This window comes from Archangium lipolyticum, assembly GCF_024623785.1.
GTDB lineage: Bacteria > Myxococcota > Myxococcia > Myxococcales > Myxococcaceae > Archangium > Archangium lipolyticum.
The window spans coordinates 57,102-113,750 of the sequence record NZ_JANKBZ010000032.1; the positions used below are offsets into that span (position 1 = coordinate 57,102).

Sequence of the window (56,649 nt, forward strand, 5' to 3'; positions counted from 1 at the left end):
CCGAGGGCCTGCGCGGGTGGTGGCGCGGGCTCACCGCCCCGGGAGAGGTGGACCTGTCCCTGCCCATCGTCACCGCGCTCGATCGGGCGCTGGAGCGGGTGGGGGTGCACACCCTCGCGGACGCGCGCCTGTTGCTCGAGCTCGGCGTGAAGAAGGGCAGGGCGGGGGACCTGGCCGCGGGCCTGCGCTCCCGCGCGGACGAGTCGCTGGAGGAGTTCGAGCGGACCCTCGACGCGGTGGAGAAGATGCACCTCGCGGGGCGGACGCCTCCCGGGGCGCGCACCGCGCTGGAGCGGGGCTTCATCCGGCTCGCGCGCGTGCTGCGGGTGGCGGACCTCTTCTCGAACCCCTCGCTCCCGTCCCAACAAGAGGACGCGCTCGAGATCTTCGCCCGGCCCGGCCCCGTCTGGAACGAGCGGGGAGCGCCTCCGAGCAAGGCCCGCATGGCCGTGGCCGAGTTCCTCGCGCAGCGGGCTCGGAACAACGTGGATGACCTGGTCCAGAAGCGGCGCGACCTGGACATCGCCCATGAGATCCTCCTGCGCATCGGCATGGAACACGACCGGGACCGGGGCGTGGCCCTGCGCAACGAGGTGGCCCAGGCCCGCGAGCGCGTCCGGGAGCAGCCGGCGACGCGCTCGCTCGAAGCGCTGGTGCAGGAGGTGAAGCGCACCGCGCGCCGGGAGCCGGGGATGGCCTGGCGCTCGCTCCGCGGGCTCTACGAGCGCGCCTTGGAGGCGAACGATGCCCGGCTCGCGGCGGCGGCCCGCGCGGCACTCGAGCCGCTGATGCCCTCGCGCGAGCCGATGCGCGTCCTGTTGGAGTCCGCCGAGCGCGACGACCTGACCCGCTGGTTCGGAGAGGAACCCCCCGCCATCGAGGCAGGGAAGGCGGCCCGGGAGGCACCGAAGGCCTCCAGCGCGGACGATCTGCTCGCGGACCTCGCCTTCTCGCTGAAGCCCGAGCAGCTCGCCGCGTTCGAGCTGGCGGCCGGGTGCGGCCGCTACTTCGACGTGGAGGACTCGCTCACCGAGGAAGTCGTCGAGGTGAACACCCAGAAGGTGCGTCCCGCGCCGAAGCGGGTGCCATACCCCACGCAGAACATGACGTTCGAGCGCACGGGCAGCCTGCACGACGTGCACAACTTCGTCATCTCGGACCCGCGGATGCTCCTCCACGATCTGGCCTCCCACCGCCAGATGGTGCGCGCCTACCTGGAGGACGAGCCTCCTCCGCAGGTCAAGAAGATGCGGCGCACCGCCGTGCGCGTGTACGTCTGTGATGCCTCGGGCTCCATGCACGGCGCGCGTGCCCGCTTCCGCGACGCCCTCATCATCGCCGAGCTCAACAACCTCCGCGTCAAGGCGCGCCAGGGGCTGCCCTTCGATCCGATCTACTTCTCCTTCTTCAACGACACCCCCACCGAGCTGGCCCGCGTGGACACGGCCCGCGAGGCCACCCGGCAGATCGAGAAGCTCTTCCGCGATTCGCCCGCCGAGGGACAGACGGACATCACCCTCGCGCTCATGTCCGCCTTCGACTCCATCCGCGCCGCGCGGGGAAGGGACCCGTACCTCGCCCGCGCCACCGTGGTCCTCATCACCGACGGCGAGGATCGCGTCGACCTGGACCTCATCCGCCGCACCCGCGCTCCCATGGACGCGCTGGACATCTCGCTCAGCTTCATCTCGCTCGGCGAGGAGAACCCGGATCTCAAGTCGCTGGTCCAGGAGCAGCGCGGCCGCGGAGGCCGTGCCTTCTACCACCACCTCTCCGACCAGGAGATCCAGTGGGCGCGCACCGAGTTCGACAGCCCCTGGCGCACCCTCCTTCCGCGCGACGTGCCCGTCACCCCGGAGCGCGTCGAGGCGCTCATGCCCCACCTGGACGCCCTCGAGGCGCTCGCCGCGGGGCGCACCATGTCCTCCTCGCCCGTGGCCTCGGAGGCCTCCTTCGATGCCCTCTTCCCGGAGCCCTCGCGGGTCTCCGCCCAGAAGCTGGCGGGCGAGCGCTCCGGCCCCGAGGTCATCGCCCGCGTGGCCGACATCCTCGATGCCCTCGTGGAGGCCGCCGCGCTCGCCCCCGCCGAGCGCCGCGCCACCGAGAGCCTCTCCCTGTTGCAGCACCTGCTCGGGGTGTACCAGCTCAACCCCACGCGCTACCTCGCCGCGCTCGCCACGGGAGGTTCACAGGTGCACGAGCGCCTCGAGCGCGTGCGCCTGCTCTGCCGCCCGTTCGAGTAGTCTGGCCCCCGCCCATGCTCTTCGACTGGTTGCGCAAGAAGAAGAAGCCGCCCAAGCCCGAGAAGCCCACGGATCCGCTCGCGGCTTTTGATCAGCTCATCGAGGACCTGGAGCGCCAGGCGGCCGAGGTCCGCAAGTCCGCCGCCACCCTGCTGGCGCTCAAGGGCGACCTGGTCCGCTCCGAGGATCGGTACGCCAAACGCCTGGAGGAGCTCTCCAAGCGGCGGGGCGTCGCGGACGAGAAGGGGGACGCCAAGGTCGCCGCTACGCTCGAACGCGACCGGGCCCAGACCCAGGCGCTGCTGCGGACCACGCAGGACTCGCTCCAGCGCGCCGAGCAGGACAGCAAGCTGCTGCTGGAGGCCGCCGCGGACATTGGCAACCGGGTGGCCGAGCTTCGCGCCGAGCGCGAGAGCGCCTCCGCCCGGCTCGCGGTGGGCGGGCTGGTGACCGGAGCCCTGCAAGAGCAGGTGGAGCGCTTCGACAAGGTGCTCGCCCTGGACGCCGCGCGCGATGAGATCGAACGTGCCCATGCGCTCGCGGAGATCTACCGCGAGGAGCGTGGGTAGGGGGAACCCGGGGGGCGCATACCCTCACCCCGTCCCTCTCCCAGGGGGAGAGGGGTGATGGGCTACGTGCGGCGCGCGGTCTGGTGCAGCTCCAGCACGATGTTGCCTCCCTTGAAGAGTCGTACCGCTCCCGACGTCTGGCTCACCACCAGCGCGATGCTCTTCGTCATCGACGTGATGCTCGCCGCCGCCGCGTGCCTCGCTCCGAGTCCCAGCGGGATCTTCACCGCGTCATCCGACGCTGACAGGTAGCGGCCCGCCGCCAGCACCACCCCGTCCTCCCGGATGACGAATGCCCCGTCCAGCACCGAGAAGTTCTTGATCGCCTCGCGGATCTTCGGATCCAGCACGTTGCGCTCGGCCTCCGACAGACCCTGGAACGGGTTGATCGTCATCTGCCGGCTCTTCTCCATCACGCTCGTGTGATCGCCAATCGTGATGATCGTCCCGATGGGGTGGCCCTCGAAGCCCTCCTGGCCGACCTGCAGCGCCAGCTGGATGAGCGCGTCCACCACCTGCGAGTTGAACTCGTCCCCCAGCTTCACGCCCTCGATGGTCAGCCGGTCGTCCAGGGAGCCACCGATGCGCATCTGCATCAGCGTGTCCGGGGCCTTCCCGAGCTTCCCCGTCATCGCCAGCACCAGGTCCCCCTCCTTGAACGCCCCCTGTGACAGGGCCGACACGAGCGCCACCTTCACCCGCTCGGTGCGCGAGTAGTCGTAGGCCGGAATCACCAACGCCTTCTGCTTCTTGGAAAGCAGATCCTGAGCGATGTTGTCCGAGGTCACCGCGTAGACGAGCTTGCGCTTCGCCTGCTGCCGCCGCAGGTCCTCCGGGGGAATGAGCGTATCGCTGATGTAGAGGAAGTGGTCCACGTCCCCCTTTCCAGCAAGCGAGAGGGCGGCTCGTAGGAACTCCCGATCGAATTTCGAGGCTTCGCTCATGGGTACGACTTCGCCCCCTGTTATAGGTAGGTCAGGTCTCCTTGACATCAGACCGCACGTGAATAAAGCTTTCCGGCCTTTTTTTCCGGAGTACCGGGCCCATTTCCCCGCAGACGGGAGCCTAAGGCTGTGAACCAGAAAGATCTCAAGCGTTACAAGAAGATGCTCGAGGACAGCAAGACGAGCCTGCTGGAGAGCGCCAAGAAGACCCTGGTGGAAGAAGCAAGCTTCGACACCGATGATCTCCCCGACGAGATCGACCAGGCCTCTTCCGAGTATGCCCAGTCCATGGCGTTCCGCCTGCGCGACCGGGAGAAGTTCCTGATGCAGAAGATCGATCGGGCCCTGGCCCGCATCGAGGACGGCACCTTCGGTATCTGCGAGCGGTGCGAGGAGGAGATCTCCCCCAAGCGGCTGGAGGCGCGGCCTGTCACCACGCTGTGCATCCGCTGCAAGGAGGAGCAGGAGAAGAAGGAGAAGTCCTACGGCTGATGCCGTGGGAGCAGGGCAGGAGGACCTCGCGCACGGGCCCGCGTGAGACCTCCTGCCTCTCTCAGGCCGCCAGTTGGATCTCCACCCGGAGCAGCTGGCGGCCGATGAGGAAGTGGTCCCCGTTCTCCACGAACACGGGGCCGGTCAGCCGGATGAAGGTGCCGTTGGACGAACCCACGTCCCGCACCCGCAGCCGGTCCTGTTTCACATGCAGCAGCGCGTGACGCCCCGACACGAAGCCGTCCGTCGGGAACGCGATGTCCCCCTGCTCGCGCCCCAGGTGGTTGTCCCCCTCCTTGAGCGGGAAGGCCGCCCCGCGCACCCCTCCCTCCAGGATCTGCACCAGCCTCAGCCGATAGCCCGGGTCGGGAGAGCCCCAGATGTGGGCGCCACCCGGACCCACCGCCGCGGCGGGAATGGGCTCGAGCACCAGCCGCTGCCGGCCCAGGCGCAGCTCCCCACCCACCGGCAGCTCCTTGTCCTGACGCAGGCGCACGAAGACGCCGTTGGCCCCGCCCACGTCCTCCACCACCAGCCGGGCGCCCGAGAAGAAGAAGCGGGCCTGGACGGGCATGATGAAGGGGTCGTCCGAGAGGACCAGGTCCCCCTGGGGGCCGCAGGTGAGGGTGTCCCGGGTCATCCGCACCACGGACTCGGGGCCTCCGTCGGCCCGGACCACGCGCAGGGCCACCTGGGGCCGGGCCGTCACTTTCGGCGCCGCCATCACCATGGTGCCGCCCGCGCGTACGGGCGAGCCACAGGCATGACAGGTGGAGGCGGAGTCGGGGTTCTCTGCGTCGCAGCGGGGGCAGTAGACCATGGCGGGCGGGCTTACATATCAAGCCCCGTGGAGGGTTGCGCGGGCACAAAGCAATGCCCGTCCACCTTGCGGGCGACCCGACGCTCGTGGGAAGTTCGGGGACCAACACCCCCCAGACCCCTGCATTCCGGGAAGTCCCTTGCATTGTCCGAGCTGCCGCGCTGACGCCGGTGATGTTTCCAAATATTGCCCCGCCTGCGGCGCCACGCTCGCCCGCGGGGAGGCGGACGAGTACATCGGACGCACCATCGCCCAGAAGTACCAGGTCGAGGCCCTCATCGGTGAGGGTGGGATGGGCAAGGTGTACCGTGCCCGTCAGGTCGCCCTGGACAAGCTGGTGGTGCTCAAGGTGCTGCGTCACACCCTGCTGGGGGATGACCGGACCGTGGCCCGCTTCAAGCGCGAGGCCAAGGCCGCCAGCCGCCTCAACCACCCCAACTCCATCAGCATCCTCGACTTCGGCGTGACAGAGGACGGCGCCCTCTTCATCGCCATGGAGTTCGTGCCGGGGCAGGACCTGCACACCGTCCTGAGCAAGGACGGCCCGCTGCCCGAGCCGCGCGTCATCCGCATCGTCAGCCAGGTACTCTCCGCCCTCTACGACGCGCACGCCGCCGGCGTCATCCACCGGGATCTCAAGCCCGAGAACATCATGGTGGAGCAGCGCCGCAACGAGCCGGACTTCGTGAAGGTGCTCGACTTCGGCATCGCGAAGATCCAGGACGGCGAGGACGGCCCGACGCTCACCCGCACCGGCTTCGTCTGCGGCACCCCCGAGTACATGTCTCCCGAGCAGGCCCGCGGCGCCACGTTGGATCACCGCTCGGACCTGTACGCCGTGGGCGTCATCCTCTACCAGCTCATCTCTGGCCGGCTCCCCTTCGAGTCCGACTCCGCGGTGGGTTACGCCACCAAGCACCTCACCGAGGAGCCCGTCCCTCCGTCGCGCAAGCGCCCGGAGATCCGCGTCTCCCAGGCCATGGAGCGGCTCATCATGCGGGCCCTCTCCAAGAGCCCGGATGACCGGCCGCAGGACGCGGAGGCCTTCAAGGCCGAGCTGCTCGCGGTGGAGAAGGAGCGGGAGCGAGAGCCGCGAGAGCGCCGCTCCAACGTGGCGGCCACCGGCCGGCGCACGGCGGCGGCCTCGGCGGGGGTGTTCGCCCCGCTGCCTCGCCGGGCTACGCCTCCTCCCAGCGGGGTGAGCACGGAGATCACCGATCCGTGGGGGAAAAACGAGTCCGACGCCACCGTGCGCGCCATGCCCGAGCGCATGCAGCCCGGTGCCGCCATGGCCCGCATGTCCCAGGAGCGCACGCAGCTCGCTCCCCCGAGCCGGCCCGCGCCGGAGCGGGAGCGGGAGCGCCCGCCGCCGGCCCTGGCGCACGCGCCCGTGCGCTTGGCCACCGAGAAGCTCCCCACCGAGCGCTCGGCCACCGAGAGACTCCCACCCGTCGAGCGGGCCCCGGCGGCCACCGTCAACCATGCCCTGGCCAACGACAAGACCGAGGCCATCGTGGCCACCATTCCCGACCCCGGGGGCGGGTTCGGTTTCCTCAAGGCCTTCGTGCTCACGCTGGCGCTGGGGACGCTCGGCCTGGCCGGCTACTGGTTCTACACGAGCTGGCGCAACCAGGCGACGAAGGAGCCCTTCGTTCCCCCGGTGAACGCGCCCATCCCCGGCCGCGAGGGGGGCGCCTTCGTGCCCGATCCCTCCATGCCCCTGTACGAGCAGCAGATCCCCAAGGATCCGCGCAACCTCGGGGAGGCGCAGCGGCGGCAGCAGGCGGGGTACGACGCCTACAAGAACAAGAACCTGGATCTGGCCGCCACCGAGTTCCGCAACGCCTTCGTCCTCAACCCGTCGCCCGAGCTGTCGCTGATGCTCGGCGAGGTGTACTGGGCGCGTGAAATCACCGACGAGGCGCGCGGCTGGTGGAGGCGCCACCTGCGCGACCTGCCGGACTCCAAGGCCCGCGCCACCATCCTCAAGCGGATGCCGGACCTGTCCTCCGCCGCCGGCCGTTAGCCGGAGGCGGGGGGTTCAGCCCATCAGCTCCACCTGGACGATGTGCTGGCCCATGCGCACCCGGTCTCCCGGGCGCAGCGGCCGCTCCACCCCCGAGGGGATGCGCACATAGGTACCCAGGCCTCCGGAGAGATCCCTCAGCTGGGCACCGGCGAGGCTGAAGCTCAGCTCGCAGTGGCGGCTGGCCAGCCCCTCCTCCTGGCCGTAGCTGAAGTCGCAGTTGGCCTGTCCAAGCGTCAGCAGCGGAGCCGAGGTCACCACCGTCCGGCCGCTGCGGCCTCCCACCAGCACCTCCTCCACGCCGAACACTCCCTGGCCGGGGGGCACCGGGGCGCCGTAGACGGTGGGGCGGCCGGCGAGCGGCGGCGGGGCCTCGAGCTTGCCGAGGAAGCGGAAGAGGCGCTGGCCGATGCTGAAGAACGACAAGGGGAGGAGCGTCTCCACACCTGGGATGGTGACGTACACCCCCGAGGCGCTGGACTCATCGCGCACATGCAGCACGTTGTCCTTGATGAGGAACGAGGCGTGCTGGGCGGAGACGAAGGCATCATCGGCGAAGAGGATGGCGCCCCGGGTGCGGCCCACGGTGCAACCGGTGATGGGCAGCTTGAAGCGCTGGCCCCGCGTGGAGCCGGCGATGACCGCCAGCCCGAAGCGGGAAGCGACCGGGGCGGGACGAGCACCCGGGGCGGGCGCGGCGCCGGGCCTGGGCGCCGGGACGGGCGGCGCGGCGGGGCCGACGGGGCGCGTCATGGGCAGGGGAGCCGCTACGGGGCGCGGGGCGGACACGGGCCGGGCCGCGAGTGGGATACCTCCCGCCACCGCGACGGGGGCCGGGGTGCGCGAGGCCGGACGGAGACCGGGCGGGGCCTCGGGCGGACGGGCGGTACCGGGCGGGGGCCGGGGGACACCCGGGACGGGCCTGGCCGGAGAGGGAGCGGGCGCTACCCGGGCGGGTGAAGCATTCACCGGGGCCGGCGTCTCGATGAGGGGGGTGCCGCAGCTCGCGCAGGCCTCGGCACGAGGGGGATTGTACCCGTCACAGTTCGGGCAGACGACGGCGAGAGCGGACAGCAGGAGCTGTGACATGAGCGGATCGACTCTAGAAGTGGGCGGAACACGGGGTCAACGAAAGCGAATCCCTCGTAAATCCCAAGGACGTGACGTTGCCCCCCCTGGGGGCGGCAGTTACCATTGCTGACGCTTCGATGATCCGCCTCAACGACATCCTCCAACGGGTTGCGTCCTATCACCCGGACCCCGATCTGGACATCATCAAGAAGGCGTACGTCTATTCGGCCAAGGTGCATCAGGGCCAACTACGCAAGTCTGGTGAGCCCTACCTCATCCACCCGCTCGAGGTCGCCGGACTTCTGGCCGAGCTCAAGCTGGACGAGGCCTCCATCGTCACCGGCCTGCTCCACGACACCATCGAGGACACGCTCGCCACCGCCGAGGAGCTCACCGAGCTGTTCGGCCCCGAGGTCGCCCAGCTGGTCGACGGGGTGACCAAGCTCTCCAAGTTCTCCGCCTCGGCCACGCTCTCGCAGGAGGAGAAGCAGGCGGAGAACTTCCGCAAGATGATCATCGCGATGGCGCAGGACATCCGCGTCATCCTGGTGAAGCTGGCGGACCGCACGCACAACATGCGGACGTTGGACCACATGTCCGAGGAGAAGCAGCGGCGGATCGCCCAGGAGACGCTGGACATCTACGCCCCGCTGGCCAACCGCCTGGGCATCAGCTGGATCAAGACCGAGCTGGAGGATCTGTCCTTCCGCTACGTGAAGCCCCAGGACTTCGTGGCGCTGCAGGACAAGCTCAACAAGCGCAAGAAGGAGCGGGAGAAGTACATCGAGGACGTCAGCACGCTCATCCGCACGAAGCTGGAGGAGCGGGGCCTGTCGGGCGACGTGAGCGGCCGCTTCAAGCACGTCTACAGCATCTACAAGAAGATGAAGTCGCAGGGGATCGAGTTCGAGCAGATCCACGACATCATCGCCTTCCGCATCATCATGCCCTCGGTGCCCAGCTGCTACGAGGCGCTGGGCCTGGTGCACCAGCTGTGGAAGCCGGTGCCGGGCCGCTTCAAGGACTTCATCGCCATCCCCAAGCCCAACATGTACCAGTCGTTGCACACGACGGTGGTGGGGCCGTTGGGCGAGCGCATCGAGGTGCAGATCCGCACCCCGGACATGCACAAGGTGGCCGAGGAAGGCATCGCGGCGCACTGGGCGTACAAGGAGGGCAAGGCGGTCTCCGTCAGCAAGGACGACGAGAAGTTCGCCTGGCTGCGCCAGCTGATGGAGTGGCAGCAGGACCTCAAGGATCCCAAGGAGTTCCTGGAGACGGTGAAGGTGGACCTCTTCACCGACGAGGTCTTCGTCTTCACGCCTCGGGGTGACGTGAAGAGCCTGCCGCGAGGCGCCACGCCGGTGGACTTCGCCTATGCCATCCACTCGGACGTGGGTGGCCGGTGCGTGGGCGCGAAGGTGAACGGGAAGATCGTCCCACTGCGCTACAAGCTGAAGAACGGGGACACGGTGGAGGTGCTCACCAGCCCGCAGGCGCACCCGTCCAAGGACTGGCTCACCTTCGTCAAGACGAGCCGCGCGCAGCAGCGCATCCGCGCCTTCATCAAGCAGCAGCAGCGCGAGAAGAGCCTTCAGCTGGGCCGCGAGCTGCTGGAGCGGGAGCTCAAGCGCTTCCAGCTCAACTTCAACCGGCTGCTGAAGAACGGCGAGCTGAAGAAGGTCTGCGAGGAGCTGGGTTACCGGGTGGAGGACGACCTGCTGGTGGCCGTGGGCTACGGCAAGGTGGTGCCCAACCAGGTGATCTCCCGCGTGGTGCCGCCGGAGAGGCTGGCGGCCAACTCGGGGGAGGGGAAGGGGACGTCGGTGGAGTCCTCTGCCGCGGCCTCCAGCAGCAGCATGTTGCCGGGCCTGTCGAGGGTCACCGACTTCGCCAAGAAGCTGGTGGGCAAGCAGAACAGCAGCGGGGTGCAGATCGGCGGCGTGGACGACGTGCTGGTGCGCTTCGGGCGGTGCTGCAACCCGGTGCCGGGAGATCCGATCGCGGGCTTCATCACGCGAGGCCGGGGCGTGACGGTGCACACGGTGGGCTGCGACAAGGCGTTGGCGACGGATCCGGAGCGCCGCGTGGACGTGTCGTGGGACGTGCGTGGCGACTTCAAGCGCCCGGTGACCCTGCGAGTGCTCACGGCGGATCGGACGGGCCTGCTGGCGGACATCTCGAACACCTTCTCGAAGAAGGGCGTGAACATCTCCCAGGCCAACTGCCGGGCGACGGGGGATGACCGGGCGGTGAACACCTTCGAGGTGACCATCTCGGACCTGAAGCAGCTCACGGACCTGATGCGCACCATCGAGCGTCTCCCGGGCGTCTACTCCGTCGAGCGCATCTAGGTCCCGCCTCCCCACCTCCTCCCTCTCCCTCTGGGAGAGGGTCGGGGTGAGGGTATGGGACCCCTCGAGTTCATTCCCGCATTCCCGATGTCCCTGGCGCAGGCCCGCCCGCTCGTCCTCGTGGGAAGGGGCCGCTGACGGTGCGCTGCGGCGAGCGGGGAAGCTGCACATGATGCCAGGCGGAGCGCCTGTCGGGGCGCTCGCGACTCCCGAGTGAGGAGAGGCACCATGGACGAGACGGATCCAAGGACGTTCCAGCCCCTGCCGGGTGTGCGCTGGGGCGCGGTGGCCACGGGGGCACTGTTGGGGGCGGCGGCGTGGCTGGTGCTCCTGCGCTTCGTGGATGAGCCTCGGGACTTCATACGAGGGGACGGGCCCGGAATCGGGCTCCGGCTGTGGTGGGTGGTGGCGCCGCTGCTGGCAGCGGGGGTGGCGTCATGGACCGGGGCGTCCGCTTCGGGAGAGCAGGGCATCCGAGGTGCGTACCTGCACGGGCTGCTGGCCTGCGCGGGAGCGCTGCTGCTGGCGGCGGTGGCGGGGCCGGGAAGCGTGGGTGTCCTTCCCCAACCCGTGTGGAGCGGGCTCGCGGCGATGGTGGGCGCGGTGACGGGCGCCGCGCTGGGGCGTGCCCTGCTCGCCGGGCGAGTGGTGGCACCCCGGTTGCGCTCCGGGGCTGGAGGGGAGCGCATCGGGACACGGAAGTCCCGTGTGCCGTGGCGCGAGGTGCTCCTGGGCCGGAGGGGCACGCCGGAGGCCCGGCGATACGAGGACGCGGGGCACCGGGACCAGGAGCTGCACTGACGGCGGGACGCGCGGGCGAGGCACGACACGACGGGCAACCAGGGAGCGACGGGCATGGCGGCAGACTCGACGCAGGAGCTGAGGAAGGGCCTCGAGGTGCGTGCGGCGGACGGCAAGCGCCTGGGGACGCTGGTGGGGCTCGAGGGTGGAGCCCTGGTGGTGGAGCGCGGCTTCTTCTGGCCCCAGCGCTTCACCATCTCCCGCAGTGACGTGGGGACGGTGGTGGACGGGGAGGTGCGGCTGCTCACCGGAGCCGCGCCGCGCGCGGTGCGCTCCGAGGTAGAGGAGCCCGCGGTGCGCGAGACGCCCCTCGCCAGCGCGGGCACGCACGAGGAGTCGGGGGACGTGCGGGTGCCCCTGGCGCGAGAGGAAGCCCTGGCGCGAGTCCGCACACGTGACGTGGGCGCGGTGCGCGTGCGCAAGGTGGTTCGCACCGAGCTGAAGCAGCTCACCGTGGAGGTACGGCGCGAGGAGCTCCTGGTGGAGCGCATCCCCGTCCAGCCGGGCGCCTCCGACGCCTCCGCGCGAACCTCGGGCATGTTCGAGGAGCTCGAACAGGTCATCCCGCTGTGGCGCGAGGACGTGGAGGTGGTGAAGCGCCCCGTGGTCTACGAGGAGGTCCACCTGAAGAAGGCCGTGGAGCGACGCACGTGGACGGAGGAAGTGCCCCTGCGTCGCGAGGAGGCCCGCGTGGAGGAAGAGGGCGACACGCACTCGCACTGAGTGCGGTGAACAGGTCCCGTCCGAGAGGGTTGGCCGGTCGCCGCCTCCGGTGGTAGAGCCGCCGCGGACTCGCGGCCGCCGCTGGCCGCCTCACCCCGAGGTGTATTCATGGCTCGCAAGATCGTTCACTCCGACGACGCGCCCAAGGCGATCGGCCCCTATTCGCAGGCCGTGCAGGTGGACGCCGGGAAGATGACCTTCCTGTCGGGGCAGATTCCCCTGGATCCGAAGACGATGGAGCTCGTCCAGGGTGACGTCGTCGTCCAGGCGGATCAGGTGATGAAGAACCTGGGGGCCGTGCTGAAGGCCTCGGGCCTGGACTTCTCCCACGTGGTGCGCTGCACCATCTTCCTCGTCGACCTGGGCGACTTCGCCAAGGTGAACGAGGTCTACGGCCGTTACTTCCCCGGCCAGCCTCCCGCGCGCGTCACCGTGCAGGTGTCCGCGCTGCCCCGCGGCTCCAAGGTGGAGATCGACGCCATCGCCGTGTCCTGACCCTCTCCCAGGGGGAGAGGGAGTTGAAAAAGAGAAAGGCCGCCGGACCCGCTTCGGTCCGACGGCCTTTTTCATTCAGGAGCCTCGCGAGAGGCGGCGCGGATTACTTCTGGTCCGCCGCCATCGGAACGCCCTTCTTCTTCAGCTCCTCGTCGATGACGCGCTTGAAGGCATCGACGGGCTGCGCGCCCACCAGCGAGCGGCCGTTGATGAAGAAGGTCGGGGTACCGTTGACGCCCACGCGGCTGGCCTCGGCCATCTCCGCGGCGATCTGCGCCTCGAACTTGTTGCTGTCCAGCGCGGCCTTGAACTTGGGCATGTTCAGCTTGAGCTCCTCGGCGTAGCGCTCCAGCGAGACGCGATCCAGGGCGCGCTGATTGGCGAACAGCTTGTCGTGGTACTCCCAGAACTTGCCCTGCTCACCGGCGGCCAGCGCGGCGGCGGCGGCCGGCTTGGCGTTCGCGTGGAACGGCAGCGGCGAGTTCTTGAAGGCGATGCGCACCTTGCCGTGGTAGTCGGTCTCGATCTGCTTGAGCGTCGGAACGGCGCGGCTGCAGAACGGGCACTCGAAGTCGGAGTAGGCCACGATGGTGACGGGGGCGTTCTTCGGGCCGATCGCCGGAGCGTTGCCGACCTCGATGTTCTGCACGGGGGCCTCGGCCGGAGCCTGGGCCTGCGGGGCGGAGCCATTGGACTTCAGGCCCTCCTCGATCAGCTTGCCGTACAGCTCCTCCGGCTTGGTGCCGGCGGCCACCAGCTTGTTGGCGCGGGCGAGCTCCTCGTCGATGACGCGCTTGAAGGCCTCGAAGGGCTGGGCGCCCACGAACTCACGGCCGTTGACGAAGAAGGTCGGGGTGCCATTGGCGCCCACGGCGGCGCCGGCGGAGGCATCGGCCTCGACCTTCGCGCGGTACTTGCCGGAGTCCAGCGCGGCCTTGAACTGGCCCATGTTCAGCTTGAGCTCCTCGGCGTAGCGCTCGAAGGTGGCGCGGTCCAGCGCGCCCTGGTTGGAGAAGAGCTTGTCGTGCATCTCCCAGAACTTGCCCTGCTCATGAGCGGCCATGGAGGCCTCGGCGGCGGGCTTGGCGTTCGGGTGGAAGGACAGCGGCTGGTGACGGAACACCACGCGCACGTCGTTGGGGTAGGCCTCCTTGATCTGCTTGAGCGTCGGGGTGACGCGGCTGCAGAAGGGGCACTGGAAGTCGGACCACTCGACGATGGTCACCTTGGCGTTCTTCGGGCCGAAGGAGGGGGAGTCGGCGGGCACGTCCACCTTGCGGTAGGCGGTGGCCGGGGCCTCCTGCTGCTGGGGGGCGGCCTTGGGAGCGGACTCCACGCCCTTGGCGAGGATGGCGGCGTACACCTGGCTCGCGGGAGTACCGGAGCGGGTCATGGCCTCGGCCTTGCCGAGCTCCTCGTCGATGATGGCCTTGAAGTTGTCGATCGGCTGGGCGCCGGAGAGGAAGCGGCCGTTGATGAAGAAGGCCGGGGTGCCGTTGGCGCCGAGCTTGCCGGCCAGGGCCTGGTCACGATCGATGAGGGCCGACAGCTTGGGGTTGGTGAGGTCCGCCTTCCAGCGGTTCAGGTCCAGCCCGATCTCGGTGGCGTACTTCTCCAGGTCCGCGTCCTCGAGGGCCTTGGCGTTGGAGAAGAGCTTGTCGTGGTACTCCCAGTACTTGCCCTGCTCACCGGCGGCCAGGGCGGCCAGGGCGGCGGGCTTGGCGCGCGGGTGGAAGGAGAGCGGGTTCTCCTTCATGACGACGCGCAGCTTGTTGCCGTACTGCTTGCGGAGCTGCTCCACGGTCGCGTTGGCGCGCGCGCAGAACGGGCACTGGTAGTCGGAGAACTCGACCAGCGTGACGAGCGCGTCCGCGCTGCCGATGACCGGAGAGCCATCGATGGGCACCTTGAAGACGGTGGGGTCCACCGGGCGCGCGTTCGGCCGGGACGGGTTGGCCGCGGCGGCGGCAGTGGGCTTGTTGCCAGCGGCGGAGTCCTTCGAGGGGCCGGTGACAGCACGGCCACCAACGAATCCCAGCACCAGGCCCACCAGCAGGGCCACGATCACATTGGGTTTCATGAGTCTGTTCTGCTCCTAGGGTACGTCGTCAGTTCCGACTGCGGTCCCGGGCTTTGCTCAAGTCAGCAGGGCGCGGGTAGATAACAGAGCCCGTTCGGAGCACGCAAGGCGACCCAGGCGTGCCCGACCCGGGCGATGAATCCACCCAGGGCCCCGGAAACACAACGGTTTTCGGCTGGAATTCCCCCGTCCCGGCGTCCGCTCACGCCTACACCGAAGCCATGCGGCCGGGCGTGGGCGTGGATGCTTCGAGGACGCGTGAGGGGTCGTTCCGCCATCGCCCCTGTGGTGACCCGAGCCATTCCGGAGTTTCACCCGGAATTTCCGGGGGATTTCCTTCCTGGGACGGATGGCTGCTCCTCAGAGGAGCTGCAGCACCCGCTCCTCCAGCCGGCGGCCTCGCGAGACGCCGAGGATCAGCACGCCCGTCTGCAGCAGGTGGCCCACCACGCGGCTGATGACCTCCTCGGGCTTGTGGCTCTGGCCATCGAAGCGGACGTGGAGGACCGTCTCGCCCTCCATGCGCGCGGAGGTGACGCCGGGGAGCGACTCGAGCTCCGGGACGATGACGGTGCCGCGGGCCACCTGGACGCGGAACTCGGCCGTCTGGCTGGTGAGCTCGGCCATGGTGCCGGCCTGGGCCAGCTTGCCCCGATCGAGGATGGCCGCCGCGTCGCACAGCTCCTCCAACTCCTGGAGGTTGTGGCTGGACACCACCACCGTCTGCTGCTGGCCCCGCATGTCGCGGATGACCTGGCGCACCTGGGCGGCGATGCGTGGATCCAACCCCGCGGTGGGCTCGTCGAGCAGCACCAGCGGTGGCTTGCCCATGAGCGCCTGTCCCATGGCCACGCGCTTGGCCATGCCGTGGGACAGCGCCTGCGTCTCCACGTTCCAGGCCTCCAGGAGGCCCACCTTGTCGAGCGCCTCGCGTGCCTCGGTCTCCGGCTTGTCCAGGCCGCTCAGCCGCGCCCAGTACGTGAGGAGGGCGCCCACCTTCCAGCCACCCGGGAGCACCGCGTCCTGGGGCAGCGCGCCCAGCGCTCCCTTGAGGGCTCCATCCTTCGAGGGGTCCACTCCCATCACCCGCACGGTGCCGCCGGTGGGGTAGAGGTAGCCACACATCATGGAGAAGGTGGTCGTCTTCCCGGCGCCGTTGGGGCCGATGAGCCCGTACACCTGGCCGCGCTGGACGGTGAAGCTCACACCATCCACCGCCATCTTCGGGCCGAAGCGCTTGGTGACGTTGACGAGATCGATGGCCAGCTCGCTCACAGGTCCCTCGCGCGCAGAACGAAGAGGGCGCCGCCGAGGAACAGCAGCGCGAAGGCGGCATACGCCGCACCGCTCACCGCGAACTCGGCGAGCCGGGGGTGCAGCAGGTTGTTGGCGTAGTGCGAGGGCGTCAGGTAGCGCACGTACGACAGCGGGCTCTTCTCCGTGGCGAAGCTTCCCATCAGGTTCACCAGCCAGAAGCCGAAGAGCATGAAGATGTTGAAGATGAGGCTCAGCGCGGGGGCGCGGAAGACGCTGGAGCAGAAGGTGGTGAGCGCCAGGTACGCCAGCGAGAACACCACCGCGGCCAGCCAGAACTTCAGCAGGTTGATGGCGAAGGAGCCGGGGGTGAATTCCGGCGTGGTGAACGCGGCGTAGATGAAGATGGCCAGGTCGATGACGAGCACCAGCCCCAGCAGCACCGTGGCCTGGGACAGGAACTTGCCCAGCAGCAGCGACGAGCGCCGCGAGCGCACGGTGAGGTAGCGGATGGAGCGCGGGCCCACCTCGCCGCTCACCTGATCGAAGCCCATGATGGCGATGTAGACGGGCAGGAAGAAGAGGGTGACCTTGAAGACCACCAGCACGACCAGGGGCACCTGCGCCAGGGCCTCCATCATCGCCTGATCGCCCCCCAGCAGGAACCCGAGGAATCCCTGGCGGAACTGGTCGGCCACCTGCGAGGCCGCGGCGGCATCCGCGCCGGCCTGGGCCACCTGGGTGTCCAGCTGCTCGCGCAGGGCCTTGGTGATGCCTCCCACCACGAGCAGCACCAACAAGGAGAACATGCTGTAGAGCGCCAGCAGCGCCACCACCCGAGCGCTGCGCACGGTGCGGCGGCACTCGGCGCTCCAGATCACTGCGGTCTCATTCAATCCGTTCAAGGCGGGTGGACCCTACCGGGCCCGGCGGACGCTCGCCAGGATTCTCGCTCTCCAGGCGACCTTCACGATGGAATGGACGGAACGCCCGGGACAGGTACCATTCCGGCCCCCCCACCCCTCGCGCGACGGTCCCGCATGACCCTTTCCCGTGCCCTCCCCGCCACGCTGCTCCTGCCCTTGTTCATCCTGCTCGTCGGTGCGGACGAGGGGAGCGCGGGGGAGACCCCTCCGGCCATCGAGGTCGCCTTCTCGGATGGCGGAACGGCGGCGGTGGCCGAGGTCACGGACGGCTCCGACGGTGGGACGGCGGTGGCCGAGGTCACGGACGGCGGGGTGCTGCCGGGGCTCGTTCCTCCCGTGCCCGTGCCCTCGCGCGAGGCGGACCCGCCCATCGCCCGCCTGCGCTCGTTGGCTCCCAAGCAGGACGTGCTCGCCCGCGCGAAGCGGGATGCGCAGGGGCGGCTGGTGGTGCCGGGGCCCAACGGCAACGTGCCGCTGACCATCGATCCGACCCTCCAGTCGCAGCTCAAGGGGCTCCTCGAGCAGTACCAGGTGCCCTACGGCGCGGTGGTGGTGCTGGAGCCGTCCACGGGCCGGGTGCTGGCCATGTCCGAGCACTCGCAGGCGCAGCCGGGGCTGCGCGGACTGGCCACGCGCGCGGTGTTCCCCGCCGCGAGCGTCTTCAAGATCGTCACCGGCAGCGCGCTGCTGGAGGCCGGCGTGACGCCCATGGACGAGACGTGCTTCCACGGCGGCAAGCGGCGCCTCTCCGAGAAGCTGCTGACGGACAGCGAGCGGGATGGCCAGTGCCACTCGCTGGCCGAGGCCATGGGCAAGAGCGCCAACGTCGTCTTCGCCAAGCTGACGCAGCGCTACCTGTCGCCCGGGGCGCTCAAGCACGCCGCGGCCCGCTTCCGCTTCAACCGGGAGATCTCCTTCCCGGTGCCCACGGACGTGTCGCTCGCCTCAGTGCCGGACAGTGACGAGTTCCGCTTCGCGCAGACGGGCGCGGGCTTCGGGGACGTGTACCTCTCGCCGCTGCACGGCGCGCTGCTGGCGGCCGTGGCGGCCAACAAGGGTGTCTGGAAGGATCCCGTGCTCTTCGAGCCCGACCCGAACGCTCCGCCCCAGCCCCAGTCCGGCGAACAGGTGCTGTCGCCCGAAGTGGCGCACGACCTGACGACCCTGATGGAGGCCACGGTGACCAAGGGCACCGCGCGCCGCATCTTCCGCGAGCGCGGCATGGGCGTGCCGGGCGCGGTGGGCAAGACGGGGACGCTGGCGGACCGCAAGCCCTTCCGCGACTACTCGTGGTTCGTGGGCTTCGCGCCCAAGGACAACCCGAAGGTCGCCGTGGCGGCGGTCATCGTCAACGAGCCCCTCTGGCGCATCCGGGCCACGTGGCTCGGCCGCGAGGCCATGCGTCTGGGTCTGGCGCGCCTGCCTCCCGGGTCCCTGGCGCCCGCGAAGGAAGATCCATCCGCGCCGCACGAGGACGACTCCGTCGAGGAGGAGTCTTCCGAGGACGATGCTCCCGCCGATGAGGTGGCCGGCTCGCCCGCCTCCCAGGCTCCGGCCATGAAGGCCGCGACCACCGGGCCCTGAACCACCACGGGGAGCCAGGTGAGCGCCCGGACCCCGCCTCGCCCTCCGCAGCGATGGCTACCCGATAGGAATCAGGGGCACCTCTCCGAGGAGGGGCTCCTCATGGTGTGCTAGCGGACCTCTTCGTGCTCCCGGGGAGCACTGGACATCCGCCGGGTACTCTCCAGATTCGCGAGACCGTGTGGCGTGTGTCCACACGGTGGAGGGGGAAAATCCATGTCTCGCAAAGGCTTGCTCTGGTTGGCCAGTGGCTGCGCGTTGTGGTGTGCCTGCGGCCCGCTGGATGAATCGATCGAGGCCGATCCGTCATCCGAGATCACCGAACAGCTCGGAGCGGAGTCGAACTGGCGCAATGAGGCTCGCTGCCAGCCGCCCGTCATGATCGGGGATCTCACGCCAGCACCTGGCCACACCAACGTGCTCGATCAGGCCGAAGTGGATGGGGCGGTCTTCATCAGCACGATCAACGTCTCGGTCGGCACCTACGCCTTGTGGAAACTGGAGGATGTGTCGAGGGGCCGCGAGCCGGCCGAATGGAGGACCACCCTTCTGCTCGGCGATCTCTCCGAGTCTCCCAGGTTCCTCACCGCAGTGGGCCGGAAGCTCTTCTTCATCGTCGATGACGGAGTCCACGGCGAGGAGCTGTGGAAGAGCGACGGCACACCCGGGGGCACGGTCCTGGTCGAGGACATCAACCCCCTGGGTGACGCCTTCCTCGCCTCCTCCCCGCGCCCCGTCGTCGTGGGCCGGACGCTCTACTTCGCCGCCAACGATGGTGTCCACGGCGAGGAGCTGTGGCGCAGTGACGGCACGGCTGGCGGCACCCGGATGGTGAAGGACATCGCCCGAGGGGCCGCGAGCTCCTCGCCCGGTCCGTTCCTGGTGGCCGGCCACCGGCTCCTCTTCGCCGCCGATGACGGCGTCCACGGCCGCGAGCTGTGGAAGAGCGACGGCACGAGGGATGACACCCGGCTGGTGAAGGACATCGCCCGAGGGCCCGCGAGCTCTTCTCCCGACTCACTGCTCCGGATGGACAACGGCCGGGTCTTCTTCGTGGCCGACGACGGCGTCCACGGCCGCGAGCTCTGGAAGACCGATGGCACCCGGGACGACACCCGGCTCGTGGAGGACATCCGCCCCGGCCCCGAGGGCTCGAGTATCGCGGAGCTGACCGTGGCGCGGCGGACGCTCTTCTTCACCGCGGATGACGGGGTCCATGGCGTCGAGCTCTGGGCCTCGAGGGGCTGCGCCGACGATACCCGGCTCGTGGAGGACATCCGCCCTGGAGCGGAGGGCTCGTTGCCGCTCGAGCTGACCGCGCTGGACGGGAACGTCATCCTGACCGCCGACGATGGCACCCACGGCCGCGAGCCCTGGCGGAGCGATGGCTCGCCGGAAGGCACGCTGCTGCTCGCGGACACCCATCCGGGCTCGCCTCCCCCCGGGTTCGAGGTGGGGAGTCTGGTCGCGGCGGGGGAGAAGGTCTTCTTCTATGCGCACGCGCCCGATACGGGCAAGGAGCTCTGGGTCACGGATGGATCTCCCGCCGGCACGCGGCTCGTGAAGGACATCTGGCCGGGTCCCGCCAGCTCCATCTCGGGAGATCCCTTCCTGCCCTTCCCGGTACGTGGCGGTGTCTTCTTCCAGGCCTTCACTGATGTCCATGGGGTCGAGCCGTGGTGGTCCGATGGCACCGAGGAGGGAACGGAGATGGCGGACATCGCGCCGGGAGCCGCGTCGTCGTCCCCGTTCGCCTTCATCGCCACCCGTGAGTGGCTCTTCTTCACGGCGGATGACGGCGTTCACGGAACCGAGCCCTGGGCGCTCCCCGTGGCCTGCTTTCCGAGACGCTGAGCCCCACGAGGGCCCATGATCCACGAGGGGCGGGCATCCGCGCGACACCGGGTGCCTGCCCTCGGCGGGGACGTGGTGCTACCGGGGCGAGAGCTTCACCAGCCCCGCGTCCACGAAGGCCCGGAAGTACTTCAGCGCCTCCAGCTCCTTGATGGGAGACACGCTGATGATGGCGCCCAGGTCGCGCTTGCCGTCGATGCGCGACAGCAGGTAGCGCTCGGGCGAGCTGAGCTGCAGCGTCTTCAACTGCGCCGCCGACACCACCAGCGAGGGCACCTGCGGCTTGTCCAGCATCTCCCGGCGCAACGCGCCCTGTAGCGCGGCCTCCGCCGAGCGCAACAGCGCCTCCGTCTCCGGCGTGGCCGACATCTCGTACGCCCGGCGCGCCAGCGCCTCTCCATCCCGGAAGTTGCCGTTCGCCAGGAACGACTGCGCCGCCTGGATGACCTCGCTCGTGGGGGACTCGGCGCCGAGCACGTCCGCGTCCACCACCTGCGCCTCTTCCTCGTCCTCGACGGGGGCCGTCCGCGGGCGTCCCGCGGGCGGCGCGCTCCGCACCTTCACCGCCTCCATCCGGTAGAGCGCGTACAGCCGCTGGTACACCAGGAACTCCGAGGCGTGCAGCACCTTGGCCATCTCGTCGATGCTCAGCCCCTCGCGGATGCGCTTCACCAGCTTCGCGTCCAGACTGCCCGCCTTGGGCGGCTCCGCCAGCCGGCTCTCGTCCAGCGCCAGGTACAGGTTCCCCGAGGGGAAGGCCGTCCGGATCGCCTGCCAGGCCGTCTCGCGGAACTCGCCCTCGCGGTGCACGTCCGCCAACTCCACGCGCGCATCCACGCCGTCGATCTCCGCCACCGGGCCCGCGTCGAAGGAGAACTCGCCGTCCTCCCAGGGGAACATGTCCAGCAGCGTCTCGCGGAACTTCAGGTTGAGCGCCGCGCGCACCGTCTGCTCGGGCACCAGCCCCGTCATCACCAGGATCTTTCCCAGCGGCACCCGCGTCTCGCGCTGGGTCGCGTAGGCCTTGCTGAACTGCTCCTCGTTCAGGTGCCCCATGTTGATGAGGAACTGCCCGAGGAACTCGCGCGGCTGATTGGAGCTGGCGCTCAGCACCTGCCCGTCGCGCAGGAGGAGGAGCTTGCGCACGCCCGCCCGGGTGACCCTCAGCGTCCCCATCACCCGCCGGCTGCCGAGGTACGCGACGAGATCCTTCAACGGCATCGTCGAGAAGTCACCTGACAGACCGCGCATCGCAGCACATCCTTCGTCCGAAATGATTGTCCGAATCTACTCGAAACCGAACTGTTGCCTCTGCGACCAGGCCAAGGACGTGCTCGAGCGGGTGCGCGAACGCATCCCCTTCGATCTGGTGGAGGAGGACATTCGTGCCGACCCCGCCACTTTCACTGCCTTCCGGTACGACATCCCCGTGGTCATCATCGACGGCCACCAGGCGTTCAAGCTCCGCCTGGAGGAAGGGGAGGTCGAGGCGTACCTCCGGCGGGTCATGGATGGCACGCCCGTTGCTCCTTCCGGGGACCATGAGGGGTAATGGCCTTCCCAACCCCAGGAAAAACATGGGGATGGAAGGGAGTAGGGGTGGGTGAGGCTGTAAACCTGGGGATGGGGCGGAGAAGCGATGTGGAAAAAGGTTCTGGCCGGAGGGGAGGGGCAGTGGCGTTGAGGCGCAAGCACAAGAGGGCGGACCAGCCGCTGACGGTGCTGGTGGTGGAGCCGAGAGCGGGAGACCTGGAGCGGACCCGGCTGGTGCTGGGGGAAGCGGGCTTCCGGGTGGTGCCGGTGACGCGCTTCGACGCGGCGGGGCCACTGTTCGAGGCCATCCGCCCGGACGCGGTGGTGCTCGCCGCGCAGCCCCCGGACTTCGCGGCGGTGTCGGTGGCGCGGCGGCTGCGGCAGATGGGCCGGGGCGCGGTTCCCCTGCTGTACCTGGTGGATCCGGAGGACACCGAGGCCCACCGCCACTGCCTGGAGAAGGGCCTGTGCGTGGACATGGTGCCGCGCACCGGCTCGGGCGAGGAGCTGGTGCTGCGCCTGCGGGCCCAACTGCGGCTGAAGAAGGCCGTGCGGCGGGCGATGCAGCCCGAGGACGCGGGCTCGGCGGCCCTGCATGATCCGCTCACCGGGCTGTACACCCGCACCTTCCTGCTGGAGCTCATGACGCTGGAGATGCGGCGCACCGAGCGCTTCGGGGGCAGCTTCTCCGTGGTGGCCGGATCGCTCGAGGACTTCCGGAGCCTGCGCAAGGAGGCGGGACGGAGCGTGGCCGAGCGGCTGCTCGTCTACAGCGCGGTGGTGTTCGGCCAGACGGTGCGCGAGGCGGACGTGGTGGCGCGCGTGGGCGAGGATGAGTTCGCCGTGCTGCTGCCGGGGACTCCGGCGGAGGGCGTGCCGGACGTGATGGCCCGCGTGAGCGAGCGCTTCTCGCTGGCGCGCCTGCAGGTAGAGGGAAAGGTGCTGCGCCCATCGCTGGCCCTGGGCGCGGTGAGCTACCCGGACACGATTGGGGCTCCGGCCCAGTTGCTCACCCACGCGTTGCAGGCGTTGCGCCGGGCACGCGAGGAGCGGCGGGGCGTTGGAGTGGGACTGACGGTTTGATGAGGGGCGGACCCGTCGAGGGTAGGCCCTGGGGTGATTCGCGATGGTGAGGGGAGGCGAGGGGATGGATCGGATCGCGGTGCTGGTGGTGGACGACGAGGAGCAGGTGCGGACGTTCCTCGCCGAGCTGCTGGGCAGCTCGGGGTACCAGGTGCGCTGCGCGTCGAATGGGACTCAAGCCCTGGAGATGCTGGCCGGGGGCTCGTTCGACGTGGTGTTGCTGGACGTGATGATGCCGGAGATGAGCGGTCTGGAGGTGCTGCGGCGCTACCGTTCTTCCGGTGGCAACGCGCCGGTCATCGTGCTCTCCGCGCTGTCGGGCGCGGAGGACGCCATGCGTGCCATGAAGCTGGGCGCCAGCGATTATCTGTCCAAGCCCTTTGGCAACGACGAGCTGGAGGACGCGATGGCGCGTGCGCTGGGCAGCCGCATGCCGGCGCGCCAGCCCGCGGCGAGCGCACCGGTGGCGGCCCAGTCGGCGGCACTGGTGGACGCGGGTGCGGAGCGGTTGCTCATCTCGCACTCGCCGGCCATGCGCCGGGTGCGGGCGCTGGTGGAGCGCATCGCGGACACGGACGTGCCGGTGCTGTTGCTGGGTGAGTCCGGCACGGGCAAGGAAGTGATTGCCCGAGAGGTCCACGCGCGCAGCAACCGGCGCAACCGGCCGTTCATCAAGGTGAACTGCGCGGCGCTGCCGGGCGAGCTGCTGGAGAGCGAGCTCTTCGGCCACGAGCGAGGCGCCTTCACGGGCGCGACGGCGGAGAAGCCGGGCAAGTTCGAGCTGGCGGATCAGGGAACGATCTTCCTGGACGAGATCGGCGAGATGGCCATCCGGCTGCAGGCCAAGCTGTTGCAAGTGCTGCAGGACGAGGAGTTCTTCCGGGTGGGAGGCAAGAAGAGCGTCCGGGTGGACAGCCGGGTGGTGGTGGCGACGAACCGGGACCTGGAGCGGGAGATCGAGCTGGGCAACTTCCGCGAGGATCTGTTCTACCGCCTGAACGTGGTGGCGATCCGGCTGCCGCCGCTGCGCGAGCGCCCGGAGGACGTGGTGCCGCTGACGGACCACTTCCTGAAGAAGTACGGGCGGCAGTACATGAGCGGGGTGGCGGAGCTGCCGCCGGAGGTGCTGAGGGCCTTCACGGAGTACGAGTGGCCGGGCAACGTGCGCGAGCTGGAGAACATGGTGCGCCGGCTGTGCGTGCTGAAGGATCCGACGCTGGTGCTGGACGAGCTGCGCGCGGGAGGCCGTGCGCCGGCGAGCGCGCCGTCGTTGCCGACGTCGTACGCGGGAGACGGGGACGTGGAGCCTCCGGCGCCGACGGTGGTGCGGACGCCGGTGACGGTGCCCGCGGCGGGTGGTGGCACGGCGGTGCAGGTGCTGGAGATGCCGTCGAAGGGGAACGTGCCTCCGGCGGAGGTGCCAGCGAACCAGGTGGTGCCGCCGGTGGTGCGTTACGCGAACCCGTTCGACGTGCCGCAACCGCCGCCGCCGCCGCCGAGCGTGCCGGAAGGAGAGATGTCGCTGAAGGACATTGGCAAGAGGGCGGCGATGCTGGCGGAGCGCGAAGCCATCCTGGCGATGCTGCAGCGGACGGCGTGGAACAAGAGGAGGGCGGCGAGCAAGCTGCGAATCAGCTACAAGGCGCTGCTCTACAAGATCAAGGAGTGCGGCATCGTGGATCCGAGGGCCTCGGCCGAGTTCTGAGCCGGACAAAAGCCCCTATCGGATCAAACGGAGTCAACCAGGTCAGACCCTCTCCCTCTGGGAGAGGGACGGGGTGAGGGTAACCGGCCCCGTGTTCAAACCTGTCCGTCCCAGCAAGAGGCCCCGAGTACCGCCCAAGGTACCCGGGGCCCTGCTTTTCAGGGCGCCCCGAACGGCCAGCCCGAATCCTCTCCAAACGAGCAAGCGAGCCTTCAGGACAGGGTCGTCATCCGGAGGGTATCTGCCCACCTTTCCCGCCGAGTTCCAGGCCCGCAGGGGCGTGGGATGTCTCGCAGGAGGTCTGGCCATGATGGGAAGACTGACGCCGCCAGTATCCGAGCGCGATCATGTGAGGGGCCCGGCTGAAGCACGCGTGACACTGGTGGAGTACGGGGATTACGAGTGCTCCTACTGCGGCGAGGCCTACGCCATCATCCAGGCGGTGAGGCAGAGGCTGGGAGGGCAGGTGCGCTTCGTCTTCCGCAACTTCCCGCTGTCCGAGCTGCATCCGCGCGCGCGTCTGGCGGCCTACGCCGCCGAGGCGGCGGCCCTGCAGGGCCGCTTCTGGGAGATGCACGGCCTGCTCTACGAGAACCAGGAGTCACTCGAGCCCGATGATCTGATCGGCTACGCGGAGCTGCTGGGGCTGGACGTGGAGCAGTTCGACCGGGACGCGGGAAGCCGCGCGGTGGCGGAGCGCGTGCGTTCCGACTGCCTCGGAGGCGCACGCGGTGGAGTCAGCGGCACACCGACGTTCTTCATCAACGGCCAGCGATATGAAGGGAACTGGGCCGTGCGCCCCCTCTTCGGGGCCCTGGAAGCGGCCCTCGCGGAGGCCGACTCCCAGGAACAGTGGCGCTGAGCGGCGGAGGCTTCGCCGCTCAGGCCTCATGGTGGAGTGCCCGGTCCTCTACTCCGGGAAGTGAATCACGCGACCGTCATCACCCACGGCCCAGATGTCGCCCGACGAGTAGATTGCGATATCCCGCAGGGGCTTGTCCGCGGTGTAGGCGGTGGACCACGTGCCGGCGGCACTCAGCCGACGGATGGTTCCGTTGGTACTGGCATCAGTGACGTAGATAGTGAAGGAGTCCGGTGCCACCACGCTGGTGAACGGGGCGGTGGTGTTATCCGTTGGTGGGTTCACTCGCGTCCAGTTTGTGGCTCCGTCCCACTTCACCACCAAGCCCCCATCGCCCACCGCATAGGCGATGTTGGAACTGGCCATCCACACACCACGCAAGGCGCCGCTGTACCCGTTGGGTGTACTCACCGAGTGATACGTCGCGGTACTTCCGGTGCCAGGATAGCTGGAGATGTACGGTGTCGAAGATCCTCCTGTGTCTCCCACGGTGAGCAGTTTCGTGGAGTCCAATCCGTGGATGTCGAAGTAGGTTTGGGGGTCCAGGTTGTAGCGCTCCTCCAGCGAGACTCCAGGTGACCACACGTACAGCCGCCCCCGGTCGTCCACGACATAGAGCAGGGGAGAGAACCCGGTGAGGCCTTCGAGAGTATTGCCAGAGGAAACGGTGATCTGGTTGGAGCAATTTTCACCGTCGTGCTCGGCCAGATTTCCTCCACTACCGGCCAAAAACACGTGATTGTTGTTGGGGCTCACCCACGCGGCACGCCAGTTGACGTTACCGCAACTCCCATCCAGGCTCTTGAAAGCCGCGCCTGCGGCGGGTCGGATCGCGAGCTTGCCGCCATCACCCGCCATCCAGACCCGTCCGTCAGCGCCGAGCGCCACGGTTTTCCACTGGCGGCTGTTTCCTGTGAGGGCGGGATCATTGACCACCTTCCACCCCTTGCCCCCGCAGATGTTCTCCTCGTCTCGCTGCTTATCGCAGTTGTTGTCCCGGTCGTCGCACACCTCGGCCTTGTTGTGCCGATTGTATTTGTCCTGATCATCGCAGTCGTCCGTATTGAGGACGAAGCCCGTGGGCGGTGTTGTGTCAGGGCACACCTGGGCCGGGGTGCCACGCTCGTCACCCGCGCCGTCGCCGTCTGCATCTGGGTAGTACAGGGTCGGGGTGGGGGCGTTCTTGCAGAACAGAGCGTTGCGGTTGTCATTGCAAGCGAGCTGCCCGCCCGGACAGGGGACGTCGCACGGATCGCCCTTGGTCTCGAAGCCTTCGTCCACCGTGCCATCGCAGTCATCGTCCACTTCGTCGCACCGAGCTTCGGAGACATCGGCACGCGGATAGACTGCGGGGTCCGAATCCTTGCAGTCCTTGGCGTTCTGCACATAGCGGGTTGTGCCCGAGTCCTCGGGCTTGGTGCAACTCCGCAGCGGTGAGACATCCGGGTCGCCGAAGCCGTCACCGTCCTTGTCGGCGTACCACCGGGTTATGGGATCATCGACGTTGAATGTCTTGTCGTCGCAGTCCGTACCGTTGCGGTCGGTGCTGATGTAGCCATCCCCATCCTCATCCGGAGCCTCCAAAGTGAGGGCGACCTGCTCGATGGCTCCCTTCTTCTGGAGCGTCACTTCGCTCACGTCGCGGGCCACGACGTTCCCCTCGCACGACTTCTCGTGGGCCGTCGTTGTGATCTCCAGAGTGTGGCTCCAGCTCTCCTGTCGGAACACGGCGAACACCACCTCCCGGGTCTCACGATCGAGCACGGCGAGCTGATCACGCGTCTCCCGGTCCGTGCCTTCCGCATCTTTGGCGGTCACGGTGATGCAACCGGCATTGAATGTGTAGGAGACCTTCAGCCGGACGGCTGCTTCTTGCGCCTTTGGTTTGCACCCGACTCCGACGAGAGTCAGAAGCAGGAGAAGCGAGGTGAGTCGACCCATGATGTTCCTCCCGTGGCCCCGCCTTGAACGGCGGGGCCGCGAAGTCGCACCGGGGCTCAGCCCCGGTCCCGGCGTACCAGCACCTTCTTACCGCGTAGGGTGGTCTGGCGCAGCGCCGTGATGATCTGCTCGGCCTGTGACTCGGGCACTTCGACGAGCGAGTAGTTGTCGCCGATCTCGATGGCCCCGAGCCGCTTGCCCTCCACGCCCGCCTCGCCCGTGATGGCACCCACCAGGTCCCCGGGACGGAGTCCCGTGCCCCGGCCGGCACCGATGAACAGCCGGGTCATATCGAAGTCCTGCGCCGGACCCGCGCGGCGTTTGGCGCCTCGGGGCTCCTTCGCACCCGGCCCCCCGGGCCCCGGGCGAGCAGCCGCCCGGGCATTCTTTCCCGGATGCGGGCGCTTCTCCGAGGGAGGGGGCAGTGTGGGGATGTCCTCTTCCTCCTCCTGCCCGTGGCCCTCCACCTGCGCGTCGTGGAGCAGCTTCACCGAGGCGGCGGCCACATCCACCAGGTCGAACTCGGAGGCGAGGCTCTCCACCACGGAGCGGTAGGAGTCGAGCTCGCCGGCCACGAGGGCCTCGCGCAGGGAGGCGCGCACCAGCTCGAGCCGGCGGGCGCGCAGGTCCGCCACGGTGGGCACGGTGGCCACTTCGATCTTCTGGCCCGTGAGCTTCTCGATGTTGCGCAGCAGGCGGTGCTCGCGGGGCTCGGCGAGCGTGATGGCCACGCCCTCGCGGCCGGCGCGGCCGGTGCGGCCGATGCGGTGGACATAGGCCTCGGGGGCATTGGGCACGTCGTAGTTGACGACGTGGGTCAGCTTCTCGATGTCCAGTCCGCGCGCGGCCACGTCGGTGGCGACGAGCAGATCCACCGCGTGGGCCTTGAACTGCTTGAGGACGCGGTCGCGCTGGGCCTGGTCCATGCCGCCGTGGAGGGCCTGGGCGCGCCAGCCCCGGCCGTTGAGGGACACGGTGAGCTCGTCCACCTCGGTGCGGGTGCGGCAGAAGACGATGGCGGCGGTGGGGGCCTCGACGTCCAGCACGCGCCCGAGCGTGGCGGCCTTGAAGGCGCGCGGGACGATGTAGGCCGTCTGGCGCACGCGGGGCCCGGTGCCGGGCGCCACCTTCTCCTTGGCGATGCGCACGTGGACGGGATCGCTCAGGTGGCGCTCGGCGATGGAGGCGATGCGCGGGGGCAGGGTGGCGGAGAAGAGGGCCGTCTGGCGCTCCTCGGGGGTGGCCTCCAGCAGGGACTCCAGGTCCTCGGCGAAGCCCATGTCGAGCATCTCGTCGGCCTCGTCGAGCACCACGGTGCGCACGGAGTCGAGCAGGAGCGACTGGCGCTTGAGGTGGTCGAGCGCGCGGCCCGGGGTGGCGACGACGACGTCCACGCCGCGCTTGAGCACGCGCAGCTGCTGGCCCATGGGCTGGCCGCCGTAGATGGGGAGCACGCTCACGCCGAGCTTCTGGCCGTAGCGGTGGATGGCCTCGGCCACCTGCATGGCGAGCTCGCGGGTGGGGACGAGGACGAGCGCGGAGGTGGAGAAGGGCTCGCGCTTGCCGGGCTCGAGGCGCTGGAGGAGGGGCAGGGAGAAGGCGGCCGTCTTGCCGGTGCCGGTGGCGGCGATGCCGAGCAGGTCCTTCCCGGCGAGCAGCGGGGGCAGGGAGGCCCGCTGGATGGGGGTGGGCTCCTCGTACCCGAGCGCGGTGAGCGCCTCGACGAGGGCGGGGAGGAGGCCCAATTGCTCGAAGGTAGCGGATGTGTCGGTCGTGGGAATGGTCACGTTGAACGGGCTTGTACCACCGCGTCCGGCTTCCAGACGAGCACTCAGGCCGCCGAGGCGGTGACTTCTGTTGCCTGCTGCAGCAAGAGAACGAAGCGGGCGCCGCCCTCGGGCCGGTTCTCAACGTGGAGCGTCCCCCCGGACTGGGTGACGTACCCGCGGCACAGGGCGAGTCCCAACCCGGTGCCCTTGCCCGGCGGTTTGGTGGTGAAGAAGGGCTCGAAGAGGCGCGGCAGCACCTCGGGAGGAATCCCCGGGCCGTTGTCCTCCACCTCCAACCGCACCCCGCCGTCCACCCGCCGGGCCCTCACCACGACACGGGCCGGACGGGGTGGGACCGCTGCCTCCACCGCGTCCGCCGCGTTCAGCAGCAGGTTCAACAGCACCTGCACCAGGTGACGCTGCCCCAGCTTCACCCTGGGCAGCTCCGGCCCCGCGTCCAGCACCACCTCGCCCAGGCCGCGCAGGCGCACCGAGGCCAGCCGTCGTGCCTCCTCCATGGCCTCCTTCGGCGAGCCCGCCTCCTCCCTTTCGTGCTCGCTTCCCTCCCGCGAGAAGCGCCGGAGATCCGTGACGATCTGCTGGATGCGCAGCAGGCCCTGCTCCGTCTCGCTCAGCACCTCGCCGAGCTCCACCGGGTCCGGCGGCGGGTCCTCACGCCGCAGCTCCTCCTTGAGGTAGCTCAGGTTGGCCTTCACGAAGGCCAGCGGATTGTTCACCTCGTGGGCCACTCCGGCGGCGAGCTGGCCCACCATCACCAGCCGCTCCACCTCGGCGCGCTCGCGCTCGGCGTGCAGCCGGAGGCGCTCGCTCCGCGCCAGTTGCTCCAGGGCCGCGAGCCGCTCCTCCTGTGCCACCCGCTCCGCCTCGCGCAGCCGCCGGTAGGTCTGGCTCCCGAAGGCGCCGATCATCCCGACGAGGCCGAAGGTGACCGCCCGTGGCACGAGGACGCCGGTGGGCACTTGCGCGAGCAGGTCCAACGCCACCACGGCGCCCACCGACGCTCCGAGGGTCAGCAGCATCGGCAGCAGGGAGTCCGGGGTGAACATCGCCAGGAGGAGGGGAATGGCGACGAGCAGTGCGAGGTAGGGGCTCGCGGGACCCCCGGTGAAGTGGATGATCGCCGTCACCGACGCCAGGCACACCAGCCCGGCCATCATGCCCGGGGACCACTCGGGCAGCACCCCCACTCCCAGGCCGATCAGCACGAAGCTCGTGCTCCAGGCGAGCTGCACCAGCGCCAGCCTCGGGTCGGGTTCGCCGGGCAGCAGGAACTCGTGCACCAGGAAGATCGTCAGGAGCAGCGCCGCGGAGACGAAGCAGCTCCGCCTCTTCACTCGGAGTTGGGCTTGGCGCGTGGCGTGATCCGCCGTCATCACGCCAAAAGGCTGCCATGTCGCCCTGAAGCCATGCGTCGAGGGCGGGGACGGTCACGCTTGCGTCATCCGGTTTACGACAAAGAAGTCTCAAGCCCTGAGAGCCAATTTCAATGCGCGTGTGAGTCGTTCACCTGGACCCGATATCCGCGCCGGCCCGATAATCGCGAGGGCATGGTTCCTCTCGTCTTGCTGGGATGTGGCTACACGTTGATACGGTTGGCACTTGTGGAGGCACGGCGCGGGCGCCCGGTGCTGGCGGTGACCCGGGACGAAGCGCGCCGCGAGGAGCTGTCCCGGGAGGGAGTCCAGCTTCCGTCCCTGGAGGAGGCCGTGGCGTCCGCGAAGGGGGCCCACGTGGTGGTCTCCATCCCACCGGAGGCCGGGCTCGATGCCTCCCTCTCCGAGTCCCTGTCGCGCGCTGGACCTGCCCGCCTAGTCTATCTCTCCTCGACGGGCGTCTACGGTGATGCGCGGGGACACGTGGACGAGTCCACCCCCATCGATACCGCTTCCACGCGCGCCCGGGGCCGCATCGACGCGGAGGCCCACTACCGCCGGCTCGGTGGCATCTCCCTGCGCATCGCGGGCATCTACGGTCCCGGCCGGGGCCTGCACGAGCGCCTCCGCGCGGGCACGCTCCGCATCCCCGAGAGCGGGGGAGGCCGCATCTCCCGGGTGCATGTGGAGGATCTGGTGGAGGCCCTCCGGGTGGTGCTGGAGCGGGGCGAGCCGGGAGGCACGTACTGCGTGGCGGACGACCGGCCGGCGACGCAGGCGGAGACGAGCACCTGGCTGTGCGCGCGGCTCGGGCTGCCGCCCCCACCGGCAGTGCCCCTGACTTCACTCCACGAGTCCCTGCGCGGGGACCGGGCCATCTCCAATGCCCGGCTGAAGGCGCTGGGATGGAAGCCGCGCTACCCGGATTTCGTCGCGGGTTTTTCGGCCCTCCTGGACGCCGGAGATTGAGCTGACGGGCCCGATTCCGGCTACTTACGGCGCCTTCTCATTCCATTTCACGACGATGCCACAGGCGCGGTAACAGTTCGCGCGCGCTCCGGTGTTCAAGTTCGCGCGAGGACGGAGGAAGGGACCGTTGGCCATTGACGTGGAAGCCTGCTACCGCCGGTACGGACCGATGGTGCTTCGGCGCTGCCGCTTCCTCCTGCGCGACGAGGAGAGGGCCGTGGATGCCATGCACGATGTATTCGTCCAGCTGCTCGACCATCAGGAGGCCCTGACGCAGACGGCGCCGTCGAGCCTGTTGCACCGCATGGCGACGAACGTGTGCCTCAACCGGATGCGCTCGGAGCGCCGGCGCCCGGCGGACGCGGACGAGGAGCTGCTGGTGCGCATCGCCTCGCTGGAGGACCTGGAGGCGCGCACGGGCGCGTCGGCGGTGCTGGACCGGCTCTTCGGACGCGAGCAGGTGTCCACGCGCACCATCGCCGTGCTGCACCTGGTGGATGGAATGACGTACGAGGAAGTGGCGAAGGAGGTGGGCCTCTCCGTCTCCGGCGTCCGCAAGCGCCTGCGCACCTTGCGCTCCCACCTGCAGGAACTGGAGGCCGCCTGACATGTCCCACCGCACGCCCGATTGGATGCTGGAGCGCATCGCCCTGGGGGAGCTGCCTCCCAAGGAGCTGGCCGCCGCCCGCGCGCGCCTGGCCTCGGAGCCCGGAGGACTCGAGCGGCTCGCGAAGCTGGAGGCGGATGATGGGGCCACGCTGGCGAAGCTCCCGCCGTCCCAGGTCGCCGCCGAGGTGGCTCGCCGCCGCCGCGTGGTGGAGGCCTCGCGCTCGGTGGAGGCCCGCTCCACCTCCCGGGGTTGGCTGCCCGCCGTCGCGCTGGGCGCCCCCGTGGCCGCGGGGCTCGCGCTGATGATGTTCTTCTCCCGGGAAGAGCTGCCCGAGCGGACCCGGCCGGAGGAGGTGGCGCTGCTCGAGACGACGCGCACCAAGGGGCTGGAGCCGAAGCTGCTCATCCACCGCCAGACGCGCGGCGAGCCCGAGCCGCTCGCGGACGCGGCCCGGGCGAGGCCTGGGGACGTGCTGCAGCTCAGCTACGTGTCCGCGGGCCGGCCCTACGGCGCGGTGTTGTCCGTCGATGGCCGGGGCTCCGTCACGCTGCACTACCCGGAGTCGCTCACCGGCTCGCTGGCGCTCGCGGGAGGCACGGTGTCGCTGTCGAGCGCCTATGAGCTGGACGACGCGCCCCTCTTCGAGCGCTTCTTCTTCGTCACCAGCACCGAGCCCTTCGACCTGAACGCGCTGATGGACGCGGCGCGCCAGCTGGCCCGCTCCCCCGAGGACGCCCGCCGCGCGCCGCTGTCCCTGCCGGAATCGCTTTCCCAGTCGTCCCTCACCCTGGAGAAGTCCCCGTGAAGCGAGCGCTCTTCGTCTCCCTGCTGCTCCTTCCCCTCCTGGCCTCCGCCGCCGCGCCGGACGCGGGCCCGGTGCCGGTGCGGCGCTTCGCGCTGCTGGTGGGCGTCAATGACGGTGGCCCCAGCCGCGTGCGCCTGCGCTACGCCATCTCCGACGCGAAGGCCGTGAGCCAGGTGCTCGGCGAGCTCGGCGGGGTGCTGCCCGGAGATCGCATCCTGGTGCTGGACGCGGACCGCGCGGGGCTGGAGGACGGGATGAACCGCCTCCGGCGGATGATCGACGCGGCGAAGTCCTCCGGCGGGCGCACCGAGGCGCTCCTCTATTACTCGGGCCACTCGGACGAGGAGGGCCTGATGCTGAAGCAGGACCGCTTCTCGTACCGGGAGCTGCGCCAGGCGTTGAACGCGCTGCCGGCGGACGTGCGCATCGCCATCCTGGACTCGTGCGCGTCCGGAGCGATGGCGCGGCAGAAGGGTGGGGTGCGGCGGCCGGCCTTCCTGGTGGACGCGTCGGCGTCCGTGCGGGGGCACGCCATCCTCACCTCGTCCTCGGAGGACGAGGTGTCCCAGGAGTCGGACCGCATCGGCGGCTCGTACTTCACGCACAACCTGGTGTCGGGCCTGCGCGGCGCGGCGGACCTGAGCGGGGACGGGCGGGTGACGCTCAACGAGGCGTACCAGTTCGCCTTCCACGAGACGCTCGCGCGCACGGAGAAGACGCGGTCCGGCGCGCAGCATCCGGCGTATGACATCGACCTGGCCGGTTCGGGCGACCTGGTGATGACCGAGCTGCGCACGAACACGGCGGGCCTCGTGCTGGCGGGCCCGCTCGATGGCCGGCTCTACGTGCGTGACGCGCCGGGCAACCTGGTGGTGGAGCTGGAGAAGCGGGCGGGACGTCCCACCGAGCTGGCCCTCCCACCCGGCCAGTACACGGTGACGCGCGAGCGGGAGGGGGCGGGCTCACGGGCGGCCTTCGCGCTCGCGGAGGGCCGGCGCACCTCGCTGGGCGAGAGCGACTTCTCCGGGATGGCGGGCGAGCCCACCGTGTCGCGCGGAGGGGGCGGGATGGCGGTGGAGGCCCCGGCGCGGCAGAGCTCGCGCCGGTTCCTCAACGTGGGCCTGGTGCCGCTGGTGCAGACGAACTCCGTGCTGGATGGCCCGGTGGACAACGACCTGTCGCTCTCCCTGCTCGTGGGCAGCTCGGCGCGGCTGAGCGGCGTGGCGTTCGCCATCCTCGGCCACTGGGCCACGGACGGCGTGTCGGGCGTGCAGCTCTCGACGTTGGCCAACGTGTCCGGCTCGGAGGTCCGCGGACTGCAGTCCTCCGTGGGGGCGAACTGGGCCTCGGGGAGTGTCCTCGGGGGACAGGCCTCGGTGGGCTTCAATCGGGCCGGAGGGGATTTCACCGGCCTCCAGGCCTCGGTGGGCGCCAACCTCGTCCACGGCCGGATGCGCGGCTTCCAGGGGGCGACGGCCGTGAACTGGGCGTCGATGGCCGAGGGTGTGCAGCTCTCCCTCGTCAACGTGGGAGGGGACGTGTCGGGCGCGCAGGTGGGCCTCCTCAACATCGCCCGTCGCATGAAGGGCCTTCAGTTCGGGCTCGTCAACGTGTCGAGCGACATGGATGGCATTCCCTTCGGGTTGGTCAGCGTGGCGGGAAATGGCCTGTTCCGCGTCGAGGTGACCGGGAGCGATCTGCACCCCCTCGACGTGGCGTTCAAGCTGGGCAGCAAGTCCTTCTACACGGTGTTCATGGGCGGCTACGGCACGCTGGTGGGGGGCGAGGCGCGCTGGTCGACGGGCCTGGGCTTCGGTGGGCACGTGTCGTTCGACCGCTGGTTCGTCGACCTTGACGCGGTGGGTCGCAGCGTCTTCGTGGGCAGGGCCACGGAGAGCAATTCCCTGCTGGCCCAGCTCCGGCTCCTCGGCGGCTTCCAGGTGGCGCCGCGCTTCGCGGTGATCGCCGGCCCCACGTTCAACACCGCCATCGCGCTCGACGGGAAGCCGATGCAGAAGATGAGCTTCATGTCCGGTGAAGTCCGGGGCGAGCTGGAGATGTGGCCCGGGTTCCAGGTGGGCATGCGCTTCTAGGTTTCCCGTTGCGCGAAGGGCCCCCCGACCTGTCAGGCTGTCTCATCCGGCGATAGAATGTGCCGGTGAGCACGGGCCGGCACGGAGCCGGCGGGAAGGGGGCATATGTCCAATCTGCTAGCGGCATTCAACGAGGGCGTGAGCCACTCGATGTCCGGCAACCACCAGGCCGCGATCCAGGTCTTCGACCGCCTTTTGGAGCAGGACCCCAGTGATGTGCTGGCGCTGAGCGCCAAGGGCTCCTCCCTGGTGAGTCTGGGGCGTCCGCGCGAGGCGCTGAAGTGCTTCGAGCGCGCCATCGATCTGGATCCGGAGACGGCCGAGCACTACCGCAACGCGGCCATCTGCCAGCTCGAGCTGGACGAGCCGGAGGCGGCCAGGGGTCTGCTGGAGGAGGCGCTTCAGCTCAACACGGAGAAGGCCTGGCGCGAGGGCACGGCGGTGGAGATCGCCAGCCTGGGCGAGGCGCTCCTGACGGAGTCGGGCAAGCACCGCACCCGGGGCATCGGCCTGACGGGCAAGGCGCGCTACCGCCACGCGCGCCACGTGCTGGAGATGGCGCTGGAGCTGCACCCGGGACTGGCGGAGGCGGCCAGGGCCCTGGCGGATGTCTGGGCGCACCTCGGGGACACCGAGAAGCGCGATCAGTACACCCAGCTGGCGGGCCGGCTGCTGCGCAGCGTCGCCAGCTGATTCAGAGGGCCCGCCACATGAGGTAGTGCGGGCCGATGCCGGCGAGCTCGAACTCCCCACCCTCCACGGTGAAGCCCAGCCGCCGGTAGAAACCCGCGGCCGTCGTGCGCGCGTTGCACCACAGCCGGGTGCCGCCATGACGCGCCGCGTGATCGATGCAGGCCTGTAGAAGGGCGGCGCCATTGCCCCGGCCCTGTTCGTGGGCGAGCACGGCCATGCCCCGCAGGCGCCACTCGGAGGGGGACTTCGAGCCCGGTTGGGGCTCGCGGTAGAGCGAGGCCACTCCGAGCTGCTGTCCCTCCACATACAGTCCCAGGTGGAGGGTGTCCGGAGCGTCATCCCCCGGGTAGACCAGCTCCTCGGGGCGCTGGTGAGGGCGGAGCACGACGTGGCGGAGGTGGCGGGTCTCGGCCGCGGAGATGGGGCGGATCTCGTACGGGGGCATGGGGTGGATTCTTCCGGAGGGGCGGAAAAATAGGGGAAATAATTCTCGGGTATGCCGCCAGCGGGGCTCGTGCGTCCTCTCCTGTGGAAACCGGGCAACGAGGTCCAACCTTGAAGGGCACCGCCATCATGGACGAGACGCCGCTGGGAGCGAGGGTCACCCCCCTCGACTTCGACGCGCTCGTGGAGCGCGAGCAGGCCGCCCTCCTGCGGCTGGCGCGGCGCCTCGTCTGGGACGGGGAGGAGGCGAGGGACCTGGTCCAGGCCACCCTGGCGGATGCCTACGAGAAGCGTCACACCCTGCGGGACGCCGGGGCCGGCCCCGCCTGGCTGCGGCGCATCCTCGTCTCACGCGCCATGGGCCTGCTGCGCCGGCGCCGGGTGTGGAGCGTCGTCCGGGAGGTGTTGGACCTGGGCCCGGCCCCACAACCCTCGCCGGAGGAGAGCTTCGCGGGGGTCGAGCGTTGGCGCGCCTTCGGCCGGGCCCTGCGGACGCTCCCGGCCCAGCAGGCCACGGCCTTCTCCCTCCGCTACCTGGAGGGGCTCGACCTCGATGCCATCGCCGACGCCATGAACGTCGCCCGCGGCACCGTCCGCATCCATCTCTACCGGGCGCTCCAGAAGCTCAAGGCCGCTGACGCCCTCCAAGGAGACACCCCATGAGCTGCCAGGACTTCACCGCGGCCCTCCTGGACGAGCGACTGCCCCGGCCTCCGGGCCTCCAGGCCCACCTGGAGCAGTGCGCCGGATGCCGGGCCCTCGCCGGCCTCCATGCGTCCGCCGCCTCGCTCCGCCTGCCCGAGCCACCGGCTCCGGCCACCGTCCCGCGCGAGGCCATCCTCGGCGAGGTGCGCCGCCGCCAGCACTTCCGCCGCGGGGTGGCCAGTGCCGCCGCCACCGCCGCCGTGGCCCTGCTGGTGCTGCTCGTTCCACCCCGGGCGGTGACGCCGGTGTCCGAGGAGGGCGGGCCCGTGGTGGGCGGCCCGGTCGAGGGCTCCCTGCGGGTCGAGCAGCCCGTGCGGACGGCGCCGGCCGCGCGGGGCGAGGTCCTCTCGCTCGGGGCGCTGTTCGACGAGGTGCACGGCTACACGCGCACCAACCCGAGCGTCGGGGACGCGATGTACCAGCCGTTCGGGATGCTCGCGGTCTGGGTGCGTCCGCCGGACGCCACGGCGCTCGACGCCGAGCCCTTCCAGACGGCCCTCGCGGCCTTCCATGTCTCGCGGTCGCAGTGAACCGAAGTAATGAAAGGAGCCGTACCATGATGAAGAAGCTGATGTGCGCCCTCGTGGTCCTCACCGCCGTGCCCGCGCTCGCCGAGGACAAGCAGGAGAAGCAGGACGTGCGCGTCTTCGTGCACGGTCCGCACGCCGCGCACGGTGGGATGGGCGTGGCGCCCATTCCTCCGCATCCCCCGATGCCGCCCTCGGCCCCGCTGGCGCCTCCGTCCTTCGGGATTCCCGCGGAGGTGGCGGCGAAGATCGGCCTGCCGCAGAACCTGGTGCAGAAGGTCCAGGATCTGTCCTTCGAGGCCAATGACGCGCTGATCGGCCTGGAGGCGGATCTGAAGAGGGCCCAGCTGAACCTGGAGCGCGAGCTGCGCCAGGCGAGCCCCAACGAGGGCACGGTGAAGGACCTGGTGGAGAAGGTGGGCCGCGCGGAGACGGCGGTGAGGCAGAACCGGGTGGGCTTGATGGTGGCCATCAAGAAGACGTTGGGCCCCGACTACTGGCAGAAGCTGGAGGCGGAGATGCCCCTGGGGATGGGAGGGGCCTTCCAGAGGCACTTCCGCCTCGAGCGGCGGATGGTGGCGCCTCCGGCCCCCGCCCAGGAGAGCCAGGGGCAGGGCGGCAAGCGCTGACGGTCCCACACTCCGCACCCGGGTCCCTCGCATCCCCCTGGCCAGAAGGCCATAGTTCAGGGCATGGACGCGGACAAGAAGGACCAACTGGATGCGGATGCGGCCCAGCTGCAACGGCTGGGATACGCGCAGCAGTTGCTGCGTGACATGGGCGGCTTCTCCAACTTCGCCGTCTCCTTCTCCATCATCTCCATTCTCACGGGAGCGGTGACGCTCTATGGCCATGGCCTGCGCTTCGGCGGGCCATTCGTCATGGCGGTGGGCTGGCCGTTGGTGGCGGTGATGACGCTGACGGTGGCGGCGAGCCTGGCGCAGCTGGCCTCCTCGTTCCCGACGGCGGGGGCGCTCTATCACTGGTCGGCCATGCTGGGAGGCCCGCGGGTGGGCTTCTTCACGGCGTGGCTGAACACCATCGGCCAGTTCGCGATTACAGCGGGCATCGACTACGGGCTGGCGGAGTTCGTGGCGGACATGTTGGGGTGGCCGAGGGAGTCGCGGAGCCACGTGCTGTCACTGTACGCGGCCATCCTGCTGTCACACGCCATCCTCAACCACGTGGGCGTGCGCGCGGTGGCGCTGCTCAACAACGTGTCGGCCTGGTACCACGTGGCGGGCGTGGCGGTGGTGATTGGAGCGCTGGTGGCCTTCGCGCCCAAGCAGGATCCGGGCTTCCTGCTCACGCGCTTCACCACGGAGGGCAACGTCTACGCGTACACCTTCCTGATCGGCCTGTTGCAGGCGCAGTGGACGTTCACGGGCTACGACGCGAGCGCCCACGTCTCCGAGGAGACGATGGATCCGACGCGCAACGCGCCCTGGGGCATCTTCCTGTCGGTGGCGGTGAGCGCGGTGGTGGGGTACGCGCTGCTGGTGGGGGTGACGCTGGCGATTGGAGATCTGCCGGCCGCGGCGGCCGCGCCCAACCCCTTCCTGCACGTGCTGCGCGAGTCCCTGGGGCCGGCGCTCGGCGGGGCGCTGGTGTGGATCGCGATCGGGGCCATGTGGTTCTGCGGGCTGTCCTCGGTGACGTCCAACTCGCGAATGCTCTTCGCGTTCGCGCGGGACGGGGGGCTGCCGGCCTCGGCGCACCTGGCGAGTGTGTCGCCCCGCTTCCGGAGCCCGCACGTGGCCATCTGGGTGTCGGTGGCGGCGGCCTTCGTGGTGGCCATCTGGAGTGGGGCCTACGCGGCCATGGTGGCGCTGAGCACGCTGGCCCTGTACGCCTCGTACGCACTGCCAGTGCTGGTGGGCCTGCTGGCGCGGAGAAACGGGACCTGGTCGCACCAGGGGCCGTGGGACCTGGGACGCTTCTCCACGCTGGTGAACGTGGTGGCGCTGGGGTGGTGCGCGGTGGTGATGGTGCTCTTCGTCCTGCCGCCCAACGAGCTGGCCGGGTACACGTTCGCCGGGGCGCTGGCCCTGCTGACTGTCTACTGGGTGGCATTCCAGCGGCATACCTTCGTGGGACCGAAGGTGACATTGCTCGCTCCGTCTCCAGTCATCGAGGCAAGTTCGGGGAAATGAGTCCGGGCGCGATCTGCTAGGAACGCGTAGGAACACAGGGAGAGAGTGCCCTTCCGAATCGGAGCCGCATCCATATGAGCAAGCGTCCGCAGTCCGCCGAGTCTTCCGAGCTGGTTGCCGCGGCGATGGCCATCGAGGAGGAGCTGCGCAAGTTCGAGACCCTGGCGGAGGAAGTGCGCACCGGGCCGCTCCGGTCGCAGAAGAACCTGGAGAAGATGGGGAAGCTGCTCAACTCGGTGGCGGACTGTGACGAGCGGATGGTGGCGCACATGCGCTCGTTGCTGGGGGTGTTGAACCAGTGGAGGGATCGCCAGCAGGCGCTGGCGGCGGAGGTGAACAGCCGGGCGTTGGAGCTGCAGGAGCGCACGAAGGTGTACCAGTCGCTGATGGAGCGCTTCGCGGCATTGGGGCAGGAGGCGGCGGCGCTGAGCGGGCACATGCAGGGGATCGCGAGCCAGACGCAGCAGGGGCAGCAGATGAAGGCGGAGGAGATCATCTCGTCGTTGCAGACGATGAACGATCGGATGACGCAGGTCGCGGAGAGCGCGGAGTCACTGGCGAGCGACGCGGCGGCGCAGGACTTCGCGGACATCTCGAGAGACGCGGAGTCGCTGAGGCAACAACTGCTATCAGCGAGGAACCGGGCGAACCTGTTGCAGCAGAAGCTCCACCCCGCGAACGCCTGAACCTGGTTTCGACCCTCTCCCTCTGGGAGAGGGACGGGGTGAGGGTATGGAGCCCCCCGGCATCCAACCCGAGTACCCTCAGCGGGAGGAGGCCCTGGGAATCCGGGTCCCGCCCATCTCGAGAACGAGCTTGAAGTGCTCGGGAGACACGGGAGCAACGCTCAACCGGCTCCGGGTGATGAGCGGAAAATCCTTCAGCTCGCGGGTGGACTTGATGGTGGAGAGGGTGACCGGCTCCTGGACGGGCACCAGGGGTCCCATATCGACGGAGGCCCAGTCCTCGCCGGGGGCGGTGGGGTCGGGGCCGGGGTTGGAGAGGACGCGAGCGACGCCCACGACGGCCTTGCCCTCGTTGGAGTGGTAGAAGAGACAGAGGTCGCCGGGCTTCATGGCCCGGAGGTTGTTACGGGCTTCGAAGCTGCGCACGCCGGTCCAGCTGGTCCTGCCGTCCTTCTCCAACTGGGAGTAGGGGTAGACGGAGGGTTCGCTCTTGATCAGCCAATACTGGGGTTTCGCCATGGCGGCGCATGGTAGAGCAGGGGGCGTGACCGTAGGAGAGGAGACCGTACCGCATGGCCATCCAGGGATACGACGCGCTCGACGCCACGGCACTCGCCGAGCTGGTGCGCAAGAAGGAACTGCACCCGAGCGAGCTGGTGGAGGAGACGATCTCGCGCATCGAGTCCGTGAACCCGAAGCTCAACGCGGTGGTTCACGAGATGTACGACCAGGCGCGCAAGACGGCGGCGGGTGCGCTCCCCGAGGGTCCATTCACGGGGGTGCCCTTCGTGGTGAAGGACCTGGACGGGTACGTGGCGGGGGTGCCCTATACGGGCTCGTGCAGGGCGTTGTTGAACTTCGTTCCCGACCATGACTCGGAGCTCATCGCGCGGTTCCGCCGGGCGGGAGTCATCCTCGTGGCGAAGACGAACACGCCCGAGCTGGGGATCCTCGGAACGACGGAGCCGGCGCTGCGAGGGCCGACGCGAAACCCCTGGAATCCGGAGCACTCGACGGGGGGCTCGAGCGGAGGCTCGGCGGCGTGCGTGGCGGCGCGGGTGGTGCCGATGGCGCATGCGGGTGACGGAGGGGGTTCCATCCGGATTCCGGCGTCGGCCTGTGGACTCTTCGGGCTCAAGCCGACCCGGGCGCGCAATCCGCTGGGGCCGATCATCGGCGAGTCGTGGGGAGGCTACGTCCAGCAGCACGTGTTGACGCGGAGCGTGCGGGACAGCGCGGCGATGCTCGATGCGACCCACGGCGCGGATCCGGGGGCGCCCTACGCGGCGCCTCCACCGGCGCGGCCCTTCCTCCAGGAGGTGGGGACGCCGCCGGGACGCCTGCGCATCGCGTTCTCCACCGGCTCGCTCTTCGGGAAGAACGTGCACCCGGACTGCGTCGCGGCGGTGAAGGACGCGGCGAAGCTCTGCCAGGAACTGGGCCACGAGGTCATCGAGGACGCCCCCCGGCTGGACTGGGGGGAGCTGGTGCGCGCGTACCTGGTGAACATCGCGGCCAACGTGACGGTGGATCTGGAGGAGATCTCCCGCAAGACGGGGAAGGCGCTCGACGCCAATGACTTCGAGCCGTCGACCTGGGCACTCGGACAGCTCGGCGGCATCCTCTCCGCGGCGGATCTCCAGCGCTCGCGCAATGCCACCCACCACGCGAGCCGGAAGGTCGCGGCCTTCTTCGAGCGGTACGATCTCTTCCTGGACGCGACGCTCGCATATCCGCCGGTGCGCATTGGCGAGCTGGCACTCAAGCCCACGGAGCTCGCGGCGCTGGCGGTACTGCGCAGGGTGCCGGTGAAGCCCGCCTTCCTGCGGATGCTGGACGAGCTCGCGGCCAGCAGTCTGGAGCGGACGCCCAACACGCAGCTCTTCAACCAGACGGGGCAGCCGGCCATGTCGGTGCCGCTGTACTGGAACGCGGCCGAGCTGCCCATCGGGGTGCAGTTCGCCGGGCGCTTCGGAGACGAGGCCACGCTGTTCCGGCTCGCGGCGCAGTTGGAACAGGCCCGCCCGTGGGCGGGGCGGACGCCCCTGGTCTCGGCCGGGAGCCGTTAGACTGGAAGGACAAGGGGGGCGTGCCTCATGGCGTCGGACAAGGCCGATCTCGCGGCGCGGCTCGTCGTGGCCCAGCGGGGAGATTCCGTTCTCGGGCTCTTCTTCCAGAGCGTCTTCGACCTCGTCCGGCAGCGGGCGGGGGAGGGGGGGCTGGAGAGGCTGCGAGCCGATGGGCTCTCACGGGACTACGGGGAGCTGCGCATGTACCCGGTGCAGGACTTCCTCCAACTGCTTTACGCCACCGGGGACGTGCTGGAGACCTCGTTCGGCTCCCCGGAGGCCGTCTTCCGGGCATGTGGGGAGCACGGCGTGGCGCGCTACGACTCCGGCCCGGGCCGCTTCGTCTTCGGCGTCATCGCCCGGGGGGATCCGCACAGGTTCTTCTCGGTGGTGCAACTGGGCTACAGCGGCGCGGTGACGTACGGGCGCCGCGAGTACCACCGCACCGGGCCGAAATCGGGCGTCATGTCCACCACGGGCGACATGGTGCCGCCGACCTACCATGAGGGGGTCCTCATCGGCGCGCTCCGGGTGCTCAAGCTCCAGGGGCGGGCCCAGGCGAGGCCTCAGTCCATCGACCGCGTGGAGTACGACATCTCCTGGTCGTGAGGGGGCCGTGCCCCCTCGGGCTGGCGGCTCGCTCAGGCCGCGCGTGAGGTGGAGATGGCGAGCGGCCGTGGCCCCGGCGTCCGGGCGGCCTTGTCGGGCTGGACCGTGAGCACCTTGAGCACCATGCGCGGGGAGAACATGGCGGTGGGTGACTCGATCATGTGCTGCACGCGCGCGAAGAGCCTCAGCGCCTCCTCGTCGTAGCCCGCGAGCTGCTGGAACCGGTTGCCGTACCAGTTCATCAGGGCGAACCCCGGCGGGCGCTTGCCCTCCACCTCGGGGAAGGCCAGATCGCCGGCCGTCGCGAGGGCCCAGGGCCCCGCGAGGATCTCTCCCGCCCGTCGGCGGTAGCGATCGGAGGCCCCGCGCACGCCCTGGCGCAGACACTCGCCCAGCGCCTCGGCCTGCATGGCGCCCGTGCTCATGCCCTGGCCGTAGATGGGATTGAACGAGCAGACGGCATCCCCCACCACGGCCAGCCCCTCGGGGAAGCGGGACATGCGCTCGTAGTGACGGCGCTGGTTATGAGGGAAGCGGTAGAGGTGGATGGGGCCGAGTGGCTCGGCGTTCTTGATGGCCTCGTACAGGTGCGGCTGGGGCAGGCCGCGGGCGAACTCGAGGAACGCCGCGTCCTCCGCCGTCGTGAGGCACTCGCCCAGCCAGCCGCCCACCAGCACCAGCCAGCGGTTGTCTTCGATCTCCTGGATGATGCCGAGCCGCCGTTCCTGCGTCAGCTTGGGAGCGATCGCCAGGGACCGCCACCCTGGCTCGAACCCCTGCGGCTGGCGGTAGAGACGGCTGGCGTAGCCCACGTTCACGTGGATGCGCGTCTCCTCCACGCGGGGGTAACCCAGCGCCTCGAGCCACTGGGGCGTGCGCGAGCCACGGCCGCTGGTGTCCACCACCAGGTCGGCCTCGAGCGTCTCCTCCTGCCCGCCGCCCGGAGCCTGCAACTGGAGTCCCGTGACGCGTGTCCGGTCTCCGCTCGTCTTCAATCCCACCGCTTCCCTGCCATCGAGGATGCGCACGTTGGGAAGGGCCTGGAGACGCTGACGGACGACCCACTCGAGCAGCAACCGGCTCAGGGAGGCGGCCTTCACGTCGCTGCGGAACCGTGGGCGCCAGCTGCCGGCCCCGAACGAGGCGGTGGTCTCGACCACGTCCAGGAACTCCACTCCGGTGGCCGTGATGTCCTCCTGGATGCCCGGGAAGATGCCGGCGAGGATGTCCATTCCCCGCGTGAGCAGACCATGGACGTGCTGCGCCTGGGGGACGCCCTTGCGCGGCAGCGGCCCGTCCGGGAAGCGATCGCGCTCCACGAGGGTGACGCGCTCGAAGTGGCGGGACAGCAGGCCGGCGGACATCAACCCGGCCATGCTGCCGCCATAGACGATGGCGTGCGTACCGGCGCGCGAGGAGGGAAGGGGCGTCGAAGTGCTCATACGGGATGTGAGCGTAGGAGACCTCGTGCTGGCCGTCGAATCGCGGAATTCGGGACCTGTTCCGTGAGTGCCTCCCGCAGGCCCGGATCGAAATCGGCTCCCGCGAGGAACACCTCGGCATGGCCGGTGCGGCCATGGGCCGCCGCCTCGCGCTGATGGAAGGCCGTCAGCGTGGGGCCCACGGCCTGGGCTCCACCGAACTGGAAGCCGACCTGGGTCCGGTAGCAGGTGCATCCGGTCACCTTGCGCGGCAGCTCGGCCGACACGTCCACCACCAGGGGCCGCAGGTCCGAGGGCAGCGCCGGATCGGGCCGGGCTCCGGGTTGGCGCACGGCATAGGGCGTGTCGCGGTACCACAGGGTGCGGGAGTCCCACGCTCCCAAGGACGGCATCAGCCGCGCCACCTGCACGTGGTCCACATGACTGCCCAGCGCTTGCGGTGCCAGCACGAGGTCCGGTTGCAGCTCGGCCAGCAGCGGCGCGAGCCGTTTCACCACCGCCGTGCCGATGCGATCGTCCTCGCGTGGCGGGGTGAAGAGGGCCGGCGCGCTGTCATAACCGCGGTGTGGCGCCTCCGGCAGGTTGGTCCACACCAGCACATCCACCTCCATCAGCTCCGCGAAGTCGCGATCCTCCTCGCGGCGCATCTCCATGTAGTCCACGTCCGGCGGGAGGCCCTTGTCCGTCTGACAGGCGAGCGCGAAGCCCGAGGGGTGGGGCACGGAGCGGGTGAAGACGGTGACGAGGGCCACCGTCCACCCCCGGGCCTTCAACCGGGCCAGGGTGCCACCGCAGGAGAAGGCGACGTCGTCCAGGTGGGGCGAGAGGAAGAGGGCGGTGCTCATAGCAGGTGGGGTGCGCTCCGGAAGCGGCAGGAGGGATCTGCGGTGTCCACGGTGGTGGCCGGGTCGTACAGCCGCGTCCAGCCCGTGTCCGGACCGGTGCCGGTGAGCTGGCCGTACACCTGCTGGATGCGCCGGCCCACGGCCTGCCACGAGTACAGCTCCCGCACCTCGGCGAGGGCCATGCGCGCCAGGCGGCGGCGCAGCTCCGGATCGTCCAGCATCCGGGCGATGGCATCGGCCAGGGCGCGGGCGTCCCGGGGCGGGACGAGCAGTGCGTTCCGGCCGTCCTCCAGGCAGTCCACCACGCCCACCGCTCGCGTGGAGACGATGGGCAGGCCGGTGGCCATGGCCTCGAGGATCGTGTTGGAGAAGCCCTCCGAGTACGTGGGCGAGACGAACAGGTCGCCGCGCCGGTACACGGCGGGCGCGTCGTCGTAGGAGGCATGGCCGGTGAGCTCGACGCTGTCACGCAGCCCCAGCGTGGTCACCCGGTTGCGCACGGCGTTGAGGTCCGGGCCGATGCCGGACACCACCAGCTTCAGCTCGCGGCCGTTGCGCGTCAGCATGCGCATCGCGTCCAGCAGCTCCATCACGCCTTTCCGCGCGTCCACGCGGCCGTGGTAGAGCAGCACCGGCGGATTTCCCATCGCGCCGAGAGAGGGCTCGTCACGCGGGTGGAAGCGGCGCGTGTCGGTGGCGCCGGGCACGAGGGTGAAGCGCTCCAGCGGCGTCCCGTGGTGGCCCCGCACCTCCTCGGCGAAGGAGCGGCTGCCGATGAGCAGCGCCCCGGCGTGGCCCAGCACCGCCAGCATGGCCTGCTTGTGTGTCCCGCAGCAGGTGCCCACCCAGTGGCCGTCACCGCCCTGGATGGACACCACGTTGGGCAGCCCGAGCCGCCGGCTCGCCTCCAGCGCGGCCAGCCCGCACGGGTAGCCGTACTGCGCGTGGATGAGGTCGAACGGACGCCGCCGGTGCTCGCGCTCCACGGTGGCCACCATGTCCTCGACGTCCTGCTCGAAGCTGGCCGGCAGACCGTCGCCGACGCGCTGCTCGCCCAGGGACTCGCGGCCCAACACCTTGACACCGGGGACATGAGGCGGAGGCCCGCCGCCGTACACCGAGACACCCGCCCGGTCATTGCGGTACTGGCTGACCATCGTCACGTCGTGACCACAGTCCGCCAGCTCCCGCACCAGGTTGAGGGCGTAGACGCTCATCCCCGAGATGGCCGGGAAGAAGCGCCGGGAGATGAAGCAGACCCGCAGCGAGTTCCCGCCGCTCATGCCGCCACCTCCGCGTCCGAGGGCATGTGGGCCCGCAGCCACTCGCGAGCCTGGGGCACCATGGCGTGCGCGCGGTGCGAGTCGCGCGACAGCTCGACGCACACGAGCTTGTCGAAGCGGACCTCCACCAGCGCCCGGAGCACCGAGGCCACATCCAGGTCTCCCTCGCCGAAGGGCAGGTGCTCGTGCACGCCGCGCTTCATGTCCTCCAGCGCCACCGTGCCCAGCACCGGCGCCAGCTCGCGCACCGCGTCCGCGGGCACCCGCTCCTGCGTCACCATCAGGTGTCCCACGTCCAGCGCCAGCCGGATGGGGGCCGCGCCGCGCCGTGCCACCTCCTCCTGGAGGCGGCGCCACTCGTCCACCGTCTCCACCCGCATGCCCGGCTCCGGTTCCACCGCGGCCACCACGCCGCGCGACGCCGCGTAGTCGGACAGCCGGGCCACGCCATCCACGAGCCAGCCCCAGGCCGCCTCCGCGTCCACTCCGGGCTGGGGCACTCCGGCCCAGAAGGACACCGCCTCGCCCCGGCAGATGGCGCAGATGTCCACCGCCCTCCGGAGGAAGTCGAGCCGCCGCTCGCGGCCCTCCGGTTCCGGGGTGATCAACGTGGGCTCGTGCTTGGCCCGTGGCTCCAGCAGGAAGCGCGCGCCCGTCTCCACCACCAGCCCCAGGCCGAGCCGCTCCAGCAGGCCCGCCAGCATCTCGGCGCGGTGTCCCAGCCGGGGCGCGAAGGGATCGAAGTGGTGATGATCCAGCGTGAGGGCGACGCCGTCGTAGCCGCTGTCGGCGATGAGCCGCAGCGCGTCCTGGAAGCGGTGATGGGCGGTGCCGTTGGTGTTGTAGGCGAAGCGCAGGCTCATGACAGACCTCCCCCGAAGCGGCGGCCGCGCAGCACCTGCTGCACGCTGTGGCGGCCCGGCTCGCGGTAGAGCGAGTACAGGCGCCCCACGCGCTGCTCGGCCAGGCGGACGTTGAACCAGGCCGGTCCTCCCAGCCGCTCCTCGGCGGCGGGCGTCAGGCGTACGGGCCGGGCGCCCTCCGGAGGCGTGCCGAGCCCGGCGAGCGGATCCTCGCGCGCCATCAGCCGGGCCACGTTCCGCTCACCGATGCGGTAGTAGGTCATCGTCTCCACCTCGAGTCCCGGCACGAGCACCTTGACCACGTGGATGGAGCGGTCCGGTGGAGACATGTCGGCCACGAGGATGTCGAAGCCGGCGGAGCGCAACTGATCCACCACCTGCTGGCAGCGGACCGCCGGATTCTCGGCGACCTGGACGCGGGGGAGGTCGGTGAAGCGCACCTTGCGGTTGCACGAGACCGTGCAGGCCGTCAGCGCGCGCAGCGCGTCCGCGGACATCCGGGCCCACTCGACCATGCCGTGCAGGGCGCGTTGCTCCTCCCGGTCCACGTTCACCTGGGGGAGGAACTGCTCCAGGTAGCCGGGAGGGGCGACGCGGGCCACGTGCTCCAGCGGCCCGTGCATGAAGGCCTTGCGTGCTCGCGAGCCGGCGTACTCCAGCAGGGCCTTGCGCAGGGCACGTTCCCGGTCCGGATCGGCCGCCTCTCCGCAGGCCGTCACCATCAGGGGCTGATCGCCCACGTGGGGATCCCTCGCCACCACGTACAGGTTCACCAGGCCGAACTCGGTGGTGGCCAGCTTGGGAATCACCTCGATGCCGAGCTGCCGGTAGCGCTCCAGCAGGGCCCGGACGTCGGGGGACAGCTCCGCCCCCTCCAGGTCGAGCACGACGCCCTGATCCATGGCGCGGAAGCACAGGCCATTGCCGTCGCGCTGGAGCAGCTCCAGCAGGGCGTGGGCCAGGGCCTGAGGGCGGGTGAGGCCGGCGCCCTGGCCGTTGGTGATGGGGAGGATGAGCGCTGATGAGCGGCCGTGGAGCTGGCTGGGATGGATGGCGACGTACTCCTCGGGCACCAGCACGGGCTCGCTGGTGGACAGCCGCCGCATCTGCACCCAGGTGAGCAGCATGTCCGGATGGTAGGGGCTACCGGCCGGCAGGCTCAGCGTGAGCGGATCCGCCACTCCGGACTTCCCGCGCGAGCGCACCAGCTCGGTGTAGCTGCCATGGAAGCGGGGGAGGGTGGCCAGGGCGCGCTCGGCGAAGACCTCCTCGGCCAGCTCGCCGATGGCGCTGACCATGCCTTCCTCCTCGGTGGCGCCGTACCCGTGGGAGGTGATCCACGGTCCGCCCACCATGCGCAGGCTGGAGGCCACCACCGGGATGCCGACGCGATCGATGGCATCGTCCCGGAACAACGACAGCTCTCCGGGCGGCATGGCCCGGGCGTAGGCGTCTCGTGCTGCTCTCAGGCTCATGTCAGTTCCTCCAGGGCAATGGGCCGGGTGTGAGGCATTCCGGCGAGCAATCGATCGAACAGGGCCAGCGCATGGGCGCGGGTGACGCCTCGGGCCGGTTCGAAGGGGGTGAAGACGTTCTCGAAGGGAAGCCGCTCGAGCACCGCGCGGTAGCGGCGCAGCTCGCCGTGGCTCAGGGGGATGGCGGCGTGGAAGCCCTTGTGGCTCGAGAGCGCCACCGGCCGGCCCCGGGAGTCCAGCTCCACCTTGAGGACGTCTCCGCAGAAGAGCGAGCGCGTGCGCGCGTCGTACAGCACGCACTGGCCCTCGTAGTGGCCGCCCACGCAGTGCAGCGTGAGGCCGGGGGCCAGCTCGTGCTCGTCGTCCACGGGCCAGCGGACCTGGAAGGCCTTGGTGTAGGGCACCGCGTCGCGGTGCAGCACGAGCAGCGGATCGAACCGCTCCTGCAACTGCCACAGCGCGCCGAAGCCGTGGGGATGCGAGGCGGACAGCACCTGGATGCCCCCCAGCGAGGCGAGGTGCTCCAGCGCCCGCCGCGAGTACCAGGGGGCACCCTCGAAGGCCACGTTGCCCTCGGGCCGCCGCAGCAGCCAGCCGGTGCCGCCCAGCCCGAAGCTTGGGGTGCACTGGAAGCCGAGCACTCCCGGCAGCGCCTCGTACCAGGAGGTCTCCAACGACTCCGCCACCTGGGCGGCGGAGCGGAACTCCCAGCCGTTCTCGGGCAGGGCGTTGCGCACGTCCATGCAGATGGGACAGTGCGGAGGCCGCTCGTGGACGAACCACGGCTGCCAGGAGCCGCAGTTGCAGCAGGCGTAGCGGCTCAACGGCATGGTGCGGCCTCCCAGGCGTGGGGCTCGCACGCCTGGCTCAGCAGGTTGAGCAGGCGCACGTCCCGCTCGGGCGCGAAGGGATAGGGGCGGCCCGCCAGCACGCAGGAGGAGAAGGCCTCCACCTGGTGGAGGAAGGGGCTCCGGTCCTCCTCGGGGGAGATGGGCACCACGGTCTCCACGCCGGTGGCCGCCTCCGTGAGCGTCAGTGTGCCGCCGGGCGTCTGGCCCATCGTCTTGCAGGCCAGCGCACGGGCCCGGGTGCCGATCAGCTCCAGGGTGCGGCGCGGGTAGGTGTCCGGGCAGTTGTAGGCCACCTGAAGCAGGCCCAGGGTGCCGCTGCGGAACCTCCCCATGAGCATGGCGCCGTCATCCACCGGGTAGTCATGGACGCGCCGCTGCATCAGGGCCGTGAGGGACGTCCACTCGTCGTCCAGCAGCACCTCCAGCAGATCGATTCCGTGGGGTGCCAGGTCGATCATCGCGCCGCCCCCCGCCTGGTGCGGGTCGATGCGCCAGTTGCGCGGCGCCCAGTCGCGAGGCAGCCAGCAGGCGTAGTGGATGCGCGCCTGGGTGATGGTGCCGAGCACGCCCTCGCGCACCAGGGTGCGCAGCTTCCGGTGGGCGGCGTGGTGGCGCTGGTCGAAGGCGGTGGCGTACTGGACGCCCGCGCGCCGGCACGCCTTCACCATGAGGCGGCCCTCCTCGGGGCGGATGGCCATGGGCTTCTCGCACAGCACGTGCCTGCCGGCGGCGGCGCAGGCCACCGTCACCTGCGCGTGCACGTGGTTGGGCGTGGCCACGTAGACGGCCTCCACCTCCGGGTGGGCCAGCACCTCCTCCAACCGTGTGTACCGGGCCGCGCCGTCACCGGGCATGCGCGCCAGCGATTCGGAATCCGGATCGCACAACGCCACCAGCCGGGCATTGCCCGCCTGCGACAAGGCTGGTGCCACATAGTCTCGGGCCACCCAACCACAGCCCACGATGGCCCACCCGAGCCGCCGCGAGCCCTGGAGCGTACGTTCCATGAGCACACCTCTCGAAAGTTCATGGCCCGAGGAGGGCCGTGTTCAGGGCTGGATGCCCGCCGCGGCCAGCACCGCGTTCTCGTAGGACTGCATGGGGCCGTCGTGGACCAGCTCCAGGTCCTCCAATGCGTGGCGGAGGGTGAAGCCGGCGGCGCGGGCGTGGAAGTCCATCTCCAACACCCGGTCCAGCACATCGGCGGCGTGGAAGGCGCGGGCCTCCGGCGTGTCGGTGCGTGGCAGCACGCGCCGGGCCTCCCGGATGCGAGTGGCCGGTCCTGCTGGCAGCGTGGCCAGCACCTCCTCGGTGAGCCGCTCCACCATGGGCCCCACCGCATCACCCAGCAGCACGTCCCCTGCGTAGCCGGCGTCCGGCAGCACCACGTTGAAGAGGTGGTGGCTCAACCCGGCCACGAAGGGCGGGGCCGGGCTGGCACCGAAGAGGGGCGCCACGAGCACCGCCGCAACGGCGACGGCGTAGCAGTGGTCCGCGTGGCTCTCCGCGGGCTCCAGGAGGATGCGGGGACGGCCGGGGAGCGTGGCCCCGGCGCGTGGCTGACGGACCAGCCGCTCCACGAAGGGCGGGGGTGTGGTGCCCTCGGTGCCGAGCGGCTCCGCGAGCGCGGCGTGCAGCCGCTCCCGGAGACCCGGCTCCAGGGGACCGGCCGCCGCGTCCAGTGCGCGGTGGAGGAGCTCCAACGCGCGGGGAGGTGACAGACCGGCCCGGTGCAGCACCTCGGCGTCGATGCCTCCGAGCCGCACCGAGACCAGGGCGAGCGCCGTCTCGCGCAACGCCAGCGCCTCCGGCTCCACGCCCGCGACGAGCGCCGCCCAGGCTCGCCGGAACCCGCGTGCCGCCAGACCCTCCAGGTGGTCGGCGGTGCGTACCCGCTTGAGGTCCATCAACTCCCCCAACAGCGGGCGCAGTGTGGCCAGACGGTCCGGGACCGCGGCCGTGTCCGAGACGGAGGCGCTCATGGGTTAGCCCCGAAGAAGCTCGTTGCCGACGGTGGGCCGCACACTCCCGGTGGACAACCACTTCATGAGGCGCCGCTGCTGCTCGGGCATGGCGTGCTCGGGCGTGCGGCCGTCCTGCGTCATGGGCGCCTTGAAGAAGCAGCCCAGCGAGTCGATGACCCCACCTTCACCGCGGCGTTTGGCCAGGTCCAGCGTGCGCGCCAGCTCCACCACCAGCGGCGCGGCCAGGATGGAGTCCTTGCACAGGAAGTTGACCTTGAGCTGCATGGGTTGGCCGAGGAAGCCGAGGACGTCGATGTTGTCCCAGGCCTCCTTGTTGTCGCCGCGCGGCCGGTAGTATTGGATTTGGACGATGTGGTCCTGGACCTTGTAGCCGAGGATGCTGTCCAGTACGGCGCCCTTGGTGTCGAGCTTCGAGGCCTTCGAGGCCGGGTCGTTGAGGGCCTCGCCGTCCCGGTTGCCCAGGATGTTGGTGGAGTACCAGCCGGACACGTACAGCGCGCGATCCCTCAAGGCCGGGGCGAGCACCGTCTTGAGCAGCGTCTGGCCCGTCTTCCCATCCTTGCCCGCGACGGGCGCGCCGTTGCGCCGGGCCAGCTCCAGGAGCGCCGGCACGTCGGCGGCGACGCTCGGCGTGAAGTTGGCGAAGGGGATGCCTCGCGAGACGGCGGCGTAGGCGTAGAGCATGGCCGGGCTGATCTCCGGATCATTGGCGTCGATCGCCGCCTCGAAGGCCTCCGGCGTGGCGAACTGGGGCAGCGCCGCGTTCACCGGACGCTCGGTCGAGGCGCAGTTGATCATCACCAGCCGGTCCACCTGCTGCTCGCGTTGGAAGCGTTCCAGATCCTGATGGATGGCTTCCACCTGGGCGCGCAGGCTGCTCATCTTCTTGTTGGATGAGCCCACCACGTTGCGACAGAAGTTCCTGTTGGACACGGCGGGCCAGGGCCGCATCTTCGACAACACGGGTTCCACTGCCTGGAGCTGAGCCTCGGTCAGCACGCCATGGGTGCGTGCGGCCTTGGCCAGATCATCATCGTACAAATCCCAGCCCCCGAAGATGAGCGCGCCGTAGTCCACCAGACCCGCGCCCTTCACTCCGGCCAGAGGCAGACCCGTGGTGTCCACCACGCCCCGCTTGAGCAGCTCCATCCCCGCGATGGCAGTGGTCGCCACGGCCCCACCCATCCCCACGACCGCGATCCCCAGACGATCCCCGTACATGCCAGACGACTCCCCTTGAGTTTCACCACGTGTCGGGCTCGTGCTCTCTTTTCGAGGAACCGAGGCCCCTCGTCTCGGAGCGGGTCCCTCCGAGCCCACGTAATGAGTCATCACTGGACGTAAGGCCTTCAAGTCGGGGAAACCCGAATGTCCTGAAGGGCAGGATATCCGTCCGCAGATGGAAAAAGAGCCCATCGCGAGTATGTTTCGCGACGGGCTCCGGGCACTGTGAGGGATTGGGTGCGCTAGAGGGCGCGAGCCTTCCACCGTCCGCGCCGGAAGAAGACGGCGCTCAGCGTGCCGAGCGCGCAATAGCCGAGGGCGATGGCCAGGAAGACGCCAGAGGGGCCGAGCCCCAACGTCTTGGAGAGGACGTAGGCCAGGGGCAGCTGCAACATCCAGGAGCAGAGCAGGTTGATGATGGTGGGCGTGGTGGTGTCCCCCGCGCCATTGAAGGCATGCGGGAGGACCGTACCAAAGGCGTAGAAGACCATGCTGCAGCTCACGATTCGCAGGCAGCGCGTGGCATGCAGCACCACCTCGGCCTCCGAGGTGAAGGCGCGCACGAGCGGATCGGCGAACACCAGGAAGCCGAGCGCCATCGCGCCGAGCAGCAGCAGGGTGTGGAAGCTCGCCCGCCACGCCGCGCGCTCGGCCCGCTCCGGATCCCTGGCACCCAGACTCTGGCCCACCAGGGTGCCCGCGGCGTGGCTCATGCCCCAGGAGGGCTGCTGGGCGAAGAGGAGGATGCGCATGGCGATGGTGTAGCCGGCCATCGCCGCGCTGCCGAAGCTGGAGACGAGGCGCATCAACACCAGCCAGCTGGACATGATCAGCAGGGATTGGACGAGGGCGCTGCCCGACAGCCGCAGCAGGGAGAGCAGGGTGGCGGGCTCCAGCCGCAGGTGGCGTCGCCGGATGACGAGCCGGCCGCTGCCGCGCACCAGCCCATGGAGCTGGTAGAGCACGCCCACGGAGCGCCCGAAGGTGGTGGCCACCGCCGCGCCGAGCACGCCCAGCTCGGGCAGGGGGCCCAGGCCGAAGATGAGACAGGGGGCGAGTACGATGTTGAGGGCGTTGGCCAGCCACAGCGCGCGCATGGAGGTGGCCGCGTCCCCCGCGCCGCGGAGGATGGCGCTGATGAGGAAGAGCAGCGTGAGGACGAGGGTGCTGCCCAGCATCACGCGTGTGTAGGAAGCGCCGTGCTCCACCACCCAGGGCGAGGCACCCAGGGCCGACAGCAGCGGGCGGGCGAACAGGATGCCCCCCACCGCCACGGGCAGGGCGAGCAACAGTCCGAGCCACAGGGACTGCATGGCCGCGCTCGCGGCGCGCTCCGGATCCTTCTCCCCGATGCGCCGGGCCACCAGGGCGGTGGCGCCGATGGACAGGCCCATGGGCAGCGTCTGGACGAACGTGAGCATGGACTCCGTCATGCCCACGGTGGCCACGGCCTCCGCGCCCAGTCGCGAGACGAAGAAGACGTCCACCAGGGCGAAGATGGACTCCATCACCATCTCCAGCACCATGGGCACCGAGAGCAGCAGGAAGGCGCGATCCACGGAGCCGGCGGTGAGGTCGTGCCTGGCGCCGCGCAGGGCGTCCCACAGCACGGGGAGCCAGCCCCTGCCTTCCTCGATGGACGGGGAGGCGGCGGACGTGAGGAGCTCGGGTGTGGAGGGCTGCGACATGGAATGAAAGGCGGAGGGGCCCGTATGGGTGTGAGGGACGCCAGGGAACGGGTCCAACCGCGTTTTTCATCCACGGCCGGGCGAGGGTCGCCCGGTCGCCAGGACTGGAGCCTTACGAGGCCCGGACGCGCCCGACGAACAGCGTATGCATGGGCCCGCCGCCCTTGGAGCGGGCGGGCGTCTCCACCACCTCGGTATCGAACCCCGCCCGCTTGAGCCGGTTGGCGAAGGCGGGGTCCGGCGAGGCGGACCACACCACCACCAGGCCGCGAGGCTTCAGCGCACGCCGGATGGCACCCAGCCCGCGCTCGCCATAGAGCCAGCGGTTGGCTTCCTGGGTGAGCGCCTCGGGGCCATTGTCCACGTCCAGCAGCACGGCGTCGTAGTGGCCCTCTGCCTGGCGGAGCAGCTCTCCCACGTCCCGGGCCTCCACCTTGACGCGAGGATCCTCGAGCGGCCGCCCGGCCAGTGGGGCGAGGACGCCCCGGTTCCACTCGATGACGGCGGGCACCAGTTCGGAGACGACCACCTCGGCGGAGGGAGGAAGCCGCTCCAGCGCGGCCCGGACCGTGTAGCCCAGCCCCAGGCCGCCGACGAGCACCCTGGGCCGCTTCCCGGCGAGTCCCGTGCAGGCCACCTCGGCCATTTTCTCCTCGGAGCCATGCTGACGGCTGGACATGAGCTCGCGGCCGTTCGCACGGATGGCGAACTCCTCGCCGCGCTGGTGCAGCACCAGCTCACCACCGCCCGGAGCGGGCGCCCGATCAATCACCTTCCACGGCTTCATCGTTCCGTCACCATAGCCGCATTCCAACCACGAAACCGTCATCAGTTCCTGCTGGTCTCCGCGCGGCGATAGGCCTTTTTCGTTCCGTCGCGCGTCGCTACGCCGTGGACGGCAACAACCACGCGTAGGCCTGCGCGAGCGCAGCGCGACTGCCCTCCTCGAGCGGAGCTCCGTGTCCGAAGACGATTCGATCGAACGGATGCGCCAGCACGGCTTCGAGACTCCTGCGTGCGGCGGCTCGATCGGAGAACGCCGTCCAGCGAATCATCCGGCTCAGGGCGACGCGGTCATGGAAGCCCATGAGCCGTGTGTAGAGCCGGGTCCACCGATGCTCCGGCCGACCGATGTTGTGCACGAGGTCCGCGACCACCAGCGTCCGCGCGGGTCCGTGTACGAGCACGGTCTCCTTCAACCAGAAGCCGTCGATGGCCACCTCCTCGACTGTTCCGGCGAAAGCGGGCTCGGCTACTTCGCCATGGACCCGATCGATGCGCAGATCCGGACGTTTTCTGCTCATTCCGGGCGGAGCGTGAACCCGGGCCTCAGGAAACGCGCGTGCCCAGTCTCCGATCCGGAGGTGGTGGTGCAGGTTCGGAGCGTAGAGATGTGCGACGCGTCCGAGCGCTTCGACGGCCGCGCGTCGCTCCGGTGTCATCGCCACCGGCGAATGGAGGAGCAGGCTCCCGTCACCGAGACGGATCACCGTCATCGTGGAGGTGAGGTGCATCCCGAGAACGCGCACGGGCGCGGCGCTCAACCAGATCCCTTCGGCGAACGGTGTCAGCGGGCTTTCGGACACGGCGACGGAGCCTCCTGGGGACGGCGATGTTCGCAACCCCTCCCGCGCGCCCCTGACTCGCCTGATCTCCTCAAAATGGCGAAAGTCGGGTTTGACACACTCGCTGGAAAGGACCTCCAGTCCTTGGCACCAGGGCACCGACGTTGGCGTACATTACCTACCTGCCGTTTTAACCCGTTTTTATTGGGAGGTTGCCATGAGCGGTGTTGGAGGCGCAGGAGGCTCTGGAGGTGCTGATTCCGCCGGCAGGGCAGCGGATGCCGCGGCGAAGGCGGATGCCGCGGCGAAGGCGGATGCCGCGGCGAAGGCAGCTGCCGCCGAGAAGGCGAAGGCTGCGGAGGCCGCCAAGAAGGCCGAGGAGGCCGCGAAGAACCCGGTCGCGGGCTTCTTCTCCGACATGTTCTCGGCCGCGACGGCGCCGTTCGGGGCCATCTCGGACTTCGCGCGAAACTACCAGGACATGAAGGCCGCCAACGTCATCGGCGCGGACGGCTACTTCCACTGCAAGGCGAACTACGAGG

Annotated in this window: 51 protein-coding genes (2 of these 51 running past the window's edge); 27 read left to right on the plus strand and 24 right to left on the minus strand. The window is 69.8% G+C overall.

Annotation, left to right across the window (positions count from 1 at the left end; genetic code table 11):
• Both NR810_RS41875 and NR810_RS41880 read left to right on the plus strand, forming a co-directional pair.
• Window positions 1-2,243 carry the 3' portion of a vWA domain-containing protein gene (locus NR810_RS41875; RefSeq protein WP_257460899.1) on the plus strand. 67 nt of this gene lie to the left of the window's left edge, so only the last 2,243 of its 2,310 coding nucleotides appear in the window; the start codon falls outside the window, past its left edge; it ends in the stop codon at window positions 2,241-2,243.
• A 14-nt stretch (window positions 2,244-2,257) separates the two neighbouring features.
• Window positions 2,258-2,812 carry a PspA/IM30 family protein gene (locus tag NR810_RS41880; protein WP_257460900.1) on the plus strand — a complete coding sequence of 185 codons (555 nt, stop codon included), beginning with the start codon at window positions 2,258-2,260 and terminating at the stop codon, window positions 2,810-2,812.
• Window positions 2,813-2,874: 62 nt separating this feature from the next.
• On the opposite strand, the gene NR810_RS41885 is transcribed toward NR810_RS41880, so the two are convergent.
• Window positions 2,875-3,756, minus strand: a complete 882-nt coding sequence (locus tag NR810_RS41885) for a DNA integrity scanning protein DisA nucleotide-binding domain protein (protein ID WP_257460901.1) — start codon at window positions 3,754-3,756, stop codon at window positions 2,875-2,877.
• A gap of 129 nt (window positions 3,757-3,885) precedes the next feature.
• On the opposite strand from NR810_RS41885, the gene NR810_RS41890 reads away from it, so the two are divergent.
• Complete coding sequence (locus NR810_RS41890; RefSeq protein WP_204219612.1) at window positions 3,886-4,248, plus strand: TraR/DksA family transcriptional regulator; 363 nt, start codon at window positions 3,886-3,888, stop codon at window positions 4,246-4,248.
• Between the two features lie 61 nt (window positions 4,249-4,309).
• Here the strand turns inward: NR810_RS41890 and NR810_RS41895 are convergent, their stop codons facing one another.
• The gene (locus NR810_RS41895; RefSeq protein ID WP_257460903.1) at window positions 4,310-5,068 is read right to left on the minus strand and encodes an FHA domain-containing protein; all 759 of its coding nucleotides are present in this window, start codon (window positions 5,066-5,068) and stop codon (window positions 4,310-4,312) included.
• Window positions 5,069-5,303: 235 nt separating this feature from the next.
• On the opposite strand from NR810_RS41895, the gene NR810_RS41900 reads away from it, so the two are divergent.
• A complete protein-coding gene (locus NR810_RS41900) occupies window positions 5,304-7,094 on the plus strand; it encodes a serine/threonine-protein kinase (RefSeq protein WP_407653887.1) in 1,791 nt (596 codons plus the stop codon).
• 15 nt (window positions 7,095-7,109) lie between these two features.
• On the opposite strand, the gene NR810_RS41905 is transcribed toward NR810_RS41900, so the two are convergent.
• A complete protein-coding gene (locus NR810_RS41905) occupies window positions 7,110-8,183 on the minus strand; it encodes an FHA domain-containing protein (RefSeq protein WP_257460906.1) in 1,074 nt (357 codons plus the stop codon).
• A gap of 119 nt (window positions 8,184-8,302) precedes the next feature.
• On the opposite strand from NR810_RS41905, the gene NR810_RS41910 reads away from it, so the two are divergent.
• From NR810_RS41910 to NR810_RS41925, 4 genes are all read left to right on the plus strand, one after another.
• The gene (locus tag NR810_RS41910; RefSeq protein WP_257460907.1) at window positions 8,303-10,519 is read left to right on the plus strand and encodes a RelA/SpoT family protein; all 2,217 of its coding nucleotides are present in this window, start codon (window positions 8,303-8,305) and stop codon (window positions 10,517-10,519) included.
• Between the two features lie 228 nt (window positions 10,520-10,747).
• Entirely contained in the window at window positions 10,748-11,320 is a 573-nt protein-coding gene (locus tag NR810_RS41915; protein ID WP_257460909.1) for a hypothetical protein, read from the plus strand.
• A 54-nt stretch (window positions 11,321-11,374) separates the two neighbouring features.
• Window positions 11,375-12,043 (plus strand): YsnF/AvaK domain-containing protein, encoded by a 669-nt coding sequence (locus NR810_RS41920; RefSeq protein WP_257460910.1) that lies wholly within the window; start codon window positions 11,375-11,377, stop codon window positions 12,041-12,043.
• A 108-nt stretch (window positions 12,044-12,151) separates the two neighbouring features.
• Window positions 12,152-12,538 (plus strand): RidA family protein, encoded by a 387-nt coding sequence (locus NR810_RS41925; protein ID WP_257460911.1) that lies wholly within the window; start codon window positions 12,152-12,154, stop codon window positions 12,536-12,538.
• A 103-nt stretch (window positions 12,539-12,641) separates the two neighbouring features.
• Here NR810_RS41925 and NR810_RS41930 read toward each other — a convergent pair whose 3' ends face one another.
• The 3 genes from NR810_RS41930 to NR810_RS41940 form a co-directional block, all read right to left on the minus strand.
• Window positions 12,642-14,618, minus strand: coding sequence for a DsbA family protein (locus NR810_RS41930; RefSeq protein WP_257460913.1), 1,977 nt, complete (start codon window positions 14,616-14,618; stop codon window positions 12,642-12,644).
• 360 nt (window positions 14,619-14,978) lie between these two features.
• A complete protein-coding gene (locus NR810_RS41935) occupies window positions 14,979-15,893 on the minus strand; it encodes an ABC transporter ATP-binding protein (RefSeq protein WP_257460915.1) in 915 nt (304 codons plus the stop codon).
• Complete coding sequence (locus NR810_RS41940) at window positions 15,890-16,753, minus strand: ABC transporter permease (RefSeq protein WP_257460917.1); 864 nt, start codon at window positions 16,751-16,753, stop codon at window positions 15,890-15,892. Before NR810_RS41940 ends, NR810_RS41935 begins: the two co-directional genes overlap by 4 nt.
• Window positions 16,754-16,912: 159 nt before the next feature.
• On the opposite strand from NR810_RS41940, the gene NR810_RS41945 reads away from it, so the two are divergent.
• Window positions 16,913-18,382 (plus strand): penicillin-binding transpeptidase domain-containing protein, encoded by a 1,470-nt coding sequence (locus tag NR810_RS41945; RefSeq protein ID WP_257460919.1) that lies wholly within the window; start codon window positions 16,913-16,915, stop codon window positions 18,380-18,382.
• Window positions 18,383-18,598: 216 nt separating this feature from the next.
• The gene (locus NR810_RS41950) at window positions 18,599-20,236 is read left to right on the plus strand and encodes an ELWxxDGT repeat protein (RefSeq protein WP_257460921.1); all 1,638 of its coding nucleotides are present in this window, start codon (window positions 18,599-18,601) and stop codon (window positions 20,234-20,236) included.
• A 78-nt stretch (window positions 20,237-20,314) separates the two neighbouring features.
• On the opposite strand, the gene NR810_RS41955 is transcribed toward NR810_RS41950, so the two are convergent.
• The gene (locus NR810_RS41955; RefSeq protein WP_257460922.1) at window positions 20,315-21,487 is read right to left on the minus strand and encodes a DUF4388 domain-containing protein; all 1,173 of its coding nucleotides are present in this window, start codon (window positions 21,485-21,487) and stop codon (window positions 20,315-20,317) included.
• A 22-nt stretch (window positions 21,488-21,509) separates the two neighbouring features.
• Between NR810_RS41955 and NR810_RS41960 the strand changes: the two genes are divergently transcribed.
• The 4 genes from NR810_RS41960 (at window position 21,510) to NR810_RS41975 (ending at window position 25,419) form a co-directional block, all read left to right on the plus strand.
• Entirely contained in the window at window positions 21,510-21,788 is a 279-nt protein-coding gene (locus NR810_RS41960) for a glutaredoxin family protein (protein ID WP_257460924.1), read from the plus strand.
• A 122-nt stretch (window positions 21,789-21,910) separates the two neighbouring features.
• Window positions 21,911-22,852 (plus strand): GGDEF domain-containing protein, encoded by a 942-nt coding sequence (locus NR810_RS41965; protein WP_257460926.1) that lies wholly within the window; start codon window positions 21,911-21,913, stop codon window positions 22,850-22,852.
• A 64-nt stretch (window positions 22,853-22,916) separates the two neighbouring features.
• Window positions 22,917-24,557: a sigma-54-dependent transcriptional regulator gene (locus NR810_RS41970; protein WP_257460927.1), complete on the plus strand. Its 1,641-nt coding sequence runs from the start codon at window positions 22,917-22,919 to the stop codon at window positions 24,555-24,557.
• Between the two features lie 307 nt (window positions 24,558-24,864).
• Complete coding sequence (locus NR810_RS41975; RefSeq protein ID WP_257460929.1) at window positions 24,865-25,419, plus strand: DsbA family protein; 555 nt, start codon at window positions 24,865-24,867, stop codon at window positions 25,417-25,419.
• 48 nt (window positions 25,420-25,467) lie between these two features.
• Here NR810_RS41975 and NR810_RS41980 read toward each other — a convergent pair whose 3' ends face one another.
• From NR810_RS41980 to NR810_RS41990, 3 genes are read right to left on the minus strand one after another with little or no spacing between them, the layout of a single operon-like run.
• Window positions 25,468-27,360, minus strand: a complete 1,893-nt coding sequence (locus tag NR810_RS41980) for a putative metal-binding motif-containing protein (RefSeq protein ID WP_257460931.1) — start codon at window positions 27,358-27,360, stop codon at window positions 25,468-25,470.
• A 56-nt stretch (window positions 27,361-27,416) separates the two neighbouring features.
• Window positions 27,417-29,147, minus strand: a complete 1,731-nt coding sequence (locus NR810_RS41985) for a DEAD/DEAH box helicase (protein WP_326522541.1) — start codon at window positions 29,145-29,147, stop codon at window positions 27,417-27,419.
• Window positions 29,148-29,191: 44 nt separating this feature from the next.
• A complete protein-coding gene (locus tag NR810_RS41990; protein WP_326522542.1) occupies window positions 29,192-30,484 on the minus strand; it encodes a sensor histidine kinase in 1,293 nt (430 codons plus the stop codon).
• Window positions 30,485-30,697: 213 nt separating this feature from the next.
• Between NR810_RS41990 and NR810_RS41995 the strand changes: the two genes are divergently transcribed.
• The 5 genes from NR810_RS41995 to NR810_RS42015 all read left to right on the plus strand — a co-directional run bounded on the left by NR810_RS41995 (window position 30,698) and on the right by NR810_RS42015 (window position 35,693).
• A complete protein-coding gene (locus tag NR810_RS41995) occupies window positions 30,698-31,492 on the plus strand; it encodes an NAD-dependent epimerase/dehydratase family protein (RefSeq protein WP_257460933.1) in 795 nt (264 codons plus the stop codon).
• A 127-nt stretch (window positions 31,493-31,619) separates the two neighbouring features.
• Complete coding sequence (locus NR810_RS42000; protein ID WP_257460935.1) at window positions 31,620-32,099, plus strand: RNA polymerase sigma factor; 480 nt, start codon at window positions 31,620-31,622, stop codon at window positions 32,097-32,099.
• A 1-nt stretch (window position 32,100) separates the two neighbouring features.
• Window positions 32,101-32,907 carry a DUF4384 domain-containing protein gene (locus NR810_RS42005; protein WP_257460937.1) on the plus strand — a complete coding sequence of 269 codons (807 nt, stop codon included), beginning with the start codon at window positions 32,101-32,103 and terminating at the stop codon, window positions 32,905-32,907.
• Entirely contained in the window at window positions 32,904-35,000 is a 2,097-nt protein-coding gene (locus tag NR810_RS42010) for a caspase family protein (protein ID WP_257460938.1), read from the plus strand. The genes NR810_RS42005 and NR810_RS42010 overlap by 4 nt, the downstream gene beginning before the upstream one ends.
• A 105-nt stretch (window positions 35,001-35,105) precedes the next feature.
• Window positions 35,106-35,693, plus strand: coding sequence for a tetratricopeptide repeat protein (locus tag NR810_RS42015; protein WP_257460940.1), 588 nt, complete (start codon window positions 35,106-35,108; stop codon window positions 35,691-35,693).
• Window position 35,694: 1 nt separating this feature from the next.
• Here the strand turns inward: NR810_RS42015 and NR810_RS42020 are convergent, their stop codons facing one another.
• A complete protein-coding gene (locus NR810_RS42020; protein WP_257460941.1) occupies window positions 35,695-36,138 on the minus strand; it encodes a GNAT family N-acetyltransferase in 444 nt (147 codons plus the stop codon).
• 110 nt (window positions 36,139-36,248) lie between these two features.
• Here NR810_RS42020 and NR810_RS42025 point away from each other — a divergent pair, with 110 nt between their 5' ends.
• The 5 genes from NR810_RS42025 to NR810_RS42045 all read left to right on the plus strand — a co-directional run bounded on the left by NR810_RS42025 (window position 36,249) and on the right by NR810_RS42045 (window position 40,208).
• Window positions 36,249-36,800 carry an RNA polymerase sigma factor gene (locus NR810_RS42025; RefSeq protein WP_257460942.1) on the plus strand — a complete coding sequence of 184 codons (552 nt, stop codon included), beginning with the start codon at window positions 36,249-36,251 and terminating at the stop codon, window positions 36,798-36,800.
• Window positions 36,797-37,372: a hypothetical protein gene (locus tag NR810_RS42030; protein ID WP_257460944.1), complete on the plus strand. Its 576-nt coding sequence runs from the start codon at window positions 36,797-36,799 to the stop codon at window positions 37,370-37,372. Before NR810_RS42025 ends, NR810_RS42030 begins: the two co-directional genes overlap by 4 nt.
• A gap of 26 nt (window positions 37,373-37,398) precedes the next feature.
• On the plus strand, window positions 37,399-37,998 hold the full coding sequence (locus NR810_RS42035) for a hypothetical protein (protein WP_257460945.1): 600 nt from the start codon (window positions 37,399-37,401) through the stop codon (window positions 37,996-37,998).
• Between the two features lie 63 nt (window positions 37,999-38,061).
• The gene (locus tag NR810_RS42040; RefSeq protein ID WP_257460950.1) at window positions 38,062-39,522 is read left to right on the plus strand and encodes an amino acid permease; all 1,461 of its coding nucleotides are present in this window, start codon (window positions 38,062-38,064) and stop codon (window positions 39,520-39,522) included.
• A 74-nt stretch (window positions 39,523-39,596) separates the two neighbouring features.
• Entirely contained in the window at window positions 39,597-40,208 is a 612-nt protein-coding gene (locus tag NR810_RS42045; protein WP_204219581.1) for a hypothetical protein, read from the plus strand.
• A gap of 78 nt (window positions 40,209-40,286) precedes the next feature.
• Here NR810_RS42045 and NR810_RS42050 read toward each other — a convergent pair whose 3' ends face one another.
• Window positions 40,287-40,727, minus strand: coding sequence for an EVE domain-containing protein (locus NR810_RS42050; protein ID WP_257460953.1), 441 nt, complete (start codon window positions 40,725-40,727; stop codon window positions 40,287-40,289).
• Between the two features lie 53 nt (window positions 40,728-40,780).
• On the opposite strand from NR810_RS42050, the gene NR810_RS42055 reads away from it, so the two are divergent.
• Together NR810_RS42055 and NR810_RS42060 are read left to right on the plus strand one after the other, a co-directional pair.
• A complete protein-coding gene (locus NR810_RS42055; RefSeq protein WP_257460954.1) occupies window positions 40,781-42,277 on the plus strand; it encodes an amidase in 1,497 nt (498 codons plus the stop codon).
• Window positions 42,278-42,304: 27 nt separating this feature from the next.
• Entirely contained in the window at window positions 42,305-42,886 is a 582-nt protein-coding gene (locus NR810_RS42060; protein ID WP_257460958.1) for a DUF2378 family protein, read from the plus strand.
• Between the two features lie 32 nt (window positions 42,887-42,918).
• Here the strand turns inward: NR810_RS42060 and NR810_RS42065 are convergent, their stop codons facing one another.
• From NR810_RS42065 to NR810_RS42120, 12 genes are all read right to left on the minus strand, one after another.
• Window positions 42,919-44,328: an FAD-dependent oxidoreductase gene (locus NR810_RS42065; RefSeq protein WP_257460961.1), complete on the minus strand. Its 1,410-nt coding sequence runs from the start codon at window positions 44,326-44,328 to the stop codon at window positions 42,919-42,921.
• Window positions 44,325-45,173 (minus strand): PIG-L deacetylase family protein, encoded by an 849-nt coding sequence (locus NR810_RS42070; RefSeq protein ID WP_257460963.1) that lies wholly within the window; start codon window positions 45,171-45,173, stop codon window positions 44,325-44,327. Before NR810_RS42070 ends, NR810_RS42065 begins: the two co-directional genes overlap by 4 nt.
• Window positions 45,170-46,456 carry a glycosyltransferase family 4 protein gene (locus NR810_RS42075; RefSeq protein ID WP_257460964.1) on the minus strand — a complete coding sequence of 429 codons (1,287 nt, stop codon included), beginning with the start codon at window positions 46,454-46,456 and terminating at the stop codon, window positions 45,170-45,172. The genes NR810_RS42070 and NR810_RS42075 overlap by 4 nt, the downstream gene beginning before the upstream one ends.
• Entirely contained in the window at window positions 46,453-47,319 is an 867-nt protein-coding gene (locus NR810_RS42080; protein ID WP_257460965.1) for a sugar phosphate isomerase/epimerase family protein, read from the minus strand. The genes NR810_RS42075 and NR810_RS42080 overlap by 4 nt, the downstream gene beginning before the upstream one ends.
• Window positions 47,316-48,794 carry a YcaO-like family protein gene (locus NR810_RS42085; protein WP_257460967.1) on the minus strand — a complete coding sequence of 493 codons (1,479 nt, stop codon included), beginning with the start codon at window positions 48,792-48,794 and terminating at the stop codon, window positions 47,316-47,318. The genes NR810_RS42080 and NR810_RS42085 overlap by 4 nt, the downstream gene beginning before the upstream one ends.
• The gene (locus NR810_RS42090; protein WP_257460968.1) at window positions 48,791-49,624 is read right to left on the minus strand and encodes an MBL fold metallo-hydrolase; all 834 of its coding nucleotides are present in this window, start codon (window positions 49,622-49,624) and stop codon (window positions 48,791-48,793) included. The genes NR810_RS42085 and NR810_RS42090 overlap by 4 nt, the downstream gene beginning before the upstream one ends.
• Complete coding sequence (locus tag NR810_RS42095; RefSeq protein ID WP_257460969.1) at window positions 49,615-50,652, minus strand: Gfo/Idh/MocA family protein; 1,038 nt, start codon at window positions 50,650-50,652, stop codon at window positions 49,615-49,617. Before NR810_RS42095 ends, NR810_RS42090 begins: the two co-directional genes overlap by 10 nt.
• 42 nt (window positions 50,653-50,694) lie before the next feature.
• The gene (locus NR810_RS42100) at window positions 50,695-51,627 is read right to left on the minus strand and encodes a hypothetical protein (RefSeq protein ID WP_257460970.1); all 933 of its coding nucleotides are present in this window, start codon (window positions 51,625-51,627) and stop codon (window positions 50,695-50,697) included.
• A gap of 3 nt (window positions 51,628-51,630) precedes the next feature.
• Window positions 51,631-52,851 carry an inositol-3-phosphate synthase gene (locus NR810_RS42105; protein WP_257460972.1) on the minus strand — a complete coding sequence of 407 codons (1,221 nt, stop codon included), beginning with the start codon at window positions 52,849-52,851 and terminating at the stop codon, window positions 51,631-51,633.
• A 245-nt stretch (window positions 52,852-53,096) separates the two neighbouring features.
• Complete coding sequence (locus tag NR810_RS42110; RefSeq protein WP_257460974.1) at window positions 53,097-54,542, minus strand: MATE family efflux transporter; 1,446 nt, start codon at window positions 54,540-54,542, stop codon at window positions 53,097-53,099.
• 112 nt (window positions 54,543-54,654) lie between these two features.
• Window positions 54,655-55,329: a spermine/spermidine synthase domain-containing protein gene (locus NR810_RS42115; RefSeq protein ID WP_257460975.1), complete on the minus strand. Its 675-nt coding sequence runs from the start codon at window positions 55,327-55,329 to the stop codon at window positions 54,655-54,657.
• Between the two features lie 97 nt (window positions 55,330-55,426).
• Window positions 55,427-56,128 (minus strand): DUF4336 domain-containing protein, encoded by a 702-nt coding sequence (locus NR810_RS42120; RefSeq protein WP_257460976.1) that lies wholly within the window; start codon window positions 56,126-56,128, stop codon window positions 55,427-55,429.
• A gap of 196 nt (window positions 56,129-56,324) precedes the next feature.
• Between NR810_RS42120 and NR810_RS42125 the strand changes: the two genes are divergently transcribed.
• A protein-coding gene (locus NR810_RS42125; RefSeq protein WP_257460978.1) for a hypothetical protein crosses the window boundary here: on the plus strand, window positions 56,325-56,649 show its 5' portion. The gene runs 218 nt beyond the window's last position; only the first 325 of its 543 coding nucleotides appear in the window; the start codon lies at window positions 56,325-56,327; the stop codon falls past the right edge of the window.

Coding starts and splice junctions, on each gene's coding strand:
- NR810_RS41880 (WP_257460900.1), top strand. CDS start 2,258: ATGCTCTTCGACTGGTTGCGCAAGAAGAAGAAGCCGCCCAAGCCCGAG.
- NR810_RS41885 (WP_257460901.1), bottom strand. CDS start 3,756: ATGAGCGAAGCCTCGAAATTCGATCGGGAGTTCCTACGAGCCGCCCTC.
- NR810_RS41895 (WP_257460903.1), bottom strand. CDS start 5,068: ATGGTCTACTGCCCCCGCTGCGACGCAGAGAACCCCGACTCCGCCTCC.
- NR810_RS41905 (WP_257460906.1), bottom strand. CDS start 8,183: ATGTCACAGCTCCTGCTGTCCGCTCTCGCCGTCGTCTGCCCGAACTGT.
- NR810_RS41910 (WP_257460907.1), top strand. CDS start 8,303: ATGATCCGCCTCAACGACATCCTCCAACGGGTTGCGTCCTATCACCCG.
- NR810_RS41915 (WP_257460909.1), top strand. CDS start 10,748: ATGGACGAGACGGATCCAAGGACGTTCCAGCCCCTGCCGGGTGTGCGC.
- NR810_RS41920 (WP_257460910.1), top strand. CDS start 11,375: ATGGCGGCAGACTCGACGCAGGAGCTGAGGAAGGGCCTCGAGGTGCGT.
- NR810_RS41925 (WP_257460911.1), top strand. CDS start 12,152: ATGGCTCGCAAGATCGTTCACTCCGACGACGCGCCCAAGGCGATCGGC.
- NR810_RS41930 (WP_257460913.1), bottom strand. CDS start 14,618: ATGAAACCCAATGTGATCGTGGCCCTGCTGGTGGGCCTGGTGCTGGGA.
- NR810_RS41945 (WP_257460919.1), top strand. CDS start 16,913: ATGACCCTTTCCCGTGCCCTCCCCGCCACGCTGCTCCTGCCCTTGTTC.
- NR810_RS41950 (WP_257460921.1), top strand. CDS start 18,599: ATGTCTCGCAAAGGCTTGCTCTGGTTGGCCAGTGGCTGCGCGTTGTGG.
- NR810_RS41955 (WP_257460922.1), bottom strand. CDS start 21,487: ATGCGCGGTCTGTCAGGTGACTTCTCGACGATGCCGTTGAAGGATCTC.
- NR810_RS41960 (WP_257460924.1), top strand. CDS start 21,510: ATGATTGTCCGAATCTACTCGAAACCGAACTGTTGCCTCTGCGACCAG.
- NR810_RS41970 (WP_257460927.1), top strand. CDS start 22,917: ATGGATCGGATCGCGGTGCTGGTGGTGGACGACGAGGAGCAGGTGCGG.
- NR810_RS41975 (WP_257460929.1), top strand. CDS start 24,865: ATGATGGGAAGACTGACGCCGCCAGTATCCGAGCGCGATCATGTGAGG.
- NR810_RS41980 (WP_257460931.1), bottom strand. CDS start 27,360: ATGGGTCGACTCACCTCGCTTCTCCTGCTTCTGACTCTCGTCGGAGTC.
- NR810_RS41995 (WP_257460933.1), top strand. CDS start 30,698: ATGGTTCCTCTCGTCTTGCTGGGATGTGGCTACACGTTGATACGGTTG.
- NR810_RS42005 (WP_257460937.1), top strand. CDS start 32,101: ATGTCCCACCGCACGCCCGATTGGATGCTGGAGCGCATCGCCCTGGGG.
- NR810_RS42015 (WP_257460940.1), top strand. CDS start 35,106: ATGTCCAATCTGCTAGCGGCATTCAACGAGGGCGTGAGCCACTCGATG.
- NR810_RS42020 (WP_257460941.1), bottom strand. CDS start 36,138: ATGCCCCCGTACGAGATCCGCCCCATCTCCGCGGCCGAGACCCGCCAC.
- NR810_RS42030 (WP_257460944.1), top strand. CDS start 36,797: ATGAGCTGCCAGGACTTCACCGCGGCCCTCCTGGACGAGCGACTGCCC.
- NR810_RS42035 (WP_257460945.1), top strand. CDS start 37,399: ATGATGAAGAAGCTGATGTGCGCCCTCGTGGTCCTCACCGCCGTGCCC.
- NR810_RS42040 (WP_257460950.1), top strand. CDS start 38,062: ATGGACGCGGACAAGAAGGACCAACTGGATGCGGATGCGGCCCAGCTG.
- NR810_RS42045 (WP_204219581.1), top strand. CDS start 39,597: ATGAGCAAGCGTCCGCAGTCCGCCGAGTCTTCCGAGCTGGTTGCCGCG.
- NR810_RS42050 (WP_257460953.1), bottom strand. CDS start 40,727: ATGGCGAAACCCCAGTATTGGCTGATCAAGAGCGAACCCTCCGTCTAC.
- NR810_RS42055 (WP_257460954.1), top strand. CDS start 40,781: ATGGCCATCCAGGGATACGACGCGCTCGACGCCACGGCACTCGCCGAG.
- NR810_RS42060 (WP_257460958.1), top strand. CDS start 42,305: ATGGCGTCGGACAAGGCCGATCTCGCGGCGCGGCTCGTCGTGGCCCAG.
- NR810_RS42065 (WP_257460961.1), bottom strand. CDS start 44,328: ATGAGCACTTCGACGCCCCTTCCCTCCTCGCGCGCCGGTACGCACGCC.
- NR810_RS42070 (WP_257460963.1), bottom strand. CDS start 45,173: ATGAGCACCGCCCTCTTCCTCTCGCCCCACCTGGACGACGTCGCCTTC.
- NR810_RS42075 (WP_257460964.1), bottom strand. CDS start 46,456: ATGAGCGGCGGGAACTCGCTGCGGGTCTGCTTCATCTCCCGGCGCTTC.
- NR810_RS42080 (WP_257460965.1), bottom strand. CDS start 47,319: ATGAGCCTGCGCTTCGCCTACAACACCAACGGCACCGCCCATCACCGC.
- NR810_RS42085 (WP_257460967.1), bottom strand. CDS start 48,794: ATGAGCCTGAGAGCAGCACGAGACGCCTACGCCCGGGCCATGCCGCCC.
- NR810_RS42090 (WP_257460968.1), bottom strand. CDS start 49,624: ATGCCGTTGAGCCGCTACGCCTGCTGCAACTGCGGCTCCTGGCAGCCG.
- NR810_RS42095 (WP_257460969.1), bottom strand. CDS start 50,652: ATGGAACGTACGCTCCAGGGCTCGCGGCGGCTCGGGTGGGCCATCGTG.
- NR810_RS42100 (WP_257460970.1), bottom strand. CDS start 51,627: ATGAGCGCCTCCGTCTCGGACACGGCCGCGGTCCCGGACCGTCTGGCC.
- NR810_RS42105 (WP_257460972.1), bottom strand. CDS start 52,851: ATGTACGGGGATCGTCTGGGGATCGCGGTCGTGGGGATGGGTGGGGCC.
- NR810_RS42110 (WP_257460974.1), bottom strand. CDS start 54,542: ATGTCGCAGCCCTCCACACCCGAGCTCCTCACGTCCGCCGCCTCCCCG.
- NR810_RS42115 (WP_257460975.1), bottom strand. CDS start 55,329: ATGAAGCCGTGGAAGGTGATTGATCGGGCGCCCGCTCCGGGCGGTGGT.